Source organism: Microbacterium indicum DSM 19969, from assembly GCF_000422385.1.
Taxonomy (GTDB): Bacteria; Actinomycetota; Actinomycetes; order Actinomycetales; family Microbacteriaceae; genus Microbacterium; species Microbacterium indicum.
In genome coordinates, this window is the sequence record NZ_AULR01000014.1 from 1 (window position 1) to 54,938 (window position 54,938).

Annotated in this window: 58 protein-coding genes and 3 pseudogenes (1 of these 61 running past the window's edge); 35 read left to right on the top strand and 26 right to left on the bottom strand. The window is 70.5% G+C overall.

Features of this window, described 5'->3' with window-relative positions; genetic code table 11:
• Positions 1-264: helix-turn-helix domain-containing protein (locus tag H576_RS15255; RefSeq protein ID WP_156888199.1), on the bottom strand; the 264-nt coding region annotated here is incomplete at its 3' end.
• A gap of 181 nt (positions 265-445) precedes the next feature.
• Between H576_RS15255 and dnaE the strand changes: the two genes are divergently transcribed.
• From dnaE to H576_RS0109960, 5 genes are read left to right on the top strand one after another with little or no spacing between them, the layout of a single operon-like run.
• Positions 446-3,955 (top strand): DNA polymerase III subunit alpha, encoded by a 3,510-nt coding sequence (gene dnaE, locus H576_RS0109940; RefSeq protein ID WP_029150817.1) that lies wholly within the window; start codon positions 446-448, stop codon positions 3,953-3,955.
• A gap of 58 nt (positions 3,956-4,013) precedes the next feature.
• Positions 4,014-5,201, top strand: a complete 1,188-nt coding sequence (locus H576_RS17160; protein ID WP_051172579.1) for a hypothetical protein — start codon at positions 4,014-4,016, stop codon at positions 5,199-5,201.
• A complete protein-coding gene (gene hisD / locus H576_RS0109950; RefSeq protein WP_029150818.1) occupies positions 5,198-6,505 on the top strand; it encodes a histidinol dehydrogenase in 1,308 nt (435 codons plus the stop codon). Before H576_RS17160 ends, hisD begins: the two co-directional genes overlap by 4 nt.
• 30 nt (positions 6,506-6,535) lie before the next feature.
• A complete protein-coding gene (nrdR, locus tag H576_RS0109955) occupies positions 6,536-6,997 on the top strand; it encodes a transcriptional regulator NrdR (RefSeq protein ID WP_029150819.1) in 462 nt (153 codons plus the stop codon).
• Between the two features lie 6 nt (positions 6,998-7,003).
• Positions 7,004-8,020, top strand: coding sequence for a quinone-dependent dihydroorotate dehydrogenase (locus H576_RS0109960; protein ID WP_029150820.1), 1,017 nt, complete (start codon positions 7,004-7,006; stop codon positions 8,018-8,020).
• Positions 8,021-8,068: 48 nt separating this feature from the next.
• Here the strand turns inward: H576_RS0109960 and H576_RS0109965 are convergent, their stop codons facing one another.
• On the bottom strand, positions 8,069-8,629 hold the full coding sequence (locus H576_RS0109965) for a DUF3043 domain-containing protein (protein WP_029150821.1): 561 nt from the start codon (positions 8,627-8,629) through the stop codon (positions 8,069-8,071).
• A 50-nt stretch (positions 8,630-8,679) separates the two neighbouring features.
• On the opposite strand from H576_RS0109965, the gene H576_RS0109970 reads away from it, so the two are divergent.
• The 7 genes from H576_RS0109970 to H576_RS15270 all read left to right on the top strand — a co-directional run bounded on the left by H576_RS0109970 (position 8,680) and on the right by H576_RS15270 (position 15,525).
• The gene (locus H576_RS0109970; RefSeq protein WP_029150822.1) at positions 8,680-10,101 is read left to right on the top strand and encodes a dipeptidase; all 1,422 of its coding nucleotides are present in this window, start codon (positions 8,680-8,682) and stop codon (positions 10,099-10,101) included.
• Positions 10,102-10,180: 79 nt separating this feature from the next.
• The gene (erpA, locus tag H576_RS0109975; protein ID WP_029150823.1) at positions 10,181-10,546 is read left to right on the top strand and encodes an iron-sulfur cluster insertion protein ErpA; all 366 of its coding nucleotides are present in this window, start codon (positions 10,181-10,183) and stop codon (positions 10,544-10,546) included.
• Between the two features lie 162 nt (positions 10,547-10,708).
• On the top strand, positions 10,709-11,626 hold the full coding sequence (ctaC, locus tag H576_RS0109980) for an aa3-type cytochrome oxidase subunit II (protein ID WP_029150824.1): 918 nt from the start codon (positions 10,709-10,711) through the stop codon (positions 11,624-11,626).
• Between the two features lie 2 nt (positions 11,627-11,628).
• A complete protein-coding gene (ctaD, locus tag H576_RS15265; protein ID WP_051172581.1) occupies positions 11,629-13,350 on the top strand; it encodes an aa3-type cytochrome oxidase subunit I in 1,722 nt (573 codons plus the stop codon).
• Positions 13,351-13,791 carry an aa3-type cytochrome oxidase subunit IV gene (ctaF, locus tag H576_RS0109990; protein WP_029150825.1) on the top strand — a complete coding sequence of 147 codons (441 nt, stop codon included), beginning with the start codon at positions 13,351-13,353 and terminating at the stop codon, positions 13,789-13,791.
• Positions 13,792-13,910: 119 nt separating this feature from the next.
• Complete coding sequence (locus tag H576_RS0109995; RefSeq protein WP_029150826.1) at positions 13,911-14,585, top strand: SDR family NAD(P)-dependent oxidoreductase; 675 nt, start codon at positions 13,911-13,913, stop codon at positions 14,583-14,585.
• Between the two features lie 46 nt (positions 14,586-14,631).
• Positions 14,632-15,525 carry a LysR family transcriptional regulator gene (locus tag H576_RS15270; protein ID WP_051172582.1) on the top strand — a complete coding sequence of 298 codons (894 nt, stop codon included), beginning with the start codon at positions 14,632-14,634 and terminating at the stop codon, positions 15,523-15,525.
• A gap of 69 nt (positions 15,526-15,594) precedes the next feature.
• On the opposite strand, the gene qcrB is transcribed toward H576_RS15270, so the two are convergent.
• The 4 genes from qcrB to ctaE are packed head-to-tail and all read right to left on the bottom strand — an operon-like array spanning position 15,595 to position 19,854.
• Entirely contained in the window at positions 15,595-17,319 is a 1,725-nt protein-coding gene (qcrB, locus tag H576_RS15275; RefSeq protein WP_084502672.1) for a cytochrome bc1 complex cytochrome b subunit, read from the bottom strand.
• Positions 17,316-18,389, bottom strand: coding sequence for a cytochrome bc1 complex Rieske iron-sulfur subunit (qcrA, locus tag H576_RS0110010; protein WP_029150827.1), 1,074 nt, complete (start codon positions 18,387-18,389; stop codon positions 17,316-17,318). The genes qcrB and qcrA overlap by 4 nt, the downstream gene beginning before the upstream one ends.
• A 35-nt stretch (positions 18,390-18,424) precedes the next feature.
• The gene (qcrC, locus tag H576_RS0110015; protein ID WP_029150828.1) at positions 18,425-19,243 is read right to left on the bottom strand and encodes a cytochrome bc1 complex diheme cytochrome c subunit; all 819 of its coding nucleotides are present in this window, start codon (positions 19,241-19,243) and stop codon (positions 18,425-18,427) included.
• A 20-nt stretch (positions 19,244-19,263) separates the two neighbouring features.
• Complete coding sequence (ctaE, locus tag H576_RS0110020) at positions 19,264-19,854, bottom strand: aa3-type cytochrome oxidase subunit III (RefSeq protein WP_281167313.1); 591 nt, start codon at positions 19,852-19,854, stop codon at positions 19,264-19,266.
• 254 nt (positions 19,855-20,108) lie between these two features.
• On the opposite strand from ctaE, the gene trpD reads away from it, so the two are divergent.
• From trpD to ilvA, 4 genes are read left to right on the top strand one after another with little or no spacing between them, the layout of a single operon-like run.
• Positions 20,109-21,173, top strand: a complete 1,065-nt coding sequence (trpD, locus tag H576_RS0110025) for an anthranilate phosphoribosyltransferase (RefSeq protein WP_036320406.1) — start codon at positions 20,109-20,111, stop codon at positions 21,171-21,173.
• Positions 21,174-21,222: 49 nt separating this feature from the next.
• Complete coding sequence (locus H576_RS0110030; protein ID WP_029150831.1) at positions 21,223-21,789, top strand: LemA family protein; 567 nt, start codon at positions 21,223-21,225, stop codon at positions 21,787-21,789.
• Positions 21,790-21,805: 16 nt separating this feature from the next.
• The gene (locus H576_RS15280) at positions 21,806-23,026 is read left to right on the top strand and encodes an AI-2E family transporter (RefSeq protein ID WP_051172585.1); all 1,221 of its coding nucleotides are present in this window, start codon (positions 21,806-21,808) and stop codon (positions 23,024-23,026) included.
• On the top strand, positions 23,023-24,258 hold the full coding sequence (gene ilvA, locus H576_RS0110040) for a threonine ammonia-lyase (protein WP_029150832.1): 1,236 nt from the start codon (positions 23,023-23,025) through the stop codon (positions 24,256-24,258). Before H576_RS15280 ends, ilvA begins: the two co-directional genes overlap by 4 nt.
• Before the next feature lie 68 nt (positions 24,259-24,326).
• On the opposite strand, the gene greA is transcribed toward ilvA, so the two are convergent.
• Positions 24,327-24,815, bottom strand: a complete 489-nt coding sequence (gene greA, locus H576_RS0110045; protein ID WP_029150833.1) for a transcription elongation factor GreA — start codon at positions 24,813-24,815, stop codon at positions 24,327-24,329.
• Positions 24,816-24,863: 48 nt separating this feature from the next.
• On the bottom strand, positions 24,864-25,262 hold the full coding sequence (locus tag H576_RS0110050) for a DUF4307 domain-containing protein (protein WP_029150834.1): 399 nt from the start codon (positions 25,260-25,262) through the stop codon (positions 24,864-24,866).
• A gap of 90 nt (positions 25,263-25,352) precedes the next feature.
• On the opposite strand from H576_RS0110050, the gene H576_RS15285 reads away from it, so the two are divergent.
• Positions 25,353-25,646, top strand: a complete 294-nt coding sequence (locus tag H576_RS15285) for a hypothetical protein (RefSeq protein WP_036320409.1) — start codon at positions 25,353-25,355, stop codon at positions 25,644-25,646.
• On the opposite strand, the gene trhA is transcribed toward H576_RS15285, so the two are convergent.
• Positions 25,633-26,340 carry a PAQR family membrane homeostasis protein TrhA gene (gene trhA, locus H576_RS0110060; protein ID WP_036320453.1) on the bottom strand — a complete coding sequence of 236 codons (708 nt, stop codon included), beginning with the start codon at positions 26,338-26,340 and terminating at the stop codon, positions 25,633-25,635. The genes H576_RS15285 and trhA overlap by 14 nt on opposite strands.
• A gap of 87 nt (positions 26,341-26,427) precedes the next feature.
• Between trhA and H576_RS0110065 the strand changes: the two genes are divergently transcribed.
• Together H576_RS0110065 and phoH2 are read left to right on the top strand one after the other, a co-directional pair.
• Entirely contained in the window at positions 26,428-27,210 is a 783-nt protein-coding gene (locus H576_RS0110065) for an isoprenyl transferase (RefSeq protein WP_036320455.1), read from the top strand.
• Between the two features lie 258 nt (positions 27,211-27,468).
• Positions 27,469-28,770, top strand: a complete 1,302-nt coding sequence (phoH2, locus tag H576_RS0110070) for an RNA 5'-3' helicase PhoH2 (RefSeq protein ID WP_029150837.1) — start codon at positions 27,469-27,471, stop codon at positions 28,768-28,770.
• Positions 28,771-29,175: 405 nt separating this feature from the next.
• Here the strand turns inward: phoH2 and H576_RS15290 are convergent.
• The 6 genes and pseudogenes from H576_RS15290 to xseA all read right to left on the bottom strand — a co-directional run.
• A pseudogene (locus H576_RS15290) lies at positions 29,176-31,227 on the bottom strand (PhoX family protein); the annotation flags it as partial.
• Between the two features lie 196 nt (positions 31,228-31,423).
• The gene (locus tag H576_RS0110080) at positions 31,424-32,818 is read right to left on the bottom strand and encodes a class II fumarate hydratase (RefSeq protein WP_029150838.1); all 1,395 of its coding nucleotides are present in this window, start codon (positions 32,816-32,818) and stop codon (positions 31,424-31,426) included.
• A gap of 25 nt (positions 32,819-32,843) precedes the next feature.
• A complete protein-coding gene (locus H576_RS0110085) occupies positions 32,844-33,491 on the bottom strand; it encodes a carbonic anhydrase (protein WP_425411271.1) in 648 nt (215 codons plus the stop codon).
• A gap of 2 nt (positions 33,492-33,493) precedes the next feature.
• Positions 33,494-34,150, bottom strand: a complete 657-nt coding sequence (locus H576_RS0110090) for a DUF4245 family protein (RefSeq protein WP_029150840.1) — start codon at positions 34,148-34,150, stop codon at positions 33,494-33,496.
• Entirely contained in the window at positions 34,150-34,386 is a 237-nt protein-coding gene (locus H576_RS0110095) for an exodeoxyribonuclease VII small subunit (protein ID WP_029150841.1), read from the bottom strand. Before H576_RS0110095 ends, H576_RS0110090 begins: the two co-directional genes overlap by 1 nt.
• Before the next feature lie 10 nt (positions 34,387-34,396).
• Positions 34,397-35,686: an exodeoxyribonuclease VII large subunit gene (gene xseA / locus H576_RS0110100; protein ID WP_029150842.1), complete on the bottom strand. Its 1,290-nt coding sequence runs from the start codon at positions 35,684-35,686 to the stop codon at positions 34,397-34,399.
• 52 nt (positions 35,687-35,738) lie between these two features.
• Here xseA and H576_RS0110105 point away from each other — a divergent pair, with 52 nt between their 5' ends.
• Positions 35,739-36,785 carry a 4-hydroxy-3-methylbut-2-enyl diphosphate reductase gene (locus tag H576_RS0110105; protein ID WP_036320412.1) on the top strand — a complete coding sequence of 349 codons (1,047 nt, stop codon included), beginning with the start codon at positions 35,739-35,741 and terminating at the stop codon, positions 36,783-36,785.
• The gene (locus H576_RS15295) at positions 36,782-37,318 is read left to right on the top strand and encodes a DUF6264 family protein (protein ID WP_051172588.1); all 537 of its coding nucleotides are present in this window, start codon (positions 36,782-36,784) and stop codon (positions 37,316-37,318) included. The genes H576_RS0110105 and H576_RS15295 overlap by 4 nt, the downstream gene beginning before the upstream one ends.
• Positions 37,319-37,370: 52 nt before the next feature.
• On the opposite strand, the gene fbaA is transcribed toward H576_RS15295, so the two are convergent.
• Positions 37,371-38,402 (bottom strand): class II fructose-bisphosphate aldolase, encoded by a 1,032-nt coding sequence (gene fbaA, locus H576_RS0110115; RefSeq protein ID WP_029150844.1) that lies wholly within the window; start codon positions 38,400-38,402, stop codon positions 37,371-37,373.
• A 161-nt stretch (positions 38,403-38,563) separates the two neighbouring features.
• Here fbaA and glpX point away from each other — a divergent pair, with 161 nt between their 5' ends.
• Together glpX and H576_RS0110125 are read left to right on the top strand one after the other, a co-directional pair.
• Positions 38,564-39,562 (top strand): class II fructose-bisphosphatase, encoded by a 999-nt coding sequence (gene glpX / locus H576_RS0110120; protein WP_036320416.1) that lies wholly within the window; start codon positions 38,564-38,566, stop codon positions 39,560-39,562.
• 50 nt (positions 39,563-39,612) lie between these two features.
• A complete protein-coding gene (locus tag H576_RS0110125) occupies positions 39,613-39,813 on the top strand; it encodes a hypothetical protein (protein ID WP_051172590.1) in 201 nt (66 codons plus the stop codon).
• Here H576_RS0110125 and H576_RS15300 read toward each other — a convergent pair.
• Entirely contained in the window at positions 39,794-40,978 is a 1,185-nt protein-coding gene (locus H576_RS15300) for a DNA recombination protein RmuC (protein ID WP_084502676.1), read from the bottom strand. The genes H576_RS0110125 and H576_RS15300 overlap by 20 nt on opposite strands.
• Before the next feature lie 62 nt (positions 40,979-41,040).
• Between H576_RS15300 and ychF the strand changes: the two genes are divergently transcribed.
• From ychF to H576_RS0110145, 3 genes are all read left to right on the top strand, one after another.
• Positions 41,041-42,114 (top strand): redox-regulated ATPase YchF, encoded by a 1,074-nt coding sequence (gene ychF, locus H576_RS0110135; protein ID WP_029150847.1) that lies wholly within the window; start codon positions 41,041-41,043, stop codon positions 42,112-42,114.
• Between the two features lie 128 nt (positions 42,115-42,242).
• Entirely contained in the window at positions 42,243-42,476 is a 234-nt protein-coding gene (locus H576_RS0110140) for a FitA-like ribbon-helix-helix domain-containing protein (RefSeq protein WP_029150848.1), read from the top strand.
• A complete protein-coding gene (locus tag H576_RS0110145) occupies positions 42,473-42,898 on the top strand; it encodes a type II toxin-antitoxin system VapC family toxin (protein ID WP_029150849.1) in 426 nt (141 codons plus the stop codon). The genes H576_RS0110140 and H576_RS0110145 overlap by 4 nt, the downstream gene beginning before the upstream one ends.
• A 253-nt stretch (positions 42,899-43,151) precedes the next feature.
• Here H576_RS0110145 and H576_RS15305 read toward each other — a convergent pair whose 3' ends face one another.
• Together H576_RS15305 and H576_RS0110155 are read right to left on the bottom strand one after the other, a co-directional pair.
• The gene (locus H576_RS15305) at positions 43,152-44,285 is read right to left on the bottom strand and encodes a hypothetical protein (protein ID WP_156888200.1); all 1,134 of its coding nucleotides are present in this window, start codon (positions 44,283-44,285) and stop codon (positions 43,152-43,154) included.
• Positions 44,286-44,459: 174 nt separating this feature from the next.
• Positions 44,460-44,918 carry a hypothetical protein gene (locus tag H576_RS0110155; protein ID WP_029150850.1) on the bottom strand — a complete coding sequence of 153 codons (459 nt, stop codon included), beginning with the start codon at positions 44,916-44,918 and terminating at the stop codon, positions 44,460-44,462.
• 56 nt (positions 44,919-44,974) lie between these two features.
• Between H576_RS0110155 and H576_RS0110160 the strand changes: the two genes are divergently transcribed.
• Complete coding sequence (locus tag H576_RS0110160) at positions 44,975-45,517, top strand: dihydrofolate reductase family protein (protein ID WP_029150851.1); 543 nt, start codon at positions 44,975-44,977, stop codon at positions 45,515-45,517.
• Between the two features lie 22 nt (positions 45,518-45,539).
• On the opposite strand, the gene H576_RS0110165 is transcribed toward H576_RS0110160, so the two are convergent.
• Positions 45,540-46,520 (bottom strand): NAD-dependent epimerase/dehydratase family protein, encoded by a 981-nt coding sequence (locus H576_RS0110165; protein ID WP_029150852.1) that lies wholly within the window; start codon positions 46,518-46,520, stop codon positions 45,540-45,542.
• Positions 46,521-46,638: 118 nt separating this feature from the next.
• Here H576_RS0110165 and H576_RS15310 point away from each other — a divergent pair, with 118 nt between their 5' ends.
• Both H576_RS15310 and H576_RS0110175 read left to right on the top strand, forming a co-directional pair.
• Positions 46,639-46,989, top strand: coding sequence for an ArsR/SmtB family transcription factor (locus H576_RS15310; RefSeq protein ID WP_051172607.1), 351 nt, complete (start codon positions 46,639-46,641; stop codon positions 46,987-46,989).
• Entirely contained in the window at positions 46,986-47,477 is a 492-nt protein-coding gene (locus H576_RS0110175; protein WP_029150853.1) for an SRPBCC family protein, read from the top strand. Before H576_RS15310 ends, H576_RS0110175 begins: the two co-directional genes overlap by 4 nt.
• Before the next feature lie 99 nt (positions 47,478-47,576).
• On the opposite strand, the gene comJ is transcribed toward H576_RS0110175, so the two are convergent.
• Both comJ and H576_RS0110185 read right to left on the bottom strand, forming a co-directional pair.
• Positions 47,577-48,080: a competence protein ComJ gene (comJ, locus tag H576_RS0110180; RefSeq protein WP_029150854.1), complete on the bottom strand. Its 504-nt coding sequence runs from the start codon at positions 48,078-48,080 to the stop codon at positions 47,577-47,579.
• A 64-nt stretch (positions 48,081-48,144) separates the two neighbouring features.
• Entirely contained in the window at positions 48,145-48,534 is a 390-nt protein-coding gene (locus tag H576_RS0110185) for a barstar family protein (protein WP_029150855.1), read from the bottom strand.
• A gap of 211 nt (positions 48,535-48,745) precedes the next feature.
• On the opposite strand from H576_RS0110185, the gene H576_RS17165 reads away from it, so the two are divergent.
• The gene (locus H576_RS17165) at positions 48,746-49,117 is read left to right on the top strand and encodes a zinc ribbon domain-containing protein YjdM (RefSeq protein WP_029150856.1); all 372 of its coding nucleotides are present in this window, start codon (positions 48,746-48,748) and stop codon (positions 49,115-49,117) included.
• A gap of 16 nt (positions 49,118-49,133) precedes the next feature.
• Here the strand turns inward: H576_RS17165 and H576_RS0110195 are convergent, their stop codons facing one another.
• On the bottom strand, positions 49,134-49,427 hold the full coding sequence (locus H576_RS0110195; protein WP_029150857.1) for a DUF4287 domain-containing protein: 294 nt from the start codon (positions 49,425-49,427) through the stop codon (positions 49,134-49,136).
• 157 nt (positions 49,428-49,584) lie between these two features.
• On the opposite strand from H576_RS0110195, the gene H576_RS17340 reads away from it, so the two are divergent.
• Complete coding sequence (locus H576_RS17340) at positions 49,585-50,403, top strand: putative quinol monooxygenase (RefSeq protein WP_342664882.1); 819 nt, start codon at positions 49,585-49,587, stop codon at positions 50,401-50,403.
• Complete coding sequence (locus tag H576_RS0110205) at positions 50,400-51,554, top strand: low temperature requirement protein A (RefSeq protein ID WP_029150858.1); 1,155 nt, start codon at positions 50,400-50,402, stop codon at positions 51,552-51,554. The genes H576_RS17340 and H576_RS0110205 overlap by 4 nt, the downstream gene beginning before the upstream one ends.
• A 107-nt stretch (positions 51,555-51,661) precedes the next feature.
• On the opposite strand, the pseudogene H576_RS17180 reads toward H576_RS0110205, so the two are convergent.
• Positions 51,662-51,967: pseudogene (locus H576_RS17180) on the bottom strand (EamA family transporter); the annotation flags it as partial.
• Between H576_RS17180 and H576_RS17185 the strand changes: the two are divergent.
• Positions 51,945-52,184 (top strand): hypothetical protein, encoded by a 240-nt coding sequence (locus H576_RS17185; RefSeq protein ID WP_245559163.1) that lies wholly within the window; start codon positions 51,945-51,947, stop codon positions 52,182-52,184. The pseudogene H576_RS17180 and the gene H576_RS17185 sit on opposite strands and share 23 nt — an antisense overlap.
• Here H576_RS17185 and H576_RS17190 read toward each other — a convergent pair.
• Positions 52,089-52,469, bottom strand: a pseudogene (locus H576_RS17190) (DMT family transporter); the annotation flags it as partial. The gene H576_RS17185 and the pseudogene H576_RS17190 overlap by 96 nt on opposite strands.
• 78 nt (positions 52,470-52,547) lie before the next feature.
• Here H576_RS17190 and H576_RS0110215 point away from each other — a divergent pair.
• On the top strand, positions 52,548-53,429 hold the full coding sequence (locus tag H576_RS0110215) for a LysR family transcriptional regulator (protein ID WP_029150860.1): 882 nt from the start codon (positions 52,548-52,550) through the stop codon (positions 53,427-53,429).
• Between the two features lie 7 nt (positions 53,430-53,436).
• On the opposite strand, the gene H576_RS0110220 is transcribed toward H576_RS0110215, so the two are convergent.
• Positions 53,437-54,402 (bottom strand): arsenic resistance protein, encoded by a 966-nt coding sequence (locus tag H576_RS0110220; protein WP_029150861.1) that lies wholly within the window; start codon positions 54,400-54,402, stop codon positions 53,437-53,439.
• 201 nt (positions 54,403-54,603) lie between these two features.
• Here H576_RS0110220 and H576_RS0110225 point away from each other — a divergent pair, with 201 nt between their 5' ends.
• A protein-coding gene (locus H576_RS0110225) for a hypothetical protein (RefSeq protein WP_029150862.1) crosses the window boundary here: on the top strand, positions 54,604-54,938 show its 5' portion. The gene runs 1,654 nt beyond the window's last position; only the first 335 of its 1,989 coding nucleotides appear in the window; its start codon is at positions 54,604-54,606; its stop codon lies off the right edge, out of view.

The following is a 54,938-nucleotide window of genomic DNA, read 5'->3' on the forward strand; positions in this document are numbered from 1 at the left end:
CTGCTCCAACGCGGTCCGCACGCCGATGGCCTGCTGTTTGATCTCGTCGCCCAGCTTCGACGGGCTCGACTTCGGGCGACGCGACTTCGGCTCGAGCGCCGCCGCCGGTCCTTCCTCGACGGCTCGCTTGCGGATCGCGTAGAACGTCTTGCGGGAGATGCCGTGCTCGGCGCAGAACGTTCTCACCGCCCCGCGAGGGGCATCATCGGGCCACTGCGTGATGGCGAGACGGACACGGGGATCAACGGGCTCAGACGGGGTCACACACCAATCCGACCGGCCGAAGTGTCACCACCAAGACCCTGAGAAGCGTCACCGATGTCCTGATGCAGAACTGTCACCGAAGTCCTGCGAGATGACATCGGCTTTCCTGCATCGTGGGTGGATACGGGCCTATTCAACTCCTGTGAGCGACCCTCGGGATCCGCGAAATTAGGATGGGGGGATGGCCGACTCCTTCGTGCACCTGCATGTCCACAGCGAGTACTCGATGCTCGACGGGGCCGCGAAGCTCGCCGACATGACGAAGGCCGCCGCCGAGATGGGCATGCCCGCCATCGCGGTCACCGACCACGGCAACAACTTCGCGTCGTACGAGTTCTACAAGGCGGCGAAGGCCAACGGCGTCAAGCCGATCATCGGCCTCGAGGCCTACGTGACCCCGGGGACGCACCGCTCCGACAAGACGCGCGTCGCCTGGGGCTCGCCCGAGCAGAAGCGCGACGACGTGTCGGGCGGCGGCGCCTACACGCACATGACGATGTGGGCCGAGAACACCGAGGGCATGCACAACCTCTTCCGGCTCTCGTCGCTCGCGTCGATCGAGGGGCAGTACTTCAAGGCCCGCATGGACCGCGAGCTGCTGCAGACCTACGGCAAGGGGATCATCGCGACGACGGGCTGCCCCTCGGGCGAGGTGCAGACCCGCCTGCGCCTCGGGCAGTACGAGGCGGCGCGCGACGCGGCGGCCGAGTTCCGCGACATCTTCGGCCGCGACAACTACTTCGTCGAGATCATGGACCACGGCCTCGACATCGAGCGCCGCGTCATGCCCGACCTCATGCGGCTCGCGAAGGATCTGAACCTCCCGCTCGTCGCGACGAACGACTCGCACTACACGCACCAGCACGACGCAGACGCGCACGAGGCCCTGCTCTCGGTGCAGTCGGGATCGACGCTCGACGACCCGAACCGCTTCCACTTCGACGGCGACGGCTACTACATCAAGACGGCCGCCGAGATGCGGCACATGTTCCGCGAGTACGAGACGGCGTGCGACAACACGCTCCTCATCGCCGAGCGCTGCGAGGTCGAGTTCGACACCGCCGCGAACTACATGCCGGTGTTCCCCGTGCCCGAGGGCGAGACGGAGGAGACCTGGTTCCGCAAGGAGGTCGAGGCGGGCCTCCGCTACCGCTTCCCGGACGGGATCTCCGACGAGGTGCGCGAGCGCGCCGAGTACGAGATGGGGATCATCACGCAGATGAAGTTCCCCGGCTACTTCCTCGTCGTCGCCGACTTCATCAACTGGTCGAAGGACAACGGGATCCGCGTCGGCCCGGGCCGCGGATCGGGCGCGGGCTCGATGGTCGCGTACGCGATGCGCATCACCGACCTCGACCCGATCCAGCACGGCCTGATCTTCGAGCGCTTCCTCAACCCCGACCGCGTCTCGATGCCCGACTTCGACGTCGACTTCGACGACCGGCGCCGCGGCGAGACGATCGACTACGTCACCGAGAAGTACGGCGACGCGCGCGTGGCGCAGATCGTCACCTACGGCACGATCAAGTCGAAGCAGGCGCTCAAGGACGCGGGGCGCGTGCTCGGCTTCCCGTTCAGCATGGGTGAGAAGCTCACGAAGGCGATGCCGCCCGCCGTGATGGGCAAGGACATGCCGCTCGCCGGCATGTTCGACCCGCAGCACCCGCGCTACAAGGAGGCGAGCGAGTTCCGGGCCGTCATCGAGACCGACCCCGAGGCGCGCACCGTCTTCGACCGCGCCGTCGGCCTCGAGGGCCTCAAGCGCCAGTGGGGCGTGCACGCGGCGGGCGTGATCATGTCGAGCGATCCGATCATCGACGTGATCCCGATCATGAAGCGCGAGCAGGACGGCCAGATCGTCACGCAGTTCGACTATCCGGCCGCCGAGTCGCTCGGCCTCATCAAGATGGACTTCCTGGGGCTCCGCAACCTCACGATCATCTCGGACGCGCTCGACAACATCCGCACGAACAAGGGCGTCGACCTCGACCTCGAGCACCTCGGCCTCGACGACCGCGGCGCCTACGAGCTGCTCTCGCGCGGCGACACCCTCGGCGTCTTCCAGCTCGACGGCGGCGGCATGCGCGGCCTCCTGCGGCTCATGAAGCCCGACAACTTCGAGGACATCTCGGCCCTCATCGCGCTGTACCGGCCCGGCCCCATGGGCGCGAACTCGCACACGAACTACGCGCTGCGCAAGAACGGCGAGCAGGAGATCACCCCGATCCACCCCGAGCTCGCCGAGCCGCTCGCCGACATCCTCGACATGACGTACGGCCTCATCATCTACCAGGAGCAGGTGATGGCGATCGCGCAGCGGGTCGCGGGATTCAGCCTCGGCCAGGCCGACATCCTCCGCCGCGCCATGGGCAAGAAGAAGAAGTCCGAGCTCGACAAGCAGTACGCGGGCTTCGAGGGCGGCATGAAGGAGCGCGGCTACTCCGACGCCGCGATCAAGGCGCTGTGGGACATCCTCCTGCCGTTCTCGGACTACGCGTTCAACAAGGCGCACTCGGCGGCGTACGGCGTCGTGTCGTACTGGACGGCGTACCTCAAGGCGCACTACCCGGCCGAGTACATGGCGGCCCTCCTCACCTCGGTCGGCGACTCGCGCGACAAGCTCGCGATGTACCTGAACGAGTGCCGGCGCATGGGGATCCAGGTGCTCCCGCCCGATGTCAGCGAGTCGATCGAGTACTTCGCGGCCGTCGGGGAGGACATCCGCTTCGGCCTCGGCGCGATCCGCAACGTCGGACACAACGTCGTCGAGGGCATCGTCGGCGCGCGCGAGGAGGGGCCGTATGCGTCGTTCCACGAGTTCCTCGATCGGGTCCCGCCCCACGTCGCGAACAAGCGCACCGTCGAGTCGCTGATCAAGGCGGGCGCGTTCGACACGATGGGATCCTCGCGCCGCGCCCTCGTCGAGGTGCACGAGCAGGCGGTCGAGGCCGCCGTCGACATCAAGCGCAACGAGGCGCAGGGCGCGATCGGGTTCGACTTCGACAGCCTCTGGGACGAACCGCACGCGGTGCAGAAGGTGCCCGAGCGCCCCGAGTGGACGAAGAAGGACAAGCTCGCGTTCGAGCGCGACATGCTGGGCCTCTACGTCTCGGACCACCCGCTCGCGGGGCTCGAGGTGCCGCTCGCGAAGCACCGCTCGATCACGATCGCGAACCTCCTCGCATCCGAGGAGCTGTCGGACGGCGACCAGGTCACGATCTCGGGCCTCGTCACGACGGCGCAGCACCGCGTCGCGAAGTCGAGCGGAAACCCCTATGGCATCGTGACGCTCGAGGACTTCGAGGCGTCGGTCGACGTCATGTTCATGGGCAAGACCTACACGGAGTTCCAGCCGATCCTCGCGCAGGACGCGATCCTCGTGATCCGCGGGCGCGTGTCGCGGCGCGACGACGGCATCAACATCCACGCCCAGTCGGCCTTCGCCCCCGACATCGCGTCGGCGGACGAGTCGGGCCCGATCACGCTGCTGCTCCCCGAACAGCGGGCGACCGAGCGCGTCGTGACCGACCTCGCCGAGGTCCTGCACCGGCATGCAGGAGACACCGAGGTGCGTCTCAAGATGCACCGAGGCCGCGCCGCGAAGGTGTTCGAGGTGCCGCTGCCCGTGCGGGTGTCGGCCGAGCTGTTCGGCGACCTCAAGGCTCTGCTCGGCCCCCAGTGCCTCGGGTGAGACGCCGTACGATTGACGGGCGCGGATCCGCGCCGACGACCAGCAGAAGAAGGCAGCAGTGAGCGATCTCAACGCGCCCTACCCGCCCGCGGGCGGACCCGCCGCGCCCGAGCCGACCCCGAGCGGCGTGCCGTCGGCGCGCTTCATCGATCAGGCGATGAACGAGGAGCCGCCGGCCGTCGAGCGCGGCGCGCCGCAGTCGGGCATCGGCCCGTTCACGGTGCGCGAGTGGATCCTCATCGCGCTCGGCGCGATCCTGCTCGTCGTCTCGTTCTTCCCGCTCGTCGGCTCGGTCGGCGTCGGGGGCATCACCGTCACCGCCGCGTACGTGCCGATCTGGTCGTTCGGGATCTCGTGGCTCGCCGCCGTCGGGTTCCCCGTCGTCGCCGTGATCCTCCTGATCCTCCGCCGCTTCGCGACGCGCTTCCGCAGCGTCGGCGCCCTCGGCATCGACCAGTTCGCGTCGGTCGGCTTCGCCGTCGCGGCCTTCGTCTGGCTCGACCTCGGGATCCTCATCCAGGGCCTCGGCTTCACGACGACCCCGACGGCCTGGATCGGCTTCCTCGTCGCGCTCGGCGGCGTGTTCTTCACGATCGTCGCGCGCTTCGTTCCGCCGTTCTCGCAGGACTTCGCGCACCGCGAGGAGACGACGGCGCACCCGGTCGCCCGCCCCGTCCGCCCGATCGCGGTCCGGCCCCGCCCGCAGCAGCCCGTCCCCGCCGCGTGGGCGCCGCAGCAGACGGGCCAGCCGCTGCCGACCGGGTACGCGCAGCCGCAGTACGCCCCGCCGCAGGCGGCCCCCGCGCCGCAGGCGGAGGCCGCGCCCGCGACGACCGCGATGCGGGCCGTCGCGCCGGTCGAGATCGCCCCGGCCGCCGCGGACGCCCCCGCCGCCGAGACGCCGGCCGAGCAGACCCCCGTCGACGCCGAGATCCCCGCGGTCGCCGAGACCGCGGCGCCCGAGCCCGAGGACCGGATCGTCGCGCCGTTCGACGAGCCCGCTGTCGAGAGCGCCCCCGCGGCGCAGCCCGAGCCCGCCGCGCAGGCCCCCGCCGCGCCGCAGCCGTTCTGGGCCCTCGTCCCCGAGGAGCGCGACGTGCACGACGTGCGCGGTCTCCCGAGCTTCCGGATCGGCCCGACCGCCTGGGCGCTCGTCCTCGAGGACCACACCGACTACTTCGTCGTCCGCGCCGACGACGGCCGCATCGGCTACCTGCACGACGTGACCGGGGTGACGCGCGGCTGATGCGCACGATCGATCTCCGGGGCCGCACGCTGAGCCCCGCCGAGCTGCTCGCCGCCGTCCCGCGCGCCAGCGAGGCGCTCGCGGCGGCGCACGAGGCTGCCGCCCTCATCGTCGACGCCGTCCGCACCCGCGGCGAGGACGCCCTGCGCGAGCAGGCCGAGCGCTTCGACCGCGTCTCCGGCCACGACATCCGCGTGCCGCAGGCGCACATCGACGAGGCCGTCGCGGGCCTCGACCCCGCCGTGCGCGAGGCGCTCGAGACGGCGATCGCCCGCGTGCGCGAGGCGTCGGCGGCCCAGGTCCCCGCGCCGCGCGTCACCGAGCTGGCCGCGGGCGCCCGCGTCTCGCAGCGCTGGCAGCCCGTCGGCCGCGCCGGCGTCTACGTGCCGGGCGGCAAGGCGGTCTACCCGTCGAGCGTCGTCATGAACATCGTCCCCGCGCAGGTCGCGGGCGTCGGCAGCATCGCGCTCGCGTCGCCTCCCCAGGCCGCCTTCGACGGGCGGGTGCACCCGACGATCCTCGCCGTCGCGGGCCTCCTCGGCGTCGCCGAGGTCTACGCGATCGGGGGAGCGGGCGCCGTCGCGGCCTTCGCCCACGGCGTTCCGACGCTCGGGCTCGACCCCGTCGACGTCGTGTCGGGCCCCGGCAACAACTTCGTCGCCGCCGCCAAGCGCCTCGTCGCGGGGATCGTCGGAACCGACGCCGAGGCCGGCGCGACCGAGATCCTCATCTCGGCCGACGAATCGGCCGACGCGCGCCTCGTCGCCTACGACCTCGTGAGCCAGGCCGAGCACGACGAGCAGGCCTCGTCGCTGCTCGTGACGACGTCGCCCGGCCTCGCCGCGCGCGTCGCCGAGGCCATCGAGCCCATCGCGGCGGCGACCCGGCACGCCGGGCGCGTCGCGACGGCCCTCTCGGGTCCGCAGTCCGCGATCGTCCTCGTCGACGACGCGGCCGCGGCCGAGGCGTTCAGCAACGCCTACGGCCCCGAGCACCTCGAGCTGCACCTCACCGACGCCGACGCCGCGGCCGCGCGCTACACGAACGCCGGAGCGGTGTTCGTCGGGGCGTATTCGCCCGTGAGCCTCGGCGACTACATCGCGGGCAGCAACCACGTGCTCCCCACCGGAGGCCAGTCGCGGTACGCGTCGGGCCTCGGCGCCTACACCTTCCTGCGCCCGCAGCAGGTCATCGCGTACGACCGGGCCGCGCTCGCCGAGGTCGAGGGGCGGATCGTCACGCTCGCCGACGCCGAGCAGCTCCCGGCGCACGGCGAGGCCGTCGCCGCGCGGTTCTCGGAGTGACCCGGGCCGCCCGGGTACGCTGAGAGCGCCATGCACTGCCCGTTCTGCCGCCACCCCGATTCCCGCGTCATCGACTCGCGCACGTCCGACGACGGCCTGTCGATCCGGCGTCGCCGCCAGTGCCCCGAGTGCGGGGGGCGCTTCTCGACGGTCGAGACGTCGAGCCTCACCGTCGTCAAGCGATCCGGCGCCGTCGAGTCCTTCTCCCGAGACAAGGTCGTGACGGGGGTCCGCAAGGCGTGCCAAGGCCGCCCCGTGACCGACGACGACCTCGCCCTCCTGGCGCAGAAGGTCGAAGACGCGCTGCGGCGCACGGGCCTCAGCACGCTCGAGACGGGCGACATCGGCCTCGCGATCCTCGGCCCGCTGCGCGAGCTCGACGAGATCGCCTACCTCCGCTTCGCGAGCGTCTACCAGGCGTTCGACTCGCTCGAGGACTTCGAGGCCGCGATCGCCGATCTGCGCGCCGACCACCACCCCGCAGAAGGCTGATCCATGCTGTACGACCTCCTGTTCCGCTACGGGCTCCGTCACCTGGATCCCGAGCTCGCGCACCTCGCGGGCATGACCGCCATCCGGGTCATGGGATCTCCGCTCGTCGCGCCCGTCGTCCGGCGGCTCACGAAGCCCGACCCGTCGCTCGAGGTGCAGGCGCTCGGCCGCACCTTCCCGACGCCGTTCGGCATCGCCGCCGGGTTCGACAAGCACGTCGTGGGCGTGCGCGGCCTCGACGCGTTGGGCTTCGGCCACGTCGAGATCGGCACCGTGACGGCGATCCCGCAGCCGGGCAACCCCAAGCCGCGCCTGTTCCGGTTCGTCGGCGACCGGGCCCTCGTCAACCGCATGGGCTTCAACAACCACGGCGCCGCCGCAGCCGCGCGCAAGCTCGGCCGGCTGCGCCGCCGCGGCGCGGTCGTCGGGGCGAACATCGGCAAGAGCCGCGTCGTCGACGTCGAGAACGCGACGGCCGACTACGTGCGCAGCGCCGGCATGCTCGCCCCGCTCGCCGACTATCTCGCGGTCAACGTGTCGTCGCCCAACACCCCGGGCCTCCGCGGGCTGCAGGCCGTCGAGACGCTGCGGCCGCTGCTCGAGGCGGTCCGGGCGGCCGCGGGCGAGACGCCGATGCTCGTGAAGATCGCCCCCGACCTGCCCGACGACGAGATCGGCGCCGTCGCGCTCCTCGCCGTCGACCTGGGCCTCGCCGGCATCATCGTGGCGAACACGACGATCTCGCGCGAGGGGCTCGCGACCGACCCCGCGGCCGTCGCGGCGGCGGGGGAGGGCGGCCTCTCGGGCCCGCCCCTCGCGGCCCGCTCGCGCGAGGCGCTGCGTCTCGTGCGCGAGGCGGTCCCGGATCCCGGCTTCTGCGTGATCTCAGTCGGCGGCGTCGAGACGGCGGCCGACGTGCGCGAGCGCCTCGACGCCGGCGCGACCCTCGTGCAGGGGTACACGGGCTTCATCTACCGCGGACCGCTCTGGGCGCGCGAGATCAACCGCGGCCTCGCGGCATGACGAAGGGCCCGGCTGCTCGGGAGAGCTGCCGGGCCCGTGGTCGCCGCGTCAGACCTGCGGGTAGTCGCCGCGCTTGACCTGCGGCTTCGGAAGGCGCATGAAGCGCATCTGGATCGTGCGCATCGCGGCGTACCAGCCGAGGCCCTTCTCGCGCTTGTCGAGGCCGAAGCGCTCGGCGGCCTTCTGCTTGACGCGCATCGACAGCAGGACCATGTCGCCGATCACGAAGATGATGAAGACCCACAGCACGACGAAGGCCCAGAACTGCGTCGCGGTGCCGGCGAAGGTCAGCACGATCACGAGGACCATCGCGGGCATGAGGAACTCGCCGAGGTGCCAGCCGGCGTCGACCCAGTCGCGCGCGAACTTGCGCTGCGGGCCCTTGTCGCGCGGGCCGAGGTAGCGGTCGTCGCCGTTCGCCATGCCGACGCGGGCGCGCTCCTGGCGGGTGCGCGCGTCGGCCTTGGCGGCCTTGCGCTGCTCCTTGGTCGTGGCGACGAGGGGGCGGACGCGCTTCGCCTCCTGCTCGGCGCGCGAGGGGGTCGGACGGCCCTTGCCGACGGTCGGCGTCTGCTCCGACGCGCTGTCGGCGGACGGGGACTTTGCCATGGGTGCTACCTCGGGAAGAGCGAATCGGGGATCCACCTAAGATTACCCGCATGACCTCCGTGCCAGATCGAGAGCCCCTGACCGCATCGGACGAGAGGATCCTGGAGGCCGTCGCGGGTGGGTTCCCCTCCGCCGTCGACGACCTCGGACGCCTCGTGCGCATCCCCGGGATCGCGTGGGAGTCGTTCGACCAGGAGCAGCTCGTGCGCAGCTCCGAGGCCGTCGCGGCGCTCGCCCGCGACACGGGCCTCTTCGACGCCGTCGACATCCGCCGCGCTCCGCTCGCCGGGGGAAACGGCGAGCTGGGCCAGCCCGCCGTGCTCGCGGTGCGCCGCGCGAAGGCCGGCCGGCCGACCGTCATGCTCTACGCGCACCACGACGTGCAGCCGCCCGGGGACGACGCGCTCTGGGAGACGCCGCCGTTCGAGCCGACGCTCCGCGACGGACGCATCTACGCGCGCGGCGCCGCCGACGACAAGGCGGGCGTCATGACGCACATCGCCTCGCTGCGCGCGATCGCCGAGACGATCGGATCCGACGACCTCGACCTCGGCATCGTGCTGTTCGTCGAGGGCGAGGAGGAGCACGGGTCGCGCTCGTTCGTCCCCTTCCTCCACGAGAACGCCGAGGACATGCGCGCCGACGTCATCGTCATCGCCGACTCGGGCAACTGGGACTCGGAGACCCCCGCGGTGACGGTGTCGCTGCGCGGCAACGCGACCTTCCAGCTCACGGTCCGCACGCTCGACCACGCCTCGCACTCCGGCATGTTCGGGGGAGCGGTTCCCGACGCGATGATGGCGACGATCCGCCTGCTGTCGACCCTGTGGGACGAGAACGGATCCGTCGCGGTCGAGGGGCTCGCGCACCGCGACGCCGAGACCCCCGCATACGACGAGGCGCAGCTGCGCGTCGAGACGGGGCTCCTCGAGGGCGTCTCGCCCGTGGGCGACGGCACGATCCTCAGCCGGATCTGGAACAAGCCGACGGTCACCGTCACGGGCGTCGACTTCACGCCCGTCGCCTCGGCGAGCAACACGCTCTCGCCCGAGGTGACGGTCGTGATCAGCAGCCGCGTCGCTCCGGGGCAGACGGCGGCTGAGGCCTACGCCGCGCTCGAGGCGCACCTCCGGGCGAACGCGCCCTTCGGCGCCGAGCTCGAGTTCGGCCACGTCGACCTCGGCGACGGCTTCCTCGTCGACACCTCGGGGTGGGCCGTCGCGGAGGAGCGCCGCGCGCTCGCCGACGGCTACGGCAAGGAACCGATCGACTACGGCGTGGGCGGATCGATCCCGTTCATCTCGGATCTCGTCGAGAAGTTCCCCGGCGCCCAGATCCTCGTGACGGGCGTCGAGGATCCGCACTCGCGGGCGCACAGCCCCAACGAGTCGCTGCACGTCGAGACGTTCCGCAACGCGATCCGCTCGGAGACCCTTCTCCTCGCGCGCCTCGACGCCCGCGATTCGGCGTGATCGCGCCGCGCCCGGAGGATCCGCGGATAAGATGCAGGGAACCCCGCCGCGTGCGGATCCCTTCGGAGAGGAGACGGTCATGACCGACACCACTGTGCTTGCCGAGACGCCCCAGAGCGCCCACGGCGTGAGCCTCACCGACGCCGCCGCGGCGAAGGTGAAGAGCCTGCTCGAGCAGGAGGGCCGCGACGACCTGCGCCTGCGCGTCGCCGTGCAGCCCGGCGGCTGCTCGGGCCTGATCTACCAGCTCTACTTCGACGAGCGCTACCTCGAGGGCGACGAGACGGTCGACTTCGACGGCGTCGAGGTCATCGTCGACAACATGTCGGTCCCGTACCTCGACGGCGCGGCGATCGACTTCAAGGACACGATCTCGGAGCAGGGCTTCACGATCGACAACCCCAACGCATCGGGCAGCTGCGCCTGCGGCGACAGCTTCCACTGATCAGCGCCCCGAACGCCCCCTCCGCCACGCGCCGGAGGGGGCGTTTCGCGTACGCGGGTTTTCGCCCCGTCAGGGGCCGGAACCGCTGAGAGCATGGCATGAGAGGCGTGAGACCTTGCCCTAGGATGAGGAAAGCCACATTCATGTTCGAAAGGTGAATTCGTGCCCTCGAAACGCCGAATCCGCTGGGCCGTCGTGCCCGTCGCCATCGCGACGGCCGCGCTGCTCGCGGGGTGCACTCCCACGGAACTCCACGGGTATCTGCCCGGATGGGATGAGTCGGGGGTCCCGACCACCAACCAGACCGAGGGGCTCTCGTCCCTCTGGGTCGGGTCCTGGATCGTGGCGCTCGTCGTCGGAATCATCACCTGGGGCCTCATGCTCTGGGCGATGGTCGTGTACCGCCGCCGCAAGGGCCAGTCGGGCCTGCCGGTCCAGCTGCGCTACAACATGCCGATCGAGATCTTCTTCACCACGGTGCCGCTGATCCTCGTGCTCGGCCTCTTCGCCTTCACGGCGCGAGAGCAGGCCACCGTCGAGAAGCCCTGGGCCGATGGCGAGGCCGATGTCGAGATCAGCGCGATCGCCAAGCAGTGGTCCTGGGACTTCCAGTACGACGGCGAGCAGGACGACAACAGCGACGCCGTCTGGACGATGGGCGTCCAGGCGCAGCCCGACGCCGACGGCAACATCGACCGCTCGCAGCTGCCGACGCTCGTCCTCCCCGTCGACAAGAAGGTCACGATCGACCTGACGTCGCGCGACGTGATCCACTCGTTCTGGATCATCGACTTCCTGTACAAGAAGGACATGTACATCGGCCACGACAACTCGTGGTCGTTCATCCCGACCCGTGAGGGCACCTACGAGGGCAAGTGCGCCGAGCTCTGCGGCGAGTACCACTCGATGATGCTCTTCAACGTCGAGGTCGTCAGCGAGGCCGAGTACGAGCAGTACCTCGCGGGCCTCGAGGAGGCCGGCCAGACGGGCGACATCAACAAGGCCTACGACCGCCTGCAGAACCAGCCCGGAACCGACGCCGTGGCCGAGGGCGCCGGAGCCGACGAGGAAGGACACTGAGCATGAGCGAGGCAGCCTCGCAGCCGCTCCCGCCGCGTCAGGCGGCGTTGCTCACCGGATCACGAACCGGTGAGAAGGGCAACGTGATCGTCAAGTGGATCACGTCGACCGACCACAAGACCATCGGGTACATGTACCTGATCGCGTCGCTCATCTTCTTCTGCCTCGGCGGCGTCATGGCGCTCGTCATCCGCGCGGAGCTCTTCGCCCCCGGCATGCAGATCGTGGCGACGAAGGAGCAGTACAACCAGCTGTTCACGATGCACGGCACCGTGATGCTCCTGATGTTCGCGACGCCGCTCTTCGCGGGCTTCGCGAACATCATCCTGCCGCTGCAGATCGGCGCGCCCGACGTGGCGTTCCCGCGCCTCAACGCCTTCGCGTTCTGGCTTTTCGTCTTCGGCTCGCTCATCGCCGTCGCAGGCTTCCTCACCCCGCAGGGCGCCGCCTCGTTCGGCTGGTTCGCGTATCAGCCGCTCGCGAACTCCTCGTTCTCACCAGGAGTCGGCGGCAATCTCTGGATGACAGGCCTCGGCATCTCGGGCTTCGGCACGATCTTCGGTGCGGTCAACTTCATCACGACCGTCATCACGATGCGCGCGCCCGGCATGACGATGTGGCGCATGTCGATCTTCTCGTGGAACACGCTCATCACGAGCCTCCTGATCCTCATCGCGTTCCCCGTCCTCGCGGCGGCGATGTTCGCGGCGGCGAGCGACCGCATCCTCGGTTCGCACATCTACGACCCGGCCAACGGCGGCGTCCTGCTCTGGCAGCACCTGTTCTGGTTCTTCGGCCACCCCGAGGTGTACATCATCGCGCTGCCGTTCTTCGGCATCGTCTCCGAGATCTTCCCGGTCTTCAGCCGCAAGCCGATCTTCGGCTACCGCACCCTCGTGTACGCGACCATCGCGATCGCGGCGCTCTCCGTTTCGGTGTGGGCGCACCACATGTACGTGACGGGCTCGGTGCTCCTGCCGTTCTTCTCGTTCATGACGATGCTCATCGCGGTCCCGACCGGCGTGAAGATCTTCAACTGGATCGGCACGATGTGGCGCGGTTCGCTGACGTTCGAGACGCCGATGCTGTTCTCGCTCGGCTTCCTCGTGTCGTTCGTGTTCGGCGGCCTGACGGGAGTCATCCTCTCGTCGCCCCCGCTCGACTTCCACCTGAGCGACTCGTACTTCGTCGTCGCGCACTTCCACTACGTGGTGTTCGGCACCGTCGTCTTCGCGATGTTCGCGGGCTTCTACTTCTGGTGGCCCAAGTGGACCGGCAAGATGCTGAACGAGCGCCTCGGCTACGTCCACTTCTGGCTGCTGTTCATCGGCTTCCACATGACCTTCCTCATCCAGCACTGGCTGGGCGTCGAGGGCATGGCCCGCCGCTACGCCGACTACGCGCCGAGCGACGGCTACACGTGGGGCAACGAGCTCTCGACGATCGGATCGATCATCATCGCCGCGTCGATGATCCCGTTCTTCCTCAACGTGTGGATCACGGCGCGCAAGGGCGCCAAGGTCAACGTCAACGACCCGTGGGGCTACGGCGGATCGCTCGAGTGGGCGACCAGCAGCCCGCCCCCGCGCCACAACTTCACGTCGATTCCGCGCATCCGCTCGGAGCGCCCGGCGTTCGACATCAACCACCCGGAGTCGCTCGACGACTTCGACCCGTCGGCGGTGCCCGCCCCGGCGCTCGAAGGTGAAGGGGCGGTCAAGTAAATGAAGTCTCAGATCGGCCTCTGGTGGCTGCTGACCGGGTTCTTCTTCTTCTTCTGCTTCGCGCTGTACACGGTGTGGGGGATCCTGGATCACCCTGACGTGCCGTGGACCGCGGCGATCGAGTGGACGGGAACGATCGCGCTCCTCTTCCTCGGGTTCTTCGCCGGCCTCGTCGCGTTCTTCGTTCAGCGCATGCACAAGGCGCAGCTGGGCGTCGAACTCCCCGAGGACCGTCTCGACGCCGACATCGACGACGGCGAGACCGAGCAGGGCGAGTTCAGCCCCTGGTCGTGGTGGCCCATCGTGCTCGCCGCGGCCCCCGCGGTCGGCGTGATCTCGCTCTCGACGGCGCACTTCCTCATCCCCGTGGCGGCAGGCCTCCTGATCGTCGGCCTCGTCGGCTGGGTGTACGAGTACTACCGCGGTCGCTTCGCTCGCTGAGCGCTGCACCGCACCCTGAGGGCCCCGGAGCTTCGGATCCGGGGCCCTCTCGGCTTCCATAGCGATTCGCTATCGCCGGGCCCGTCCGGGGGCGCAGGATCCCCTCTAGCGTGGAGATCATGACGACCTTCGCGATCATCGGAGCTGGACGCAACCTCGGCGAGGCGCTGGCACGCCGTTTCGGCCGGGAGGGGCTGAGCATCGCGCTCATCTCCCGCAGCCAGGAGCGCGTCGACGCCCTCGCCGCCGACCTCGTGGCAGACGGCCTCACGGCGCGGGGCTACGCCGCCAACGTCCGCGACCCGGAGAGCCTCGTCACGGCCCTCGATCGGGCATCGCAGGAACTCGGCCCCATCGAGGTGCTCTCCTACAACCCGCTGCCGCAGAAGGAGTTCCTGCGGCCGCTCCTCGAGTCGACGGTGGGCGACATCCGTGCCGCCGTCGAGTTCTCGGTCTACGGGCCCGTCGCCGCCGTGCACCAGGTCCTCCAGGGCATGCGGTTCCTCGGGCGCGGCTCGATCCTCTTCGTCAACGGCGGGAGCGCCGTGCAGCCCGTGCAGCACTTCGCGGGAACGTCGATCGGGTTCGCGGGCGAGACGGCCTACGCCGAGATGCTGAGCCAGGCGCTCCAGGACGAGCCGATCCACGTCGGTCAGCTCATCATCCCCGGAGCGATCATCCCGGGAGACGAGCAGAAGGACCCGCAGGTGCTCGCCGACACGCTCTGGCGCATGCACGCCGAGCGCGGCGCCTTCCGCGTCTTCGCGACCGACCTGGAGGTGCAGCCGTACTGATGCGCCGGTTCGGCACGGGGAGCGCCGGCGACTAACGTCGCGTGTGATGGACGTACGCCAACTCGAATTCTTCCTCGCCGTCGCCGAAGACGGCAGCTTCACACGCGCGGCCGAGCGCTCCTTCGTCTCGCAGCCCGGGCTCTCGGCTTCGATCCGGTCGCTCGAGCGAGAGCTGCGGGTCGGGCTCTTCGAGCGCGGCCGACATGGCGCCGTGCCGACGGCTGGGGGCGCCGCGTTCCGGCCGTGGGCCGAGCGGATCCTCGGCGAGGTGCGCGAGGCGCAGGCGGCCGTGCTCGGCGCCGCGGCTCCGCATGCGGCTCTTCGCATCGGGTCCGAGCAGTGCCTCGGCGGTTCGGTCGACATCGCCGACCTCGTCTCGGCGTTCGCGGGGGAGCACCCCGCCGCCGACCTGGAGTTCGTGCAGGACGTCACCTCGCGGCTGCTGCCCCTCGTCGCCGCGGGCCGCCTGGACGTCGCGCTCGTCGCGGCGCCGGCCGGGGGAGAGGTCCCTCCGGGCCACCAAGTGATCCGCCGCGAGCCGTTCGTGCTCCTCTCGAAGGAGGACCCCGGGGTGCGGTCGATCGACGATCTCGCGGGCGCGCGCACGGTCGACTTCGGCCCCGCGTGGGAGGCACGACGGATCCTCGACGCCGCGCTTGCGCGCGCCGGCGTCGAGCGCCGCACGACGGTGGAGGTGGGCGACGTGCACATGGTCTTCGAGCTCGTGACGCGGGGCTTCGGCGTCGCCGTCGTTCCCGAGTCGATCGCGGCGAAGCAGTCGGCGGATCACCTCCTGCACTCGACGCTCGCCGGTGCGCCCGAGTGGGAGGTGCGCGTCGCGGTCTCGCCCCGCCCGGCGCCCGGGGCGGAGGCGTTCGCGCGCATGTTCGTGCCGCAGTCGCGCATCGCGGGTCTCGCGGCCGACCTCGTCGGCGCCTGACGCGACGCGGACACGGCGAGAGGGCCCCGGATCCGAAGATCCGGTGCCCTCTCGCCGTGTCCGACGCGGTCAGTGCTTGCCGTCGTCGCCCGACTCGAGCTCGTGCCCGTCGACCACGTGGCCGTGGCCGTCCTTCTCGGGGGCGTCGCCGTAGTCGGCCAGCGCATGCTTCTGGTGGTCCAGAGCGGCGCGGTACTCGGCGTTCGTGAGCGGCTGCAGGCGGTCCTCGAAGAACCAGCGCGACATCCACCCGCGGAACCGCTGGCGGTTCGTGATGCGGCCGTGCGCGTCGGGGCGCACGATGAGCGGCTCGAACGTCTCGTCGCCGACGAGCTTCCAGCGCTCGTACTCGTCCACGGGCTTGTGGACCTCCTGGTACTCGCCGCCGGGGAGGCGCACGATGCGTCCCGACTCGAAGCCGTGGAGGGCGATCTCGCGGTCCTTCTTCTGCAGCGCGATGCAGATGCGCTTCGTGATGAAGTACACGATCACGGTGCCCAGGATCAGGCCGATCTGCAGGGCGTGGATCACGCCCTCCATCGTGAGGCGGAAGTGCGTCGCGATGATGTCGGACGAGGCCGAGGCCCAGAGGATCGCGTAGAACCAGACGCCCGCCGCGCCGATCGCCGTGCGCGTCGCGGCGTTGCGCGGGCGCTGGGCGATGTGGTGCTCGCGCTTGTCGCCCGTGACCCAGCCCTCGATGAAGGGGTAGATCGCGACGGCGATGATGAAGAGCACGAGCACGATGAGCGGCGTGAGGATGCCCATCGGGATCGTGTACGGGCCGATGTTGACGTCGAGGTGCGGCGGGGCGAGGCGCAGGGCGCCGTCGGCGAAGCCGATGTACCAGTCGGGCTGCGTGCCGGCCGACACGGGGGAGGGGTCGTACGGTCCGTAGTTCCAGATCGGGTTGATCTGCACCAACGAGGCGATCAGCACCAGGGCGCCGAAGACGATGAAGAAGTAGCCGCCCATCTTCGACATGTACGTCGGGACCATCGGGTAGCCGACGACGTTGTCGTTCGTGCGGCCCGGGCCGGCGAACTGCGTGTGCTTGTTGATGATCATGAGCACGAGGTGGATCGCGACGAACGCGATCACCAGGAGCGGCAGGATCAGGATGTGCAGCGTGTAGAGGCGGCCGACGATGTCGGTGCCCGGGAACTCGCCGCCGAACAGCAGGTACGAGATCCACGCGCCGACGACGGGGATCGCCTTGAGCATGCCGTCGATGATGCGGAGGCCATTGCCCGAGAGCACGTCGTCGGGGAGCGAGTAGCCCGTGAAGCCCTCGGCCATGGCCAGGACGAACAGCAGGAAGCCGACGACCCAGTTGAGCTCGCGGGGCTTGCGGAACGCGCCCGTGAAGAACACGCGCAGCATGTGCACGCCGATGCCGGCCACGAAGGTCAGCGCCGCCCAGTGGTGCAGCTGTCGGACCAGCAGGCCGCCGCGGAGGTCGAAGCTGATGTGCAGCGTCGAGTCCATGGCCGCCGACATCTCGATGCCGCGCATCGGGTCGAACGCGCCCGTGTAGTGCGTCTCGACCATGGAGGCCTGGAAGAAGAACGTCAGGAACGTGCCCGAGATGAGCACGACGACGAACGACCAGAGCGCGATCTCGCCCAGCATGAACGACCAGTGGTCGGGGAAGATCTTGCGCCCGAGCTCCTTGACGAGGCCCGAGATGCTCGTGCGCTCGTCGAGGTAGTTCGCGGTCGCGCCGACGAACCGGCCGCCGAGCGGCGCCTTCTTCTCGTCAGAGCTCGTCTGCTCTGCGGTTGCGGTGCTCAATGCATCTCCCAGAAGCTCGGACCGACGGGCTCGGTGAAGTCGCTCTGCGCGACGAGGTAGCCCTCGTCGTCGACGGCGATCGGCAGCTGCGGCAGCGGACGCGAGGCCGGTCCGAAGACCACCTTGGCGCCGTCCGACACGTCGAACTGCGACTGGTGGCACGGGCACAGCAGGTGGTGCGTCTGCTGCTCATACAGGGCGACGGGGCAGCCGACGTGGGTGCAGACCTTGGAGTACGCGACGATGCCGTCGTACGACCAGCTCTTGCGCTCCTCGGTCTCGGTGATCTGCTCCGGGGGCATGCGGACCATGAGGACCATGGCCTTGGCCTTCTCCTCGAGGTAGCCGTCGGTGTGCGACGTCGCCGCGAGCTTCTCGGGGATCACGTGGAACGCGGAGCCGAGGGTGACGTCGCTCGCCTTGATGCGGGTTCCGTCGGGGTCGCGGGTGAGGTACGCGCCCTCCTCCCACATGGTCTGCTTGAGCAGCTCGACGGGGTGGCCCGCGAGCGGGTTCTCCTCGGAGGAGTGCGGAGCGAGACCGCGGAAGAGCGTGATGCCCGGGAGGATCGAGGCGGCGACCGCCGCGAAGAGCGAGTTGCGGATCATCTTGCGACGACCGAAGCCCGACTCCTCGTTGGCCGCCTCGAAGCTCTTGATGACCGCGGCGCGCGTGCTCTCCGAGCCGCGCGTCGAGTGGCGCATCTCGACGTGCTCCTTGTCGCTCATGAGCGACTTGGACCAGTGGATCGCGCCGATGCCGATCGAGAGCAGCGCGAGAGCGATGCCCAGACCGATGAACATGTTGTTGTGGCGGATCGAGGTCAGCTGCTGGTCCTCGATCGGGAAGAGCATGTAGGCCGCGATGGCCCAGATGCTGCCCGCGACCGACAGGTAGAACAGCGTGTAGATCGTGCGCTCGGCGCGCTTCTCAGCCGCCGGGTCCTTGTCGGTGATGCGCTCGCGGTGCGGCGGGAGGCCCGGGTTCTGCACCGGGTCGTCGATCGACACGGCGAGGCCAGCCGAAGGCCGGTAGGCCTGCAGCTCGCCCTGCGAATCGTCGTTGTGCATCGTGCTCCTTGTCACGTCGTCTTCAGCGGCCATGCTCAGTTCGACTTCGCCGTGATCCACACGGCGACCGCGATGAGGCCGCCGATGCCGAAGATCCAGATGAAGAGGCCCTCGGACACGGGGCCGAGCGAGCCGAGCGTGAAGCCGCCGGGCTGCTGCTCGTTCTGGAGGTAGAGGAGCGACGAGATGATGTCGCGCTTGTCCTGCTCGCTGAGGTTCGTGTTGTTGAACACCGGCATGTTCTGCGGGCCCGTGACCATGGCGGCGTACATGTGCAGAGCGGAGGTGTCCTGGATGTCGGGCGCGAACTTGCCCTGCGTGAGCGCGCCGCCCGCAGCCGCCACGTTGTGGCACATGGCGCAGTTGATGCGGAAGAGCTCGGCGCCGTGGGCTACGTCGCCCTCGCCGTCGAGGACCTCGGCCGAGGGGTACTCGGGGCCGGGGGCCACCGACTGCACGTAGGCCGCGAGGGAGAGGATCTGGTCCTCGGTGAACTGCACGGGCTTCTGGTCGGCCTGCGGGCCCTGCATCTGCATGGGCATGCGGCCCGTGGATACCTGGAACTCGACCGAGAGCTCGCCGACGCCCATGAGCGACGGGCCGTTGTCGGTGCCCTCGAGGTTGAGGCCGTGGCAGGTGGCGCAGTTGGCCTGGAAGAGCTTCTCGCCGTCCTCGGCGCTCGCGTGCGAGGTCGAGACCGCGGAATCGTCGTTCGTGGCCGCGACAGCGGCGGTCGCGCCGGCGTAGACGCCGCCGGTGGCGACGAGGCCGATCAGGATGAGGGCCGCTGCAGCGAGCGGGCTGCGGCGGCCTCCGGCCTTGCGCTTCTTCGTCATCTTCTTCTCTCGTGACATGGGTTTCTCGTGCTCCGATCTCACTTGAGGAAGTAGATGACGGCGAAGAGGGCGATCCACACGACGTCGACGAAGTGCCAGTAGTACGACACGACGATCGTGGTGGTCGCCTCCTTGTGGGTGAACTTCTTCACGGCGTATGCGCGACCGATGGTCATGAGCATCGCGATGAGACCGCCCGTCACGTGCATGGCGTGGAAGCCCGTCGTGAGGTAGAAGGCGGAGCCGTACGAGTTGGCCGTGATCGACAGGCCCTCGGTGACGAGCTGCGCGTACTCCCAGACCTGGCCCGACACGAAGAGCGCGCCGAGCACGAAGGAGGCCCAGAACCACGGCACCATGCCCCACGACTTCCAGCCCTGGCCCTTGACCGTGTACGGCTGCAGGCGCTCGGCCGCGAACACGCCCATCTGGGCGGTCACGGACGACAGCACCAGGATCACGGTGTTCACGAAGGCGAACGGCACGTTGAGCAGGGACGACTGGGACTCCCAGAGGCCCGGCGACGTGCTGCGGAGCGTGAAGTAGATGGCAAAAAGGCCCGCGAAGAACATGACCTCGGAGCCGAGCCACACGATGGTGCCAACGCTGACCGGATCGGGTCGTTTCACCGTTCTCGGTGCAGGGGCATAGGTAGCTGGGGTCGTCACCCGTCCATTATGGCCGATTCCGACGCATGATTTTGGCACCGCCGCATGGGCATCGGGGGGACCGGGCATGATGGGGACCATACGAAGGCCCTGGGAGGGCGTCGGGAAACGGCCGGTCGCGCCGTCAGAACGGGCCGTGGACCTCCGCACGGGGACACGCCGCGGACGATTTCCACGCCGTGTCGAAGAAATCTCGGTGCCCTAGCATCGGCGTCATGACGTCGCCCACCTGGCCCGAGATCCTGACCGCCGTCGTCGCAGGCGACGACCTCACCGTGTCGCAGGCGGAGTGGGCGATGCGCCAGGTGATGCAGGGCGAGGCGACGGGTGCTCAGCTCGGCGGGCTCCTCACGGCGCTCCGGGCGAAGGGCGAGTCGGTCGAGGAGGTCATCGGCTTCCGTGACGCGATCCTCGACGCCGCGGTTCCCCTCCCCGTCGACCCGAACGTGCTCGACATCGTGGGGACGGGCGGCGACCGCTACGGCACCGTCAACATCTCGTCGACCGCGTCGATCATCGTCGCCGCGACGGGGATCCCCGTGGTCAAGCACGGCAACCGCGCCGTGAGCTCGAAGGCGGGCGCCTCCGACGTGCTCAGCGAGCTCGGCATCGACCTGCGCCTCCCGGCCGAGGCGGTCGCCGGCGTCCTCGACGAGGCCGGCATCACCTTCGCCTGGGCCGCGGCCTTCCACCCGGGCTTCAAGCACGCCGGGCCGGTTCGCGCGGAGCTCGGCGTGCCGACGGTGTTCAACTTCCTCGGCCCGCTCGTGAACCCGGCGCGCGCCGAGGCGAACGCGGTCGGCGTCGCGAACATCGACACGGTCCCGATCATCACGGGCGTGTTCCGCACGCGCGGCGCGACGGCGCTCGTCTTCCGCGGCGAGGACGGGCTCGACGAGCTCACCACGACGGGATACAGCCGGATCTGGCAGATCACGAACGGCGACATGCACGAGTTCGACATCCACCCGCGCGACCTCGGTCTGCCGACGGCGCGCATCGAGGACCTGCTCGGCGGCACGCCGGCCGACAACGCCGCGACCCTCCGCCGCACCCTCGCCGGCGAGAAGGGCGCGGTCCGCGACGTCGTGCTCCTCAACGCGGCGGCGGGGATCGTCGCGTACCGCCTGTCCCAGGATCCCTCGCAGGCGAACCGCAACATGATCCAGCGGCTGACTGAGGCGCTCGGCGAGGCCGCCGCCGCCGTCGACGACGGGCGCGCCTCGGCGAAGCTCGACGCGTGGGTCGCCGCCTCGTCGCGCGCAGGCTCCGGATCCTGACATCGCGCCCACGTAGCATGGGCCGAACGCAACCCCAGGAGTGGTCTCAATGGAATGGCTCGTACCGGTTCTGATCGTCGCCGCGATCCTGGTGATCGCCGGGATCTACCTGTGGGCGACGTACAAATCGCTCGTGTCGCTCGGCGCGCGCGTCGACGAGGCGTGGAGCGCGATCGACGAGCAGGTCCGCAGCAGGGCCGACCTCGTGCCCGGCCTCATCGACACCGTCTCGGGGTACGCCGCGCACGAGAAGGCCGTCTTCGAGAACGTGACGCGGGCGCGCACCGACGTGCTCTCGGCTGAGGGCCCCGCCGCCGCGGGCGTCGCCGAGTCGCGCATGCAGAAGGCGCTCTCGAGCGTCTTCGCGCTCGCCGAGGGGTACCCGGCGCTCCAGGCGAACCAGACCTACCTGCAGCTGCAGACGGCGCTCGTCGACGCCGAGGACGGGATCCAGACCTCCCGCCGCTTCTACAACGGCGGCGTCCGCGAGCTGAACGTCAAGGTCAAGCAGTTCCCGAGCAATCTCTTCGCCGGGCGCCGGGGCCTCTCGGGGCGCGAGTACTTCGAGTCCGAGGACGCCGCCGCGATCTCGGCGCCGCCGCGAGTGCAGTTCTGACGACGCGGCGAGCGACATGAGCGAAGCCCCCGGCCGCCGCGGCCTCTTCGGACGCCGTCGCGACGACGAGACCGCCCCCGACGAGAGCGCGCCCGACCGCCCCTCCCACGACGACGCCGTCCCGCCCGCGCTGCGCGTCGCGGCCGCTTACGGGTGGCGGCTCCTCGTCCTCGTCGCGGTCGTCGCGGTCGTCGTGTGGCTCGTGATCAAGCTCTCGGGCGTCGTGATCCCGCTGCTCGTCGCCGTGCTCCTCACAGCCCTGCTGTGGCCGGCGTTCGGCTGGCTCGTGTCGATGCGCGTGCCGCGCTGGCTCGCGATCGTCCTGACCGTCGTCGGCACCGCGGCGATCGTGACGGGCCTCGTGTGGCTCGTCGTGTGGCAGATCTCGGATCAGGCGGGCGCCGTCCGCGTCCGCGCCGTCGAGCGCTGGAACGAGTTCGAGGCGTGGCTCATGTCGACGGGCGTCTTCGCCGACGACGACCTCTCGCAGGGCTTCAGCTTCGTCACGAACTTCCTCAGCGATCAGTCGGACGTCATCGTCGACAGCGTGCTCTCGCTCGGCTCGACGATCGGCCACATCGGGGCGGGAGCCCTCATCGCGCTCTTCTCGATGATCTGCTTCCTCTTCGACGGCGAGGGAATCTGGCGCTGGACGAAGAAGCTCTTCCCCCGCGTCGCGCGCCAGGCCGTCGACGGGGCCGCCCGCAACGGCTGGAAGACGCTCGTCAGCTACGCCCGCACCCAGCTGTTCGTGGCGTCGATCGACGCGATCGGCATCGGCGTCGGGGCCGCGCTCCTCGGCGTCCCGCTCGCGATCCCCATCGGCGTCACGGTGTTCCTCGCGTCGTTCGTGCCCTTCGTCGGCGCGATCGTCTCGGGGGCGCTCGCGGTCGTGATCGCGCTCGCCGACGAGGGGCCGTGGATCGCCCTCGCGATGCTCGGCGTCGTCCTGCTCGTCCAGCAGGTCGAGAGCCACATCCTGCAGCCCCTGATCATGGGCGCCGCCGTGAAGGTGCACCCGCTCGCGGTCGTGCTCGTCGTGCTCGCGGGATCGATGGTCGGCGGTATCGCCGGCGCACTCTTCGCCGTGCCGCTCGCCGCGTTCGTGAACGTCGTCGCCGTCACGCTCGCGAGCGGCTCCTGGCGCACGGGCGACGTGCCCGACGAGAACCTGATGTGGAGAACCGAGCCCAGGACCCTGGGCCGCGGTGACGAGAGGAACGAGGACCCCCGGTGACGCACGCCGACCTGCCCGCGCTGAGCGAGTTCGAGGAGGCCGCGCGCGGCCTCGAACCGGTGATCGAGCGGACCCCGATCCAGTTCTCGCAGCACCTCACCGACGTCCTCGGCGCCCCCGTGCTCCTGAAGCTCGAGAACCTCCAGCGCACGGGCTCGTTCAAGGTCCGCGGCGCGACGCACCGCCTCTCCCGCCTCACGGCCGAGGAGCGTGCGCGCGGCGTCATCGCGGCGTCGGCCGGCAACCACGCGCAGGGCGTCGCCCTCGCCGCGCAGCAGCTCGGCATCCCCGCGACGATCTACATGCCGCTCGGAGTCCCTGTCCCCAAGCTGCTCGCGACGCGCGGCTACGGGGCCGAGGTCGTGCTCGAGGGCGAGACGGTCGAGGTGGGGCTGCGCCTCGCGGCCGAGCAGTCGGAGCGCGACGGCGCCGTCTTCATCCACCCCTTCGACCACCGCGACATCATCGTCGGCCAGGGGACGCTCGCGCTCGAGCTCCTCGACCAGGCGCCCGAGGTCGAGACGATCATCGTCGGCATCGGCGGCGGCGGGCTCATCTCCGGCGTCGCGGCGGCCGCCAAGGCGCGCGCCGAGGCCGACGGGCGCACGGTGCGGATCATCGGCGTGCAGTCCGAGCACGCCGCCGCCTACCCCGTCTCGCTCGAGGCGGGGGAGCCCGTCTCGGTCACGACGACCCCGACGATCGCCGACGGGATCCTCGTCGCGCGCCCGGGCGCCCAGAACTTCGCGATCGTGCGCGAGCTCGTCGACGAGGTCGTCACCGTGAGTGACGACGACATCGCCCGAGCGATCCTGACGATCATCGAGCGCACGAAGCAGGTCGTCGAGCCCGCTGGCGCCGTCGGCGTCGCCGCGATCCTCGCCGGCAAGATCCGCGCGCAGGGCCCCACGGCCGTGATCCTCTCGGGCGGGAACATCGATCCGCTCGTCCTGCAGCGCGTCGTCGCCCACGGTCTCGCCGCCGCGGGCCGCTACATGACGATCCGCATCCCGCTTCCCGACCGTCCCGGTCAGCTCGTGACGGTGTCGGAGCTGCTCGCGCAGGCGGGAGCGAACGTCATCGAGGTGCTGCACACGCGGCACGGGCAGGGCATGCAGATCAACGAGGTCGTCCTGCAGATCTCGGTCGAGACGCGCGGCGAGGAGCACCGCGCCCTCGTGCTCGAGCAGCTGCGGGGCGGCGGCTTCCGCCCCGAGATCCTGCCCGATTAGGCTCGCGCCGGATACCTGAAGGGCGCTCCCTCCGAGACGGAGAGGGCGCCCTTCGCGTTCGCGCGACGTCAGCCGCCGTACGTCTCGACGTTCAGGATCTCGACGGGGATCTCCTTGCCGTTCGGCGCCGTGTACGAGCCCGTGTCGCCGATCTTCATGCCGATGATCGACGCGCCGAGCGCGCTCTGCTCGCTGTACACGTTGAGGTCGTCGTCGCCGCCCGCGATCTCGCGGCTGCCGAGGAGGAAGCGCTCCTCGTCGCCGAAGATGCACGCCGTGATGACGGTGCCGGGGCGCACGACGCCGTCGGCCTCGGGCGCCTCGCTGATCTGCGCCTCCTTGAGCATCGCCGTGAGCTGGCGGATGCGGGCCTCGATCTTGCCCTGCTCGTCCTTGGCCGCGTGATAGCCGCCGTTCTCGCGCAGGTCGCCCTCTTCGCGGGCGAGCTCGATGCGCTTGGCGATGTCCTCGCGGCCCTCGGTCGAGAGCTGCTCCAGCTCGGCGGCGAGGCGGTCGTATGCCTCCTGCGTGAGGAAGGATGCGTTGTCGTTCGACATAGGAGTTCTCCTGATGAGTGTCCGGATGGTCCGGCTATCCGGGTGAATCTACCCGAGGCGGCAACCCGTCACATAACCGGTGTTGGCCTCGGCCGTCGTGGGCAGGACGCCCGTGTAGTCGCTCGACACCGAGTCGGTCGGCGCGATCTCGACGACCTTCCAGCCGACGATGCCGTACTGCTCGTCGAGCGCCTCGAGCGTGCAGTAGACGGAGTCGTCGGCGTGGGCGCCCGTGATCCGGAACGACACCTCGACGGAGGACTCGTCGGTCACGGTGAAGCCCGTGTCGTCGGCGTCGATGCTCTGGGCGCTGCTGCCCGAGCTCGTGATCCAGGTGATCCACACGACCCCGACGACCACGATGACGATGACGCCGATCCAGGTCGCGATGCGGGAGCTTCGCGCCGTGCGTCCGTAGCGCTCGTCGAGCTGCTGCTGGGTCGTCACGCGGGGGCCTCGCAATCTGCCGCGTCACAGCGGGCGCGGACTAGGGTGATGAGGTTCCAGATTAGTCGCCCCCGGTTCAGGAGCAGGTGCATGCACGTCCTCACACTCGTCTTGACGGGACTCAAGGAGACACCCGTCCCGCAGGTCACCGTCGACGCCGACGCCGTGACGCCCGGTCCGTGGGGGTTCGCGGTCCTCGCGCTCGTCGCGATCGCCGTCGTCCTGCTCGTGCTCGACATGCTGCGCCGCGTGCGCCGCGCGCGCTATCGCGACGAGGCGCGCGAGGCGCTCGACGCGGAGGAGGCCGCCGCCCGCCGCGCGGACGAGGGCGACGGGGTCGCGGAGCCCGACGGATCCGCTGAGGGCGGCGTCAGCCCGCGTTGAAGGCCGGCTGCAGCGCGATGAGGAGCGCCGCGGTCCAGTGGCACAGGAACGCCAGCACGGTGCACACGTGGAAGATCTCGTGGAAGCCGAAGTGGTGCGGCCACGGGTTCGGCTTCTTGATCGCGTAGACGACGGCTCCGACGGTGTACAGGACGCCGCCGATGATGACGAGGATCATCATGGGCGACGACGCTCGGAAGAGGTCGGGCATGTACATGACGGCCGCCCAGCCGAGCGCGAGGTAGAGCGCGACATAGAGCCAGCGGGGCGCGCCGATCCAGAGGACGCGGAACAGGATCCCGAGGATCGCGCCGCCCCACACGATCGACAGCAGCAGGACCGACTTCTCGGGCGGCAGGGCCAGGACGCCGAGGGGCGTGTAGGTGCCCGCGATGAGCAGCAGGATGTTCGCGTGGTCGATGCGCTTGAGCACGGCCTTCGTCGTCGGACCCCAGTTGAAGCGGTGGTAGACGGCGGAGTTGCCGAAGAGCAGCAGCGACGAGGCCATGAAGACGGCCGACGCCCACTTCGCCGGGGCGCCGTGCGCCAGCACGATCAGGACGATGCCGGCGGCGAGCGCGACCGGCGCGGTTCCGGCATGGATCCACCCGCGCCAGCTGGGCTTGATCTCGGCGGGGCTCGCGGGCTCGGCTTCGACGAGCGGAAGGTGTGGCACGGGGGCGGGGCCGGTCATCTTGCGAGCGTACGTTGCGCCGTATTCCGACAGCGACACATGCGGCAGACCTTCACCAGCCGGCCGCGGTATCGTCGTCGCGTGGCGGTGAGCGAGAGAGCGGCGGAGGGCACGGGGCTGCTGTACCGCCTCTACGCCTCCCGTCTGCGCCGGCAGATCGACGCCGACCGCGTCCCGCATCACGTCGCGATGATGATCGACGGCAACCGCCGCTGGGCTCGCCAGCTGGGCTTCGAGACCCCGGCGCACGGGCATCGCGCGGGCGCCGCGAAGATGGTCGAGTTCCTCGGCTGGTGCGACGATCTCGGCGTCGACGTCGTCACGCTCTACCTGCTCTCGAACGACAACGTCCTGAAGCGCGACTCGGCCGAGCTGCGCGACCTCATCGAGATCATCGCGGGGCTCGCGGGGCAGCTCTCGCGCCGCGGCGACTGGCGCGTCCAGCACGTGGGCCGCGAGGACAACCTGCCCGACTTCCTCGTCGGCTCTCTCCGCGACGCCGAGGCGCGCACGCGCGAGAACACGGGTCTGCACGTCAACCTCGCGGTCGGCTACGGCGGCCGGTACGAGATCGTGGACGCCGTGCGCCGCATCATCCAGGAGCACGACGAGTCGGGCGGAACCCTCGAGGAGCTCGCGGGCAGCCTGACCCCCGAGGTCATCGGCGAGCACCTTTACACGCGCGGGCAGCGCGATCCCGACCTCGTGATCCGCACCTCGGGGGAGCAGCGCCTCAGCGACTTCCTGCTGTGGCAGTCGGCGCACAGCGAGTTCTACTTCGTCGAGGCGCTCGGTCCCGACCTGCGCGAGGTCGACCTGCTGCGCGCGATCCGCGACTACGGCACGCGCGACCGACGCTTCGGCCGCTGATCAGCGCCACGTGAACGGTATGTGAAATCCCCGACAGGGGATCTTCCGAATCACACCGGTGTGATTTACCGTCGAGCCAACGGGCAGATCGCCCGTTCGAGTCGGCCTTCGGCATCGCGACTCGTGGCCCACAGGTCGACTCGTTTTCCGGGCGGCAGCCCGGCAGGATGGGAGTGGGTCGTGACCGCAGCCACCGAGAAGGCCACCAGCGCCAGCCGCGTCGAAGATGCGCCGCACGAGGCCGATGCACCGCAGCACATCGACGAGGATCTGCGCACCTACGTGCTCGACACCTCGGTCCTCCTGAGCGATCCGCGGGCGCTGTTCCGCTTCGCCGAGCACTCCATCGTCGTCCCGATCGTCGTCGTGGGCGAGCTCGAGGGCAAGCGCCACGACCCCGAGATCGGCTACTTCGCGCGGCAGGCGCTGCGCTATCTCGACGAGCTGCGCGTCGAACACGGTCGGCTCGACTTCCCCGTCCCGACGGCGGGAGGCGGAACGATCCGGGTCGAGCTCGGCAACTCCGACTCGAGCGTCCTGCCCGCCGGCATGCGCGGTGCCGACAACGACTCGCGGATCCTCGCCGTCGCGGCGAACCTCGCGGGCGACGGCCAGAACGTCGTCGTCGTGTCGAAGGACGTCCCCATGCGCGTCAAGGCGGCGTCGATCGGCCTCGAGGCCGAGGAGTACCTCGCCGAGCAGGCGGTCGACTCGGGTTGGACGGGCATCGCCTCGCTCGCCGTCTCGGGCGACGACATGGCCGACCTGTACGACGCCGAGGTCGCGACGCACGACGACGCGCGCGGCCTCCCGATCAACACGGGGCTCGTGATCCAGTCGGAGCGCGGTTCGGCGCTCGGCCGCGTGCAGGGCCCCGAGGGCGAGTTCCGGCTCGTCCGCGGCGACCGCGACGTCTTCGGGCTGCACGGCCGCTCGGCCGAGCAGCGCATCGCGATCGACCTGCTCCTCGACCCCGAGGTGGGCATCGTGTCGCTCGGCGGGCGCGCGGGAACGGGCAAGTCGGCCCTCGCGCTCTGCGCGGGTCTCGAGGCCGTCCTCGAGCGCAGCCTGCAGAAGAAGATCATCGTCTTCCGGCCGCTCTTCGCGGTCGGCGGCCAGGAGCTCGGCTACCTGCCGGGAGACCAGGCCGAGAAGATGAACCCCTGGGGCCAGGCGGTGTTCGACACCCTCGGGTCGGTCGTGAGCGAGAACGTGCTCGACGAGGTCGTGGAGCGGGGCATGCTCGAGGTCCTGCCGCTCACCCACATCCGCGGGCGCTCGCTGCACGACGCCTTCGTGATCGTCGACGAGGCGCAGTCGCTCGAGCGCAACGTGCTGCTCACGGTGCTCAGCCGCATCGGCCAGAACTCGAAGGTCGTCCTGACGCACGACGTCCAGCAGCGCGACAACCTGCGCGTGGGCCGTCACGACGGCGTCGCGAGCGTCATCGAGACGCTCAAGGGCCAGGGGCTCTTCGGCCACGTGACGCTGATGCGCTCCGAGCGCTCGGCGATCGCCGCGCTCGTCACGAGCCTGCTGGAGGGCGACGAGCTCGCCTGATCGAACGGGAAGGCGCCCCGCGGATCCGGATCCGCGGGGCGCCTTCGTACGCGGCGGCGCTCAGGCCTCGTCGAGGTTCTCCTCGGCGCGCTGGTTCTTGCGGCGCGTGAGCATCGCGAAGCCGGCGGCGGCGAGGACGCCCGCGCCCGCGACGATCGCGCCCACGGTGCTGCCGCCCGTCGCCTCGAGCCCGCCGGGGGCGGTCGTCGACGAGGGCGTCGGGGTCGCGGTCGCTCCCGCCGAAGCCGAGGGCGTCGGCGAGGAGGTCGCGGACGGCGTCTGCGTCGGCGTCGCGCTCGGAACCGGCACGACGGGCGCTCCGGTCGGGTCGGTCGTCGGCGTCTGCGTGGGCGTCGCGGTCGCCGAAGGCGTCGGCTCGACCGTCGGCTCGGGGATCGTGCCCGGCAGAGCGAAGACCTGGATCACGCTCGGACGGGGCACCGCCACGTTGTTCGCGGCCGAGGGCTTCATCGCGTCGGGGAACAGCGAGTGCTGCTCCTCGTACGACCCGTCCTCACCCGGGTGCTGGACCGAGACGTACACGTTCCACTCGTCGTCGTGGATGACGGGGCCGCACGTCTCGGCCTCCGTCGGCACCGAGAGGAACTGCTCCACGCGCCCGCGGTTCTCGCCCTCGAGGCCGACCCGGAACAGGCCGTCGTTGTAGCCGATCGTGCTGGGCGCGCCGTCGGTGGAGATCCAGAGGTTGCCCGCCGTGTCGAACGCGAGGTTGTCGGGGCAGGAGATCGGCGAGACCTGGTCGAGCGGGAAGCCCGAGAAGTAGGTCGCGCCGTTCTGCGCCGGGTCGCCCGCGACGAGCAGGAGCGTCCACGTGAAGGTCGTGGCCGTCTGGTCGCCCCCGTCCTCCGTGAGCTCGACGATGTGGCCGTCGCGGTTCTCGGCGCGCGGGTTCGCCTCGTCGGCGGGCGCGTTGCCGTCGACGGCGCGGTTCGAGTTGTTCGTGCACGCGACGTAGAGCTTGCCCGTGGTGGGGTGCGGCTGGACGTCCTCGGGGCGGTCCATCTTCGTCGCGCCGGCCTTGTCGGCCGCGAGGCGCGTGTAGACGAGGACCTCGTCGATCGTCATGCCGTCGATCGCCGACTCGTTGTCGAGGACGAGGGGGAGCCAGCGGCCCGTTCCGCCGAACCCGCCGTCGGACGGGACCTGACCGGATCCGTCGATCTCGCTCGCGGGCGAGTCGCCCGAGAACTGCGCGACGTAGAGGCTGCCGTTCTCGAGCAGCGTCATGTTGTGCGCCTTGTCGCCCTCGACGTACGTGTCGCGCGAGACGAACTTGTAGAGGTAGTCGAAGCGCTCGTCGTCGCCCGAGTACGCGACGGCGCGGCCGTCCTGCGCGATGGCGACGTTGGCGCCCTCGTGCTTCAGACGGCCGAGCATCGTGTGCTTGCGCGGCGTCGAGTCGGGGTCGGTCGGGTCGAGCTCGACGATCCAGCCGAAGCGGTTGACCTCGTTCTCGGAGCCGGGCATGCGGGCGTCGAAGCGGTCGTCGACGTACTCCCAGCCGCGCGTCGTCTCGGCATCGGCCAGGCCGTAGCGCAGGTCGGTCTCGGAGGTGCCGTTCGAGCGGAAGTATCCGTTGAAGTTCTCTTCGCCTGAGAGGATCGTGCCCCACGGGGTCGTGCCGCCCGAGCAGTTGCCGAACGTGCCGAGCACCGTCGTGCCCTCGGGGTCGGCCGCGGTCCGGAGCAGCTCGGATCCCGCGGCCGGGCCCGTGAACGCGTACGGGGTGTCGTCGAGGAACCGGCGGTTGAGCGGGGCGCCCGTGACGGGCGTCCACGGGGTCGACTCGTCGGCGCGCTCGAGTTCGACGACGCTGAGACCGTGGGCCTTGAGGCCGACGCGGCGGACGCGCTCGGGGTCGTCCGCGATCTGCTCGGCCGGGAACATGATGTTCTCGTTCGTGTACTCGTGGTTCACGTAGAGGATCGCGGTCGTCGCCGACGTGCGGATGATGTCGGTGTAGTCGACGTTGTACCCGAACTGGCGCGCCTGCGCCTCGGGCGTCTGGTCGGCGGGATCGAAGACGGGGCTGTCGGCGAAGAGCGGGTCGCCCCAGCGCATGATCGGCTTCCAGTCGAAGCCCTCGGGCACCGCGAAGCCGTCGACGGTGTAGTCGACGGGCGAGATCGAGGTGAAGCCGAACGCGCCGGTCTCGCCGACCGCCGTCGAGGCGGATCCCGAGGCGACCGCGGCGTCGGCGCGGCCCGCGAGAGCCGGGGCCAGCACGATCGCGGCGGCGCCGGCCATGCCGAGGCCGAGCAGGCCGCGGCGCGACATCTGGGCGTCGACGATGTCGCGAAAGTAGCCGTTGGAGGAGGTGTTGCACGCCTCGTGGGCGCACGCGTTGGAGCACTTCAGCTGGCAGGTCACGGCGCTGCGCTTTCCGCGCACGTGTCCCGCCATGGGCAGCAGTGTGCGCCCGATGTTGATGGCCATCTGGTGTCGTCCTCGGTCAGATCGTGGCCGTCCCACGGTGGACGGGCGGACAGGGAGTCCGCTCAGCCAGCCCACAGACGCCGGGTTGCCGAGGGGTGAACCGCCGATGGATGGCGGGTGACGGGTGTGAGGGGATGTGGCGAACACGGAGGAGGGCGGCAGGCCGAAGCCCACCGCCCTCCTCGAGAGACGCCGCTCAGCCGGCGTGCGTCATCGACAGCAGGTCGAGCTTCTCGTCGAGCTGCTCCTCGCTGACCTCGCCGCGCTCCACGTAGCCGAGGTCGATGACGGCCTCGCGCACCGTGATGCCCTTCGCGACCGAGTGCTTCGCGATCTTCGCCGCGGCCTCGTAGCCGATGAGCTTGTTGAGCGGGGTGACGATCGAGGGGCTCATGCCGGCGAGCGCCGTGACGCGCTCCTCGTTGACCGTGAGGCCGTCGACGGTCTTGTCGGCGAGCGTGCGGGTCGCGTTCGCGAGCAGGCGGATCGACTCGAGGAGGGCCGTGCCCATGACGGGGATCGCGACGTTGAGCTCGAACGCCCCGGACGCGCCGGCCCAGGCGACGGTCGCGTCGTTTCCGATCACGCGCGCGCACACCATGAGCGTCGCCTCGGGGATGACGGGGTTGACCTTGCCCGGCATGATCGAGGATCCGGGCTGCAGGTCGGGCAGGTGGATCTCGCCGAGGCCCGTGTTGGGGCCGGATCCCATCCAGCGCAGGTCGTTGTTGATCTTCGTCAGCGAGACCGCGATCGTGCGGATCGCGCCCGACGCCTCGACGAGGCCGTCGCGGTTCGCCTGGGCCTCGAAGTGGTCGACGGCCTCGGTGAGGGGGAGGCCCGTCTCGGCGACGAGGTTCGCGATGACCTTCTGCGGGAAGCCCGCGGGGGTGTTGATGCCCGTGCCGACGGCGGTGCCGCCCTGCGGGACCTCGGCGACGCGGGGGAGCGCCGCCTCGACGCGCTCGATGCCGAGGCGCATCTGGCGGGCGTAGCCGCCGAACTCCTGGCCGAGCGTGACGGGGGTCGCGTCCATGAGGTGCGTGCGGCCCGACTTCACGATCGACGCCCACGCCTCGGCCTTGCGCTCGAACGCCTGCGCGAGGTGGTCGAGGGCGGGGACGAGGTCGGTGATGAGGGCCTCGGTGACGGCGACGTGCACCGAGGTCGGGAAGACGTCGTTCGACGACTGCGACGCGTTGACGTGGTCGTTGGGGTGGACCTCGGACCCGAGGTGCTCGGTCGCGAGGGTCGAGAGGACCTCGTTCATGTTCATGTTCGACGACGTGCCCGAGCCGGTCTGATACGTGTCGACGGGGAACTCGGCGTCGTAGCCGCCCGCGACGACCTGGTCGGCCGCCCACGCGATCGCGTCGGCGATCGCGCCGTCCAGGGTTCCGAGGTCCTTGTTGGCGAGGGCCGCCGCCTTCTTGATGCGCGCGAGGGCGGCGATGTGCCGCGACTCGAGGCCGGTGCCCGAGATGGGGAAGTTCTCGACGGCGCGCTGCGTCTGGGCGCGGTAGAGGGCGTGCTTCGGAACGCGCACCTCGCCCATCGTGTCGTGTTCGATGCGGTACTCGGGTTCGGTCACTTCGTTGTTCCTCCGATGCGTGGATTCAGGCGCTCGCGACGGGTGCCTCGAGCCCCAGGACGACGTCGGGCACCACGGTGCCCTCGGCCAGACGGTAGTTGGCGCCGACGATGCCCAGCCGCCCCTCGGCGATGGCATCGCTGATCAGCTCGGACGACTGCAGGATCGACGTGATCGTGTCGCGCAGGTGCAGCTGGCCGACCCGCCAGGAGCTGACGCCCTCGGGATCCTCGCCCTTCTCGCTCAGCTCGAGGCGCGCGCGGCGCACCGCGGGGACGATCGACGAGATCTGGCGCCAGATGTTCGGCGGCAGGAGCGGGGAGTCGGGGTCGACCGAGTCGATCGCCGCGCGCACCGCTCCGCACTCGTCGTGCGCGAGGACGACGATGAGCGGGACGCCGAGCACCTCGACGGCGTACTCGAGGGATCCCATGATCGACTGGCCCGTGACCTGGCCCGCGTTGCGGATCACGAAAAGGTCGCCGAGGCCCTTGTCGAAGATGATCTCGGCGGCGAGGCGCGAGTCGCTGCAGCCGAAGAGCGCGGCAGACGGGGTCTGGAAGCTCGCGAGGTCGGCGCGGCGGCGGACATCCTGGTGGGGGTGGGCCGGGTCGCCGTCGACGAAGCGCGTGTTCCCCGCGACCATGTCGGCCCAGGCCTCTGTCGGCGTCATGTTCATTCTGTGCTCTCCTGTTCGAGTTGGCTGATCTGCTGCGTCGCGGCCTCGGCGAGCTGCCGGGCGTCGTCGGCGCTGATGCTGCCGTAGACGAGCAGGAAGTCGTCGCCCGCTTGGGTGCCCAGGGCGTACGAGATGTTGCCGTTCGACGACGGGTCGGAGATCTCGTAGGCGCTCCACTCGACGCCCGAGATCTCGATCGTCTCGTCGGGGCTCGCACCGCCGAGGACCTGCGCGGCCCACGTGTCGGTCGTGTCGAAGCCCTGCGCGAACCGCGCGAAGGAGCGCGGCGCGTCGGGGATCGAGTTGTAGGTGATGCCCCACGCGATCGGGTTGCCGGGGTCGATCGCCGCGGCGTTGACGCCCCAGCTGCTCGGCATCTCGGGGACGACGACGTCGCGCGCGTACTGCTCGCTCGCGGTCTCGGCGATGCCCGCGACGTCGATGTCGGCCGTCTGCGTGACGTCGCCGCGCGGCACGCCGAAGTAGATGACCGCGACGATCGCCAGCGTCACGCCGAGCGCGACGAGGAGGTTGCGGACGTTCTGGCTCTGCCGGTAGTTGCGGGAGTTCTCGGCCTTGCGGGCCGCCTCCTCCTCGGCGGTCTCGGGGCGGCCGAGGTGCGCCGCGATCCGCGGCTCGGTGGACTTGGCCATCACTCGGCGTTCCCCGACTCGGCCGTCTCGCGGGCGGCGTCGAGGCGGCGCTTGGCGCCGACGAGCCACTCCTCGCAGCGGGCCGCGAGGGCCTCGCCGCGCTCCCAGAGGGCGAGCGAGTGCTCGAGCGTCGGCGCGCCCTGCTCGAGCTCGGACACCACCTGGACGAGCTCGTCGCGCGCCTGCTCGAACGACAGCGTCGAGACGTCGGGAAGATCGGGGGCCGCAGAAGTCATCGTCGCAATCCTACTTTTCCGCGCGGGGAGCGATCGACGGCACCTCGCCGTCGCTCGTCGCCGCCACCGCGCCGTCGTCGAGCGTCAGGGTGAAGGTCGTGCCGGGGGTGAGATCGTCGGCCGATCGCACGACGGATCCGCTCGCCGCCTGTGCGATCGCGTAGCCGCGCGCGAGCGTCGCGGCTGGGGAGAGCGCGCGCAGCGACGCGCGGAGCTCGCCCGTGCGCCGCTCGCCCGCGTCGAGCAGACGGGTCGACACCTCGCGGCCGCGAGCGACCGACAGGTAGATCTCCTGCTGCCGCCCGCGGATCATGCTGTCGGGATCGCGCAGCGCGGGGCGCGAGCGCAGCTGCTCGAGCTGTTGGATCGCGTGCTGGACCTGCTGTTGCACCCGCGTGCCGAGCCGCGAGCGCAGCTGGGAGACGATCGTGCGCTGCTCGCCGACGTCGGGGACGACGCGCTTCGCGGCGTCGGTCGGGGTCGAGGCGCGGAGATCGGCGACGTCGTCGAGAAGGGGACGGTCGTTCTCGTGACCGATCGCGCTCACGACGGGCGTGCGGGCCGCGGCGACGGCGCGCACGAGGCGCTCGTCGCTGAAGCCCAGGAGCGTCTGGGGGTCGCCGCCGCCGCGGGCGATGACGATGACGTCGACCTCGGGATCGGCCTCGAGCGTCGCGAGCGCCTCGAGGATCTCGGGGACGCTGCGGTCGCCCTGCACCGTGGCGTGGATCGTGCGGAACTCGACCTGGGGCCAGCGCAGCTGCGCGTTGCGGAGGACGTCCTTCTCGGCGTCGGACTGCGCGCCCGTGATGAGGCCGATGCGGTTCGGGAGGAAGGGAAGCGGCCGCTTGCGCGACGGGTCGAAGAGGCCCTCGCCCGCCAGCTGCCTGCGGAGCCGCTCGAGTGCCTCGAGTTGGGCGCCGAGCCCGACGTGGCGCATCGAGGTGACCTGGAACGAGAAGGATCCGCGCTTCGTGAAGTAGTCGGCCTTGAGGCACGCGACGACGTGGTCGCCCACCTGGAATTCGCCCTCGAGGCGGCGCAGCACGCTCGACCAGATCTGGATCGACACCTGGGCATCGCTCACGAGATCCTTCATGCCGCCGAACACGTTCTGCCCGCGGCGGTTCCACTGCGTGATCTCGCCCTCGGCCCAGACCGCGCCCCAGCGGTCGATCGACGCCTTGATCGTCTGGTTGAGGCGGGCGACCGAGGTCGGCTGCTCGGGCGACGAGTCGCGCGGGGAGACCGCGTCGCTCGGGGGAGCGGCGTCGGAGGGGGAAGTCTGAAAGGACGTCACGATGTCAGGCTATTCCGGACGTCTGTCAAACGAAGCGCCGTACGCTGAGGGGATGAGCGCCACAGCCGTCTCGCTGCCCATTCCCCGCGTCCCCGTCCGGCGCGAGCCCCTCGTGGACCGGCCCGTCGACGGGAGCAAGAAGGTCCTCCTCGCCGCGCCCCGCGGGTACTGCGCCGGCGTCGACCGAGCGGTCGTGACGGTCGAGAAGGCTCTCGAGCGCTACGGATCCCCCGTGTACGTGCGCAAGCAGATCGTGCACAACATCCACGTGGTGCGCGAGCTCGAGGATCAGGGCGCGATCTTCGTCGACGAGGTCGACGAGGTCCCCGAGGGTGCGCACGTCGTCTTCAGCGCGCACGGCGTCTCGCCCGCCGTCGTCGACGCGGCCGCCGACCGCGGCCTGCAGGCGATCGACGCGACCTGCCCGCTCGTGACGAAGGTGCACCGCGAGGCCAAGCGGTTCGCCCGCGACGACTACCAGATCCTCCTCGTCGGCCACAGCGGCCACGAGGAGGTCGAGGGCACCGCGGGCGAGGCCCCCGGAAACGTCACGATCGTCAACAACCCCGACGAGGCCGACACGATCGAGGTCGACGACCCGTCGAAGCTCGTGTGGCTCTCGCAGACGACCCTCTCGGTCGACGAGACCATGGAGACGGTCGACCGCCTGCGCGCCCGCTTCCCCGATCTGCAGAACCCGCCGTCCGACGACATCTGCTACGCGACGCAGAACCGTCAGGTCGCGATCAAGAAGGTCGCCGCCGAGGCCGACCTCGTGATCGTGGTCGGATCCGCGAACTCGTCGAACAGCGTGCGCCTCGTCGAGGTCGCGCTGCAGCACGGCGCCAAGGCCGCGTACCGCATCGACTACGCCGACGAGGTGCGCCAGGAGTGGCTCGACGGCGTCAGCACCGTCGGCATCACGAGCGGCGCGAGCGTTCCCGACGTCCTCGTCCAGGAGCTCATGCGCGAGCTGGCCCAGGCCGGGTACCGCGACGTCGAGGAGGTCCGCACGGCCGAGGAGGACCTCATGTTCTCCCTGCCCAAGGAGCTGCGCACGGGCGCCCACCATCGCGGCGGTCGCGGGGTTGCGGCGTGAGCGGCGGATCACCGCAGTTCGGGCAGTTCGCGTCGCCCGATGATCAGGCCGCCCGCAGCGGGCGCCCCGCGGCGCAGCCCGTGGATCCGGCGCTCGTCCCGCAGGATGCGCCCGTGTTCGACACGGCGCAGGCGCCCGCTGGGGGCGGCGCCGCGGCGCCGGCCGGCGCGCGGCTCGCCGACCGCATCGTCACGATCGCGCTCCTCGCCTACGGGCTGTTCAACACCATCGGCTCGTTCGCGATCTACGCCGACCCGTCGTCGATCCTCGACGTGCTGGGTGTCGACGTCGAGCTGACCGATTACGCGGGGATCCGCACGCTCGGGATCGTCGCGACGGTCGTCGTCGTCGCCGGGTGGCTCGGCACGGCGGCAATCTGCTGGTGGCGTCTCGCGAGAAGGCGGAGCGCCTGGTGGATCGCGCTCCTCGCGGGCGTCGTCTTCAACTTCGTGGGCAGCCTTCTCATCACGATCCCGCTCGTGCAGGATCCCGCCGTCATGGACGCGCTCCTGAACCTCTCGGGCGCGAGCTGACGAGACGCGACAACGGCCCCGGATCCGCGGATCCGGGGCCGTTGTCGTCGTATCAGGCGCTGAGCGACCTGCCGTGCGATCCGAGCTGCTCGGTCGCCTCGATCACGCGGGCGGCCATCGCCGTCTCGGCGACCTTGCCCCACGCGCGCGGGTCGTACTTCTTCTTGTCGCCGACCTCGCCGTCGACCTTGAGCACGCCGGCGTAGTTCTCGTACATGTAGCCCGCGATCGAGCGGGTGAACGCGTACTGCGTGTCGGTGTCGATGTTCATCTTGATGACGCCGTTCGCGACGGCCGTGGCGATCTCCTCGGCCGAGGATCCCGATCCGCCGTGGAAGACGAGGTCGAGCGGCTTCTCGCCCGTGCCGAACTTCGCGGCGATGCCCTCCTGGATCTCGCCCAGGAGCTCGGGGCGCAGCTTGACGCCGCCCGGCTTGTAGACGCCGTGGACGTTGCCGAACGTGAGGGCCGAGATGTAGCGGCCCTGCTCGCCGAGGCCGAGCGCCTCGACGGCCTTCGTGACGTCGCCCACCGTCGTGTAGAGCGCATCGTTCGAGCCCTCGTGTGCGACGCCGTCCTCCTCGCCGCCGACGACGCCGACCTCGATCTCGAGGATCGCTCCGATCGCGTGCGTGCGGGGGAGCAGCTGCTTCGCGATCTCGATGTTCTCGTCGAGGGGAACGGCCGAGCCGTCCCACATGTGCGAGTTGAAGATCGGCTCGCCGCCGGCCTTCACCTGCGCCTCGCTCTCGGCGAGGACGGGGAGCAGGAAGCTGTCGAGCGCGTTCTGCGGGCAGTGATCGGTGTGGATCGCGACCGTGATGGGGTAGTTCTTCGCGACCTGGCGCACGTACTGCGCCATCGCGATCGCGCCCGTCGCGCGGCCCTTCACCGTGTGGCCGGCGAAGTAGTCGGCGCCGCCGGTCGTGACCTGGAGGATGCCGTCGGATCCCGCCTCGGTCAGGCCCTGGAGGACGGCGTTGATGGTCTGCGAGCTCGAGACGTTGAAGGCGGGGAAGGCGAAGCCGCTCTGCTTGGCCTTCGCGAACATCTCCGCGTACTGATCCGGGGTTGCGACCGGCATGACGATGCTCCTTCGAGAGGGGGGCGAATGCCCCTTCAGCCTAGGGCTCTCCGGGCGCGCGAGAAACCTCGCGTCGAATCGAAAGATCGCCGATTCTTTCTCGCTTCGAGGAGGCGAAAGCAGGCCCTTCTTCGCGTCTCGGGGCTAGCGTCGACGGAGTGATGGCAGAACACGAGATCCGTGACACCAGCGACCTGATTCCCCTGCAGCCCGACCGCAACATCGCGCTCGAGCTCGTGCGCGCGACGGAGGCCGCGGCGATCCGCTCCGTTCCGTTCATCGGCCGCGGCCAGAAGGAGCTCGCCGACGGCGCGGCCGTCGACGCCATGCGCGCCTTCCTCGCGACCGTCGAGTTCGACGGCCGCGTCGTGATCGGCGAGGGCGAGAAGGACCGCGCCCCCATGCTGTTCAACGGCGAGTCGGTGGGAACCGGTCGCGGCCGCGCATACGACATCGCGGTCGACCCGATCGACGGCACGAGCCTCACGGCCGCGGGCCGCAACAACGCTCTTTCGGTGATCGCGATGGCCCCGCGCGGCGCGATGCTCGACGCGTCGAGCGTCTTCTACATGGACAAGATCGTCACGGGCCCCGCGGGCCACGGCGTCGTCGACATCCGCAAGCCCATCGGCGAGAACATCCGCGCGCTCGCGGCGGCGCTCGGCAAGCCCGTCGAGGAGATGGTGGTTTCGGTCCTCGACCGGCCGCGCCACGAGCAGCTCATCGCCGACATCCGCGAGACGGGCGCCGGAACCCGCCTCATGAGCGACGGCGACGTCGCGGGCGGCATCAACGCCGCGCGCCACGACGCGCGCACCGACATGTGCGTGGGCATCGGCGGCAGCCCCGAGGGCATCGTGACGGCGTGCGCGATCAAGGCGCTCGGCGGCTTCATCCAGGGGCGCCTCGCTCCGCTCGACGACGACGAGCGCCAGCGCGCGATCGATGCGGGCCTCGACGTCGACGCGGTCCTCTCGGCCGACGAGCTCGTCACGAGCGACGACACGATCTTCGTCGCGACGGGCGTGACGGACGGCGCCCTGGTGGAGGGCGTGCACCGCCGCGGCGGCTACCTCTTCACCGAGAGCGTCGTCCTGCGCGGGCACTCGGGGACGCTCCGCCGCATCTCGAGCGAGCACCTCGAGTCGAAGTGGCTCTGACTGGGCGTTCTTCGTGAGGCTCGGCGGAGCGGCGTGAGAAGATGGCGACCATGGCCGATGGAACCGAGCAGAACCAGTCAGCCGGCGCGCGCGCCGTGGTGGCCCATGCACAGGATCCGGCACGTCGCCCCGACGTCCTCTTCCGCCGGCGCCGCCCGGAGGGGACCGAGCCGAGCGTCTGGTGGGCGATCGGCGGTTTCCTCGCCGTGTCGGCCATCGTGCTCGCGGGCCTCAATCTGATTCCGGGCTGAGCACAGCTCCTTCCGGTGAGAGCAGCTCCGGCGCCGTCGTGCGCCGGGGCTGCTTTTCGATGAGGGCGGGGGCCTGCGCGGCGTCGAGCTTCGTGTCGTCGATGCCGGGGAACCGTCGCGCCGTCACGAGAACGCGCGACTCGAGGGATCCGACGAGCCCGTTGTAGGCGTCGACGGTGCGCTCGATCGCCCGCCGCATGGCGTCGGTGTGGCCGGCGAGGGATCCGAGTCGGTCGTAGAGCTGCGTGCCGAGCTGCAGCAGCGTCTTCGCCTCATCGCTGACCTGCTGCTGGCTCCAGGCGTAGGACACCGTCTTGAGGACGGCCCAGAGGTTCACGGGGGAGGCGAGCGCGACGCGCTTGCCGAAGGCGTACTCCATGAGCGCGGGATCCTCGGCGAGGGCAGCCGAGAGCACCGACTCGCTGGGGATGAAGCAGATCACGAACTCGGGCGAGGTGTCGACGCCCGCCCAGTAGGCCTTGCGCGCGAGCGTGTCGACGTGGGCGCGGACCGCCTTGACGTGCCGCTGCATGAGATCGTCGCGCCGGGCCGCATCGTCTCCCGTCGCGGTCTCGGGGATCGCCGACGCGTCGAGGAACGCGTCGAGCGGAGCCTTGGCGTCGACCGCGATCGATGCGCCGCCCGGCAGGCGCACGAGCATGTCGGGGCGCCCGGCGCCCGCATCGGACGATATCGACGCCTGCACATCGAAGTCGACGCGGGCGAGGAGACCCGCCGACTCGACGATGCGGCGCAGCTGCGCCTCGCCCCACACGCCGCGGGTCTGGTTCGAGCGCAGCGCCCCGGCGAGCGACTCGGTCGTCTGCCGCAGCTGCTCGTCGGCGACGCGAGCGCCGCGCAGCTGCTCGGCGACCTGCCCGAACTGCATCTGCCGCTCGCGCTCCATCTGATCCACGCGCATCTGGACGCGGAGCAGGCTCTCCTGCACCGGGGCGAGCGCCGTGACGACGGCGTTCTCGCGCGAATCGCGTTGCGCGGCGGCCGCGCGCTCGCTGCTCGCGTAGCTCTCCTGCCGGTCGAGGGCGTCGCGCAGGCCCGCCGCCTCGGCCTCGGCCGCCGCGACGCGGGAGGACCGCGCGAACCACCCGATCGCGCCGCCCGCCGCGAGCGCCACGACCACGAGAACCACTGTCAGAACGTCCATGTGACAAGCCTCACCCGAAGCTCTGACATTCGAAGGGCGGCGCACACGTAAACTGGCGTGTCGTGGCTCTCACTATCGGCATCGTCGGCCTGCCCAACGTCGGCAAGTCCACGCTCTTCAACGCTCTGACCAAGAACACCGTGCTCGCGGCGAACTACCCGTTCGCGACGATCGAGCCGAACGTCGGCGTCGTCGAGCTGCCCGACCCGCGCCTCGACCGCCTGGCCGAGATCTTCGGATCGCAGAAGAGCCTCTACGCTCCCGTGTCGTTCGTCGACATCGCGGGCATCGTGCGCGGTGCGAGCGAGGGCGAGGGGCTCGGCAACCAGTTCCTCGCGAACATCCGCGAGGCCGATGCGATCGCGCAGGTCGTGCGCGGGTTCACCGACGGCGACGTCACGCACGTCGACGGCAAGGTCGACCCGGCCGCCGACATGGAGACCATCAACACCGAGCTGATGCTCGCCGACATGCAGACCCTCGAGAAGGCGATCCCGCGCGTCGAGAAGGAGGTCAAGGGCAAGAAGACCGACCCGGCGACCCTCGCGGCGGCGAAGGAGGCCCTCGCGGTCCTCGAGTCGGGCAAGACGCTCTTCCAGGCCGGCTTCGACACGACTCCCGTCAAGGAGCTCGGCCTCCTGACGGCGAAGCCCACGCTCTTCGTCTTCAACGTCGACGAGGGCGTCCTCACCGATGCCGACCGCATGCGCGAGCTCGCGGATCTCGTCGCCCCCGCCAAGGCCGTGTTCCTCGACGCGCAGGTCGAGTCGGAGCTCATCGGGCTCGAGCCCGATGAGGCGCTCGAGATGCTGCAGTCGCTCGGCCAGGAGGAGTCCGGTCTCGACCAGCTGGCCCGCGTCGGCTTCGAGACCCTCGGACTGCAGACCTACCTGACGGCTGGCCCGAAGGAGGCGCGCGCCTGGACGATCCCGCAGGGTGCGACCGCCCCGCAGGCCGCCGGCGTGATCCACTCCGACTTCGAGCGCGGATTCATCAAGGCTGAGATCGTGTCGTTCGCCGACCTCGACCAGTACGGATCCATGGCCGACGCCAAGGCCGCCGGCCGCGTCCGCATGGAGGGCAAGGAATACGTCATGCAGGACGGCGACGTGGTGGAGTTCCGCTTTAACGTGTGATGCGGGCTGATCCTGCTCCGCTGGCCCCGTCGATCGTCGTGATCGGCGGGGCTTCGTTGTCTCATTTTTGTCTTTCCGTGCCGAGTAATCCGCGCTATCATGATTGATAGCAGAAGGGCGTGTCTCTGATGTCATCCATCATCGTGCGTGGTCTCGATGACCGCGTGAAGCAGCAGCTCGCATCGCAGGCGAAGGAGCACGGGCGGTCCATGGAGGCCGAGGTTCGCGACATCCTGACGAAGGCCGCTCGACGGCCGCATATCGGCATGGCTCTTCTGGACGTGGCACGGGAACTTGGCGGGGTCGACGAGCTGCCGGTTCCGACGCGCGATGATGTCGCACGGGCGGCGGAGTTCGAATGATCGTCATCGACACGAACGTCATCTCGGAGATCTTTCGGTCCTCGCCGGAGCCTCGTGTCGTCGAGTGGCTCGTGTCGCTGACGGGCGACGTCGCAATCACCTCCATCACGCTCGCGGAGCTGCTTGCGGGTGTGCGCAGGCTCCCAGACGGCCGACGCAAAGACGAGCTGGCGCCGGGCATCGAGCAAGCGGTAGCGCCGTATCGGGGGAGCCGGTCGGTGCTCGCATTCGATGCTGACGCGGCGGAGCGATACACGGAGGTGCTCGCGTCGCGTGAGGCAGCAGGCGCGCCGGTCAGTACCGCCGACGCTCAAATCGCGGCGATCTGCTTGGCGCACGGGGCGACCTGCGCTACGCGCAATGTGAAGGATTTCCAGCACACCGGCGTCGAGCTGGTGGACCCGTGGACTGTGGACGTGTGAAGCGTCATTCGATCGAGATCTTCGCCCACACGTGGGATGCGCGCGCCGCGAGATCGTCATCGGGACGGAGGCCCTTGCGATCGCGGCCGCGTCTCGTTCGGCTGCTTGGACTGTCGAGAGCAAGTCGTCCCGTTCTCCGAGTCATGCGAATGGGAGAGGATCCGTGCACGCGAGAGTTCGGTCGGGCGTGATGGCGAATTCGTCGTGGACGAGTCCGGCCTGCCTGGATGCGCCGGGGAACCCCGGGTGGTCATTAGTCGCGGTGGGCGTCGAAGATCTCCCGGGCGCGTTCGCGGCCGACGAGGGCAGACGCGTGTTCGGCTGCGACGAGCTGGTCGACGGCCTCGCCGAGATCCTCCCTCTCGCCGGTGTCGATTCCCGGCAGGTCGTTGAAGGCGGTCGTGAAGCGTACGAGCGCCTGCTCGGCTTCCTCTGCCGTGGTCGCAGACGCGAGGGCCTTCTGTGCAGCTCGGTGGGCGCGGATCGCCTTCTTCTGCAGGCTCTCGGGCTCCCATCCGCCGTAGGGGAGTCCGTACTCGGCGACGAACCATTCCCGGGATCGCAGCTGAGACACGGACGAATACCGAAGGGGCCGCTGCCGGGAGACGGCGCGCACGTCGGCCCGCAGCTGCCTGCCGGCTGCCTGGTCGACGTTGAAGGCGATGAAGGTCTCCAACTGCGGGAAGGTCGCCAAGGGCGGGAAGCCCTCGAGGTCGGGTACATAGCGCAGCTCGAGGCGGGTCAGGTTCGGGAGCCGCGTCAGTGCGTCGAAGTCGGTGAAGGATCCGCGCAGCTGCAGATGGGTCAGGTTCGGCCAGGCGTGCAGGCTCGTCAAGCTGATCGGGGCTTCGAGTGGCCCGTGCGAAAGACTCAGACCGCCGATCTCGCGCAGCCCGGGAGGCGCGGCCACGGTGACCGCGGTCGTCGATGCGCCGCGGGCCGTCCCGGTGTCCGGAGACAGCGTCAGCATGCCGGGGGCGCCGGCGACGGCGCGGAACCGGTCGAGGTGACCTCGAAGAGTCAGGGAACGCATCGCCCGTTCCGGGAGGACGAGCGAGAGCGGTTCGTCGGGCACGTCGATCAGCAGGTGATCGATCTGCGCCGCGGCGGCGTCGACCGTCCGGCCGTGCGTGGGGGACCAGACCACGGACTCGATGCGGCGGTGCGCCGACCAGGCGAAGAACCCGGCGTCGTCCCCGTGGTACCTGATCACGCGCGGCCACGCCGCCCCGGACGGGTCCGCGAACCGGTCGAAGCACGACCAGTCGATGATCTCGTCCGCCGCCACCCGCAGAGCGCAGGCCGCGTCGGCAGGCGCGTCCGGGCCGATCTGCAGCAGCCCCACCCCGGGATCCAGGGTCAGCACGTGGCTGTCCGGACCGGTCACCGACAACCGCACTCCCGCGTTCGCACCGCCCATGGACCAATTATCGTGCGCGCTCGGTCGCGTTCCGGTCCGACCCCCGGTTGCTTGGGGCTCGCGCCGCCTGTACCCGGGCCCTCCGGATCCTCGGGCCGCGCGGTCAGCAGACGATCGGGAGGGTGACCGCGCGCCGCCGGGTCAGTACTCGCCCTTGATCACGAAGTAGGAGCCGCGGATCGTGCCGGCGAGCTTCGACTGCTGCCGCGCGAACTTGAAGGTGCCGAGCTCGTCGGGGACGTCCATGCCGTCGGAGAGCTTGAAGCCGACGGCGTGCTTGCCGCCTTCCGCGAGCTCGTAGAGGACGTTGATCGCGAGACCCGACTCGTAGAACACGTATGCCCAGCGGATGCCGGGGATCGGAGGCTCAGCCACCTCGAGCGCGGGGGAGGCGATGACGATCCCGCGCTCGTCGGTCAGGATCTTCGTGACCCACGCCAGGGTGTCGGTCCCCTCGGCCGGCTCCGTGGTGAAGTCGAGGTCGTACTTGTTGCGGATGTAGCGCGCCTCGTTGGCGCGGAGGCCCGCCAGCGCGTCTGGGAGGGGCGAGGATTCCAGCCCGATCGTGGATACGTTCACGAAGTCGACGACGTACGGCATGGGATCACGCTATACCTCGTCCCGGCGATGTCGGGGGTTCTCGGTACCGTGACGCCATGACGGTCCACTACTACACATCGAGCAGCCTCGACGGCTTCATCGCGACGGCCGATCACTCTCTCGAGTGGCTGTTCCGGCAGGACTTCGACCAGGACGGCCCCATGAACCACACGACGTTCATCGAGGGCATGGGTGCACTCGTCATGGGGTCGTCCACGTACGAGTGGCTCCGCGAAGCGGAAGACGAGTGGCCGTACTCGCATCCGACGTTCGTCCTGACGACGCGGGAGCTCGCCGCGCCTCCGGGCGCTGACGTACGCCTCGTGCGCGGAGACGTGAGCGACTCCTTCGACGCCGTGCGCGAAGCCGCGGCGCAGAGCGACATCTGGGTCGTCGGCGGCGGCGATGTGGCCGGCCAGTTCGCCGACGCGGGCCTGCTCGACGAGGTGTGGGTGCAGTTCGCTCCCGTGATGCTCGGATCCGGGCGCCCGGTGCTGCCCCGGGAAATCGATCTCGAACTCGTGGACGTGGCCCGCAATCGGGCCTTCGCGTGCGCGCGATACCGCGTGGTCCCATCGGCCGCCGCCGCGGCCGGGTGATGAGGAAGAGCGAGGGCGGCGCTCAGCCTCGGAGTTCGAGCGCGGCGCGCACGCGGCGCTCGTCGGCGTCGTCGAGGCCCGCTCGCCTCGGGCCGCCCCGGCTCTCCTCGAAGGCAAGCGCATCGCGCAGCGTCTCGCGGAGGGGGCGCGTGGTGAGGCCGTTCGCGCGCGCCCGTGTCGTGTCGAGCGTCGCGAAGCCCCGCCAGCCCGGGTCGTCGATCCACAGAGGGAGCGATGCGGGCCCCATCCAGGATCCGATTCCGAGAGCCGCGAGCTGGGCGCCTGACACGAGTCTCGCGGGCGTGCTGCTTCCCGCGACCTCGGCAGATGCGGCGAGCACATCTCTCAGCGCGGTCGTCGGGCCCGTCGCGTTGAACACGCCGTCGAGGTGCTGCTCCGCCGCCAGGACGATCCATGCGGCGAGATCGCGGACGTCGATCATCGCGCACGGGAAGTCGGGGTCGTCGGGCGCGATCACATCGTCGCCGGTGGGGTGCGCGAACCGCAAGGGCCAGTACCCGCTGCGGCCCGTTTCGTCGCCCGGGCCGCCGATCAGGCCGGGGCGGACGATGGTCGCGGATCCCGCGGCAGCGCGGAAGGCGGCTTCGCACGCGACCTTGGCCTCGCCGTATGCCTCCATGTCGTCCAGGGCGTCGCCCGCGAATGCGGTGCGCACCGTCGAGCGCTCGTCCTGCTCGAGATCCACGAAGTCCGCGTAGACGTTTCCTGACGACACGAAGACCCAGTGCGCGCCGTCGAGGTCCCGCACGGCGCGGCGCGCCTGTCCGGGCTGGCTGGTGACGTCGACGACCGCGTCCCACGATCCGGCCGCCACGGGCTCGAGACCCCGATCGTCATCCCGATCGGCGACGACCAGGTCGATCCCCTCCGGCGCGGGGCGCGTCCCGCGAGCTAGACACGTCACGTCGTGGCCGCGGGCCGCGGCTTCCACGGCGACCTGCCGCCCGAGGAAGGCGGTGCCGCCCAGGATCAGGATCCTCATGTTCCTCAGGCAACCACGCGGACCGGCTCCGTGCGGCGGAGTTCGCCGCGAGTGGATACGTCGGCGGGTCCAATAAATACGGTTGCGCATATATATGGCACGGCGTATGGTCGGGAACATGATCTCGACCGACCTGCTGGAAGCCATCGCCGAACCGACGAGGCAGCGCATCCTCGACGCCATCCGCGGCGAGGAACGGTCGGTCGGAGACCTCGTCGAGATCGTCGGGATGCACCAGCCCGGCGTCTCGAGGCATCTCCGGGTGCTCCGCGACGCCGGGCTGGTGGACGTCCGGCGCGACGCGCAACGGCGGTTCTACCGGCTCCGACCGCAGCCGCTCATGGAGCTGGACGCGTGGCTCGAGCCCTACCGGCTCGAGTGGTCAAACCGGCTCGACAACCTGGAACGCCACCTCGAACGCACGGCGACAGCAGCACCGAGAACCCTCTCGACGAAGGAGACATCATGAGCACCGCACCCAGCCCCACCGGAACGATCGAACGCACCGCAGACGGCGGACGCGTCCGGTTCGAACGCCGCCTCGCCTTCCCGATCGGCGAGGTGTGGGCCGCGATCACCGAGCCCGAGCGCCTCGGAGACTGGTGGCCGCCCATGGCCGCCGAGATCACCGTCGACCTCCGCGAGGGCGGGAAGATCGTCTTCGAGTGGCCCGACGTCGACTTCCCGACGATGGAGTTCGAGATCACCCGCCTCGACGCGCCAAACCTCCTCGAGCACACGCACACGAGCCCCGGATTCTGGATGCGCTGGGAGCTGGAGAGCGTGGACAGCGGAACGCGGCTCGGCGCGACCTACTCCGTGCCCGACATCGACATGGCGATCCGGCGCGGCGACGTCGTCGGCCTCCACTACTCGATCGATCGCCTCGCGCCCGCGCTCGCCGGAGCCCCGGTCGGGTGGGACCCCGACGCGTTCCAGGAGCTCGCCGCGGCGTAGGCGGAGGCCGGATCCGAGGCCTGACGGCGAGGCGGGAGGCGCGCACGGATCGGACCGCGCGGGCCTCCCGCCTCATCGGCCCCGAACGGGGCCTCGGAATCAGAACATGCCGGTGCAGAGCGGCTGCCCGGCCTCGCCGCCCCACTCGTCGTCGATCAGGAAGCGCGGGGCGGCGGGTGACGCATTCGGAACGAACGTGAAGCGGTAGTAGATCTCCGCGTCCTCGTCTTCGCCCTCGCAGATCTCGAAGTGCACGTCGTAGCTTCCGGCGACGAGGCCGAGTTCGACGGGGAACGACTCGGCGGCGGAGGCGACCTCGACGGCCCCCGGTTCGGCGACCGCGAAAGGCGCGACGATGCTGCGGGCCGCGTCGGGGTCGGGCGAGAACGCGCTGGCGAGCATCAGATGCACCATGGCGCCGAAGGCCTCTTCGGGGAGCGGATCGAACGTGAGGTAGTCGGGGTGGAGGACGGCGCCCTGGTCGCCGTTGCCCGGCCCCCACTGGGCGAGCCCGTCGTCGTAGGGGCGGGCGCGCACGAGGACCTGGTGATGCGCGATCAGGAGGTCGACGCTCTGCTCGTTCGTATCGTCGTCGCGTGTCATGCTCCGATGCTCGCGGATCCGCCGGCCTCCCGATACCGGGTCGCCGCGATCCGTGCGACCGGGCCTACGTCAGCCGCAGGTCGATCAGGGGGTGGTCGCCGAAGACCTCGAGCACGATCTCGAAGTAGGTCTTCCCCGTCCCCGCACGGAGGGCCGCGAGGTCGGCCCGGAACCGGTCGGCGTCGAAGGTCCCGGGCCGAGCGATCTTGCCCTCGAGCCACCGCTCGGTCGCGGCGACGCCTAGGGTCTCCCGGGCGCGCGCGTGGTCGCACCACGCGACGATCGCGGGATCCCCGGCGCGCGTCTCCGCGTCGAGTCGGTACAGGACGTCGTCCAGCGCGTCGAGGCTCTCGCCCAGGCGCCAGTCCTCCTCGCGCATGAACTCGCGGTCGAACTGCTCGTAGAGGTCGGGGATCCCGTGGATCGCCAGGCCGTCGATCCGGTACTCGGGCATGGGGCCACCCTGTCACACGGTGTCGACCTCGCCCGAGGAATCGAGCGGCGGCGAGCGCCCCGCGGGCTCGTCGGCCGGGAGAGGTTCGCTTAGGATTGATCGGCTCGCGGACCGATGGCTGTGGTCGGGCGGGCCGGGCCTCCGCCAGCGGGGCCCCGGATCATCACGACGAGCGTCTCCCGGTTGCGGGGACGAGAGGGAGCCCGGCGCGGTGTCCGACGTCCTTCCCGACTGCCCCGAATGCGGCGAATCCTTCACGTACGAGCAGGGCGCCCTGCTCGTGTGCCCCATGTGCGGTCACGAGTGGGCCGCGAGAGGATCGGACGCCGACGCGCCGGCGGACGACGCTGCGCGCGCGATCACGGAAGCAGTCGGCAACAACGAGCTCTCGGACGGCGACACGGTCTCGGTCGTGAAGGACCTCAAGGTCAAGGGAGCAGGCGGCGGCACCGTCAAGGTCGGCACGAAGGTCAAGGGCATCCGCCTGATCTCCGACGGCGTCGGCGATCACGACATCGACGCGAACGTGCCCGGGTTCGGCCGCATGCAGCTCAAGTCGAGCGTGGTGAAGAAGGTCCTCTGACCGCCGCGGCGGCACGTCAGCTCGCGGGTTTCGTCGCGACGCCGTCGAGCCAGAGCGTCTCGGACTCGTCGCGGTGGGCGCCGTCGGTCCCGGCGTGCTTCGAGCTGATCGTCGGCCCCTTCTGGATCACGTGAACGAGCGCCATCCCGTGGCCGCGCCCGAGGTCGTAGTCGTCCTTGAGCCAGGTGAGGATCTCTCCGGCCTTGACGCCGGGGGCGTCGAGGCCCTTGTCGTGGGGGATGTCCACGAGCTGGCGAGGCGTGAGCCCCGTCTTCTTCTCGATGGTGTCGAGGTAGGCCTGAAACGACATCCGCTCTCTCCGTTTGCATCCGAGCACCGATCGGCTCTGGGGCGAAGGCTACGGACCGGCGCCGCGGGATCACAAGGCCCCGCGGCGGATCCGGCCGCGGAGCAGCGCGCGGTGCCGATCGGGCGAGGGCGTGGGCTCTCGATACGCTCTCTGGGTGGTGTCCATCCAGACTCTGACCGATGACGACCGTCGGACGCTGGCGCGGTGGGCGCTCGCGTGCGCCGAGCGCGTGCTCCCGATGTTCGACGGCGACGAAGCGGCACGCGCGGAGATCCGAGACGCCGTCGCCCGCACGCGCGCATACGGCGCGGGGGAGAGCTCCGCCGCCGCCGAGATCCGCAAGCGCCTCGTCGGGGTGAAGGCGGCGCAGGCCGCGACGACGCCCGCCGGCGCAGCGGCGGCGCGGGCGGCGGGCCAGGCCGCGGCCGTCGCGCACATGGGCGCGCACGCCCTGGGCGCCGCCGCCTACGCGGCTCGGGCCGTGTCGCTCGCAGACCCGGGCCGGCCCGAGGCCGTGGACGACGAGATCCGCTGGCAGCTCGCCGACCTGCGCGGCGCGGAGCGCGAGGCGCTGCGTCGCCTTCCCGCGCTGGGCGCGGATCCGTCGGGCCCGCTCGGCGACGGCCTCCTCGCGCGCGGGATCCTCGGGTCGACGATCCGCCGGATCCAGCGGGAGATCGGCGCCGGGCGCCCGGCCGGCGAGGTGGGCCTCACGGGCCGTCTCGTGTGCGCTGGCCGCGACGAGGCGGAGATCGTCCTCCGCCACCTCCCGCTGCACACCGAGCTCTCGCGCGCGGAGCCGGGCTGCCTGCGCTTCGAGGTCGCGGCGACGGAGGACCCGCTCGTCTGGAGCGTCTCCGAGCTCTTCGCCGACCGCGAGTCGTTCGACCGCCACCAGGCCTGCGTCCGGGCGAGCGAGTGGGGCCGCGCGACTGCCGGCATCGCGCGCGACTACGTCGTGGAGGAGCGGTCGTGAGCGGCGCGCCTCTCGCCCGCGCGGGGCACCGTCGTTCCGAGGTCGGGCCGGTCGAGCTCTTCTTCGACCTCGTCTACGTCTTCGCGATCGTCCAGCTCTCGCACCTGCTCATCGAGCACCTCTCGTGGGCGGGCGCGGCGCAGACCGTCGTCGTGTTCGCGGCCGTGTGGTGGGGCTGGAACTACACCGCCTGGGCGATGAACTGGCTGGATCCGAGCCGCACCCCGGTGCAGCTGCTCTCGGCCGTCCTCATGCTCGCGGCACTCGGCATGGCGATTGCCATTCCGACCGCCTTCGGGGACGGGGTCTGGCTGTTCGTCGGCTGCTATCTGTTCATGGGCGTGCTGCGCCCGGTGTTCATGATGGTCGCCTACCGCGGGCGGCAGCTCGCCGAGAACTACCGCATGCTCCTGATCTGGACCCTGCTCGCCGGGGTGTTCTGGATCGCGGGCGCGGCCCTGCCCGCCGAGTGGCGCCTCGCGATGTGGCTCGTCGCGCTCGTCGTCGATTATGCGGCGCCGCTCGCCCAGTACCGGATCCCCGGCGTCGGATCGGCGCCCATGGACACCTGGGATACGGACGCCGGGCACCTCGCGGAGCGCAACCGCCTCGTCTTCATCATCGCGCTCGGCGAATCGGTTCTGCTCATGGGCGGGGCGGTCGTCGAGCACGGACATCTCACGGTGGGGCTCGCGCTCAGCGTCCTCGTGGGCTTCGCGTCGCTCTTCGTCCTGTGGTGGAACTACTTCGCTCTCGCGGGGGCCGAGGCCGCGGGCGGAGACGCGTCGACGGGGGCGCTCCGCTCGGCATACGCGTATGCGCATGCGCTCATGGTCCTCGGGGCGATCCTCGTCGCGGTCTCGATCGAGCTCCGGCTCGCGCACGACCACCTCACGGCCGCGAGCGTCGTCGTCACGATCGCCGGGCCAGTCGTATACCTGGTCGGCAATGTGCTCTTCCTCCGCTCGCGGTTCGGCCGGCTGGCGCGGTCGCGGTTCGTCGCGATGGGGATCCTCTGCCTCATCGCCGTCGCGGCGCTGCTGCTCGGCGAACACCTTCCCGTCCTCGCGCTGAGCATCGCCGTGCTCGCCGTGACGGCGACGCTCGCGGCGCTCACCGCGCGGCAGGGCCGGGCGCCGGCGCCCGGCTGACGTCCCCCCCCCCGCAGCGGGCGTGCCCGTGCGGGCAGCTGCCCCGCCAGCATCGCGGCGAGAGCGACGGCGAAGCCGACGAGCTGGACCGGGGAGAGGGACTCCCCGGCGATCAGCGCCCCGAGGGCGGCGGCCACGAGGGGCGAGAGCAGACCGAGAAGCGCCGTCGCCGTGACGGGCAGGCGGCGGACTCCCGCGAACCAGATCGTGTAGGTCAGCAGGGCGCCGACGAGCCCGAGCCACGCGTAGCCGGCGATCGCGGGTCCGTCGATCCCCTCCGGGACGCCGTCGACGACGAGCGCAGCCGGGAGCAGGACGAGCCCGCCCGCCGTGAGCTGCCACCCCGCGAGACCCACGGCTGTCACGCCCTCGGGGCGCCCCCACTTCTTCGTGAGCACGACGCCCAGGCCCATCCGCCGCGCCGCCGAGCCCCGCGAGGATCCCGACCGGCGACACCGCGGCGCCCGGTCCGATGACGACGAGCGCGACGCCCACGACGCCGAGGACGCCCCAGAGGATCCGGCGCCCCGAGAGCCGCTCCCGCAGGATCGCGACCGCGAGGAACGCGATGAGGATCGGCTGCGCGGCGCCGAGCGTCGCCGCGACCCCGCCCGGCAGGTTCTGCGCTGAGACGAAGAGGAGGGGGAAGAACGCGCCGATGTTCAGGACGCCGAGCACGAGGCTCTTCCCCCACCACGACCCGCGGGGCAGCCGTCGCGAGATCGCGAGGGCGACGAGGCCGGCGGGCAGCGAGCGCATCATCGCGGCGAAGAGGGGGTGACCGTCGGGAAGCAGATGGGTCGTGACGATGTAGGTCGTTCCCCACACCATCGGCGCGAGGGCCGTCAGTGCGGTCCACCCGGCGTGGTTCGCTCCGCGGCCGGTCGCCGCGGAAGGCGTCGTGATCGTGGTCATGGATCCATCGTCGGCCGCGCCGAACTATGCGTCCAATACATTGTTAAGACAGCAGAGATGAACAGAGATCATGAATCCATGGAGCTGCAGCAGATGAGATACGTCGTGGCGGTATCGGAGGAGCGGAGCTTCACGCGCGCGGCCGAACGCTGCCGCGTCGTGCAGTCGGCGCTCAGCCATCAGATCGCGGCGCTCGAGCGCGAGCTCGGCGTGCGGCTCTTCGCGCGCACGAGCCGTCGGGTCGAGATCACGCCCGCGGGCGAGGCGTTCCTCGAACAGGCGCGCGCAAGCCTCGCCGCCGCCGAGCGGGCCGTCGCCGAAGCGGCCGCGGCCAGCGGTGAGGTCCGCGGAGCCATCACGATCGGCGTGATCCCCACGGTGACGGCGGTCGACATCCCCGCGGCCCTCGGCCGGTTCCACGGCGCGCACCCCGCGGTCAGGATCGGGCTCCGCAGCGGCGGCAGCGACGACTTCGCGGCCGCGATCCGAGCGGGTCGCATGGACGCCGCCGTGTTGGGCCTCTCCGACAGCACGCCCCCGACGGGCGTCGCCGTGCGGGTCCTCGCGCGCGAGCGGCTCGTCGCGGTCGTGGGGGAGCGGCACCCGCTCGCCGGCCGTCGCCGGCTGCGCATCGACGAGCTCGCCGGGGAGGCGTTCGTCGACTTCCCGGAGGGGTCGCCGGGGCGCATCCCCTCGGATCTCGCGTTCCTCGCGGCGGGCATCCGGCGGGAGGTCGTGTTCGAGGCCACGGGCGCCGACCTCATGCTCGACATCGCGCGGCAGGGCCTCGCGGTCGCGCTCCTCCCTCCCGCCGTCGTCTCCGCCGACGATCGGCGCGACCTGCGGGCGATCGACGTCGAGGCCGGCCCGACGCGCGTCGAATACCTCGCGTGGAGCGACTTCAATTCCAGCCCCGCCGCGCGCGCGTTCGTGGACAGCGTGCTCGCGTCGGCCGGCTGATCCCGGGTCAGGCGCCGTCCGGGACCAGCCGCGGCACGATGCGCACGAGGACGACCATCGCGACGAGCTCGACGAGCGTCTGCGTCACCACGACGAGGGGTGAGAGGTCGTACTCCCGCGGCAGCGCGAGCACGAGCGGCAGGACGACGAGCGAGTTCCGCGTCACGCCGCCGAACACGACCGACCGCCGCTCGGCGACGCCGAGCCGCGCGACCCTGCCGGTCGCGATCCCGATCGGGACCATGAGCGCCGCGAAGGCGGCGAACACGAGAGCGGCGAGCGCCAGGGACCCGAGGCGCGCGCCGACGCCGGCGATCTGCGAGGCGACGACGACCGCGAGGGTCGCGACCATCACAGGCACCATCGCGCCCGTGAGCGCCTCGGCGGCGCGTCGCGCGAGGCGCCACCGGGCGGCGGCGAGCTGGGTGAGCACCGCGGCGGCGAGGGGGAGCGCGATGAGCGTCCCGAACGCCTCGCCGAACGGCGCGAGGTCGAGGGATCCCACGACGTCCGTGCCCGCGAAGGCCCAGAGGAAGACGGGAAGGAGAATCACCTGCGCGACCATCAGGACCGGGGACGCCGCGAGGAGTCGCGCGCGGTCGCCCCCGGCGAGCCCCGCGAACACGATCACGTAGTCGATGCACGGCGCCAGGAGGACGAAGAGCACGCCGACGAGGAGCGCCCGATCGCCCGCCACGATCCGCGAGAGCGGCCACACGACGAGCGGGACGATCACGAAGTCCAGGGCGCCGACCGTCGCGAGGAAGCGCCAGTCGGCGAACGCACGGCGGACGAGGCCGAACGGGATCCCGAGGAACGTGACGTAGAGGAGGAGCGCGAGGACGGGCTGGATCGCGAGCTCGGCGGGGCGGGCCGCCGCCGGAACCGCGAGGCCGACGGAGGCGCCGACCGCGAGGCCCGCGACGTAGAGGGCGACCTGGTTCCGCTCCGTCCACCCGGCGATCCCGTGCATGGCGCTCCTCGCTCCGGTCGGTGCGCCCTGCGCGCGCATCCCATGGGACACCGCCGTGCGGGCGCGCGTCAAACCGGCGGCGCCGGGCGCACGCAGGTTCCGCCTCAGCCGCGCCGGATAGCGTTGCGGTGATGTTCACAGCTCGATCGCCCCGACGGGGCCGCCCTCGCTTCCCCCGGTTCGCATCGCTCGGACTCCGCCGTGGCTGAGTGGGTCGGAGCGAACTGGCAGATCATCGAGGCGCCTGACGAGGTCGACGCGATCGGAGTGACCTGGGGCCTCGGGCTGCTGGACGAGCCGGTCGAGAGCACGGGCGTCCTCGGCGCGACGGCGGCCGCGCTGCGCCGCGAGCTCGAGCGCCCCGTCGAGTTGGGGGCGGGCCGCGTCGGCGTGCCCGAGGTGCGCCTCGACCTGAGCAGCGACACGACGTCGCTGTCGCTCCACGGGCCGCGCGACGTCATCGCTGCCGCGTGGCGCCGCCTTCCCGAGCTCCTCTCCGCGCGGCTCGCCACGGAGGGCGTCACGGCGGAGCATCC

Bases quoted from the DNA above. Each gene is read 5' to 3' on its own strand.
- dnaE (WP_029150817.1), top strand. From the start codon at position 446: ATGGCCGACTCCTTCGTGCACCTGCATGTCCACAGCGAGTACTCGATG.
- nrdR (WP_029150819.1), top strand. From the start codon at position 6,536: ATGCACTGCCCGTTCTGCCGCCACCCCGATTCCCGCGTCATCGACTCG.
- H576_RS0109965 (WP_029150821.1), bottom strand. From the start codon at position 8,629: ATGGCAAAGTCCCCGTCCGCCGACAGCGCGTCGGAGCAGACGCCGACC.
- H576_RS0109970 (WP_029150822.1), top strand. From the start codon at position 8,680: ATGACCTCCGTGCCAGATCGAGAGCCCCTGACCGCATCGGACGAGAGG.
- erpA (WP_029150823.1), top strand. From the start codon at position 10,181: ATGACCGACACCACTGTGCTTGCCGAGACGCCCCAGAGCGCCCACGGC.
- ctaD (WP_051172581.1), top strand. From the start codon at position 11,629: ATGAGCGAGGCAGCCTCGCAGCCGCTCCCGCCGCGTCAGGCGGCGTTG.
- ctaF (WP_029150825.1), top strand. From the start codon at position 13,351: ATGAAGTCTCAGATCGGCCTCTGGTGGCTGCTGACCGGGTTCTTCTTC.
- H576_RS0109995 (WP_029150826.1), top strand. From the start codon at position 13,911: ATGACGACCTTCGCGATCATCGGAGCTGGACGCAACCTCGGCGAGGCG.
- H576_RS15270 (WP_051172582.1), top strand. From the start codon at position 14,632: ATGGACGTACGCCAACTCGAATTCTTCCTCGCCGTCGCCGAAGACGGC.
- qcrA (WP_029150827.1), bottom strand. From the start codon at position 18,389: ATGCACAACGACGATTCGCAGGGCGAGCTGCAGGCCTACCGGCCTTCG.
- qcrC (WP_029150828.1), bottom strand. From the start codon at position 19,243: ATGTCACGAGAGAAGAAGATGACGAAGAAGCGCAAGGCCGGAGGCCGC.
- trpD (WP_036320406.1), top strand. From the start codon at position 20,109: ATGACGTCGCCCACCTGGCCCGAGATCCTGACCGCCGTCGTCGCAGGC.
- H576_RS0110030 (WP_029150831.1), top strand. From the start codon at position 21,223: ATGGAATGGCTCGTACCGGTTCTGATCGTCGCCGCGATCCTGGTGATC.
- H576_RS15280 (WP_051172585.1), top strand. From the start codon at position 21,806: ATGAGCGAAGCCCCCGGCCGCCGCGGCCTCTTCGGACGCCGTCGCGAC.
- greA (WP_029150833.1), bottom strand. From the start codon at position 24,815: ATGTCGAACGACAACGCATCCTTCCTCACGCAGGAGGCATACGACCGC.
- H576_RS15285 (WP_036320409.1), top strand. From the start codon at position 25,353: ATGCACGTCCTCACACTCGTCTTGACGGGACTCAAGGAGACACCCGTC.
- trhA (WP_036320453.1), bottom strand. From the start codon at position 26,340: ATGACCGGCCCCGCCCCCGTGCCACACCTTCCGCTCGTCGAAGCCGAG.
- H576_RS0110085 (WP_425411271.1), bottom strand. From the start codon at position 33,491: ATGACGCCGACAGAGGCCTGGGCCGACATGGTCGCGGGGAACACGCGC.
- H576_RS0110090 (WP_029150840.1), bottom strand. From the start codon at position 34,150: ATGGCCAAGTCCACCGAGCCGCGGATCGCGGCGCACCTCGGCCGCCCC.
- H576_RS0110095 (WP_029150841.1), bottom strand. From the start codon at position 34,386: ATGACTTCTGCGGCCCCCGATCTTCCCGACGTCTCGACGCTGTCGTTC.
- H576_RS0110105 (WP_036320412.1), top strand. From the start codon at position 35,739: ATGAGCGCCACAGCCGTCTCGCTGCCCATTCCCCGCGTCCCCGTCCGG.
- fbaA (WP_029150844.1), bottom strand. From the start codon at position 38,402: ATGCCGGTCGCAACCCCGGATCAGTACGCGGAGATGTTCGCGAAGGCC.
- glpX (WP_036320416.1), top strand. From the start codon at position 38,564: ATGGCAGAACACGAGATCCGTGACACCAGCGACCTGATTCCCCTGCAG.
- H576_RS0110125 (WP_051172590.1), top strand. From the start codon at position 39,613: ATGGCCGATGGAACCGAGCAGAACCAGTCAGCCGGCGCGCGCGCCGTG.
- H576_RS15300 (WP_084502676.1), bottom strand. From the start codon at position 40,978: ATGGACGTTCTGACAGTGGTTCTCGTGGTCGTGGCGCTCGCGGCGGGC.
- H576_RS0110140 (WP_029150848.1), top strand. From the start codon at position 42,243: ATGTCATCCATCATCGTGCGTGGTCTCGATGACCGCGTGAAGCAGCAG.
- H576_RS0110145 (WP_029150849.1), top strand. From the start codon at position 42,473: ATGATCGTCATCGACACGAACGTCATCTCGGAGATCTTTCGGTCCTCG.
- H576_RS0110155 (WP_029150850.1), bottom strand. From the start codon at position 44,918: ATGCCGTACGTCGTCGACTTCGTGAACGTATCCACGATCGGGCTGGAA.
- H576_RS0110160 (WP_029150851.1), top strand. From the start codon at position 44,975: ATGACGGTCCACTACTACACATCGAGCAGCCTCGACGGCTTCATCGCG.
- H576_RS0110165 (WP_029150852.1), bottom strand. From the start codon at position 46,520: ATGAGGATCCTGATCCTGGGCGGCACCGCCTTCCTCGGGCGGCAGGTC.
- H576_RS15310 (WP_051172607.1), top strand. From the start codon at position 46,639: ATGATCTCGACCGACCTGCTGGAAGCCATCGCCGAACCGACGAGGCAG.
- H576_RS0110175 (WP_029150853.1), top strand. From the start codon at position 46,986: ATGAGCACCGCACCCAGCCCCACCGGAACGATCGAACGCACCGCAGAC.
- comJ (WP_029150854.1), bottom strand. From the start codon at position 48,080: ATGACACGCGACGACGATACGAACGAGCAGAGCGTCGACCTCCTGATC.
- H576_RS0110185 (WP_029150855.1), bottom strand. From the start codon at position 48,534: ATGCCCGAGTACCGGATCGACGGCCTGGCGATCCACGGGATCCCCGAC.
- H576_RS0110195 (WP_029150857.1), bottom strand. From the start codon at position 49,427: ATGTCGTTTCAGGCCTACCTCGACACCATCGAGAAGAAGACGGGGCTC.
- H576_RS0110215 (WP_029150860.1), top strand. From the start codon at position 52,548: ATGGAGCTGCAGCAGATGAGATACGTCGTGGCGGTATCGGAGGAGCGG.
- H576_RS0110220 (WP_029150861.1), bottom strand. From the start codon at position 54,402: ATGCACGGGATCGCCGGGTGGACGGAGCGGAACCAGGTCGCCCTCTAC.